Origin of the sequence: Pseudomonas sp. JV245A, from assembly GCF_032424515.1 — a bacterium.
Classification (GTDB): Bacteria; Pseudomonadota; Gammaproteobacteria; order Pseudomonadales; family Pseudomonadaceae; genus Aquipseudomonas; species Aquipseudomonas protegens.
Genome location: NZ_VYKE01000030.1, coordinates 1 through 53,568, shown reverse-complemented (window position 1 = coordinate 53,568; position 53,568 = coordinate 1). Strand labels below are relative to the sequence as shown.

Annotated in this window: 37 protein-coding genes and 1 riboswitch; of the genes, 12 read left to right on the top strand and 25 right to left on the bottom strand. The window is 64.4% G+C overall.

Annotation, left to right across the window (positions count from 1 at the left end; translation table 11 throughout):
* From F6S12_RS11755 to F6S12_RS11740, 4 genes are all read left to right on the top strand, one after another.
* The coding region (locus F6S12_RS11755) for a DUF637 domain-containing protein (RefSeq protein WP_409999839.1) at positions 1–10,135 on the top strand (10,135 nt) is incomplete at its 5' end.
* Positions 10,132–10,611 (top strand): hypothetical protein, encoded by a 480-nt coding sequence (locus tag F6S12_RS11750; protein WP_227454146.1) that lies wholly within the window; start codon positions 10,132–10,134, stop codon positions 10,609–10,611. The genes F6S12_RS11755 and F6S12_RS11750, both read left to right, overlap by 4 nt.
* An 85-nt stretch (positions 10,612–10,696) precedes the next feature.
* The gene (locus tag F6S12_RS11745) at positions 10,697–11,608 is read left to right on the top strand and encodes a LysR family transcriptional regulator (protein WP_315868919.1); all 912 of its coding nucleotides are present in this window, start codon (positions 10,697–10,699) and stop codon (positions 11,606–11,608) included.
* Between the two features lie 281 nt (positions 11,609–11,889).
* Positions 11,890–13,035 carry an EAL domain-containing protein gene (locus tag F6S12_RS11740; protein ID WP_161467464.1) on the top strand — a complete coding sequence of 382 codons (1,146 nt, stop codon included), beginning with the start codon at positions 11,890–11,892 and terminating at the stop codon, positions 13,033–13,035.
* Positions 13,036–13,047: 12 nt separating this feature from the next.
* Here the strand turns inward: F6S12_RS11740 and F6S12_RS11735 are convergent, their stop codons facing one another.
* The gene (locus F6S12_RS11735; protein WP_015636104.1) at positions 13,048–13,521 is read right to left on the bottom strand and encodes a hypothetical protein; all 474 of its coding nucleotides are present in this window, start codon (positions 13,519–13,521) and stop codon (positions 13,048–13,050) included.
* 199 nt (positions 13,522–13,720) lie between these two features.
* Here F6S12_RS11735 and F6S12_RS11730 point away from each other — a divergent pair, with 199 nt between their 5' ends.
* A complete protein-coding gene (locus F6S12_RS11730) occupies positions 13,721–14,623 on the top strand; it encodes a LysR family transcriptional regulator (protein ID WP_169893472.1) in 903 nt (300 codons plus the stop codon).
* Positions 14,624–14,717: 94 nt separating this feature from the next.
* On the opposite strand, the gene F6S12_RS11725 is transcribed toward F6S12_RS11730, so the two are convergent.
* The 11 genes from F6S12_RS11725 to F6S12_RS11675 form a co-directional block, all read right to left on the bottom strand.
* Positions 14,718–16,076 (bottom strand): OprD family outer membrane porin, encoded by a 1,359-nt coding sequence (locus F6S12_RS11725; protein WP_194237988.1) that lies wholly within the window; start codon positions 16,074–16,076, stop codon positions 14,718–14,720.
* Between the two features lie 116 nt (positions 16,077–16,192).
* Complete coding sequence (locus F6S12_RS11720; RefSeq protein WP_015636101.1) at positions 16,193–17,542, bottom strand: citrate-proton symporter; 1,350 nt, start codon at positions 17,540–17,542, stop codon at positions 16,193–16,195.
* An 87-nt stretch (positions 17,543–17,629) separates the two neighbouring features.
* Entirely contained in the window at positions 17,630–19,024 is a 1,395-nt protein-coding gene (locus tag F6S12_RS11715) for an amidase (protein ID WP_315868918.1), read from the bottom strand.
* 379 nt (positions 19,025–19,403) lie between these two features.
* Positions 19,404–20,816 (bottom strand): amidase, encoded by a 1,413-nt coding sequence (locus F6S12_RS11710; protein ID WP_194237990.1) that lies wholly within the window; start codon positions 20,814–20,816, stop codon positions 19,404–19,406.
* Positions 20,813–22,093, bottom strand: coding sequence for a Zn-dependent hydrolase (locus tag F6S12_RS11705; RefSeq protein ID WP_315868917.1), 1,281 nt, complete (start codon positions 22,091–22,093; stop codon positions 20,813–20,815). Before F6S12_RS11705 ends, F6S12_RS11710 begins: the two co-directional genes overlap by 4 nt.
* A gap of 13 nt (positions 22,094–22,106) precedes the next feature.
* Entirely contained in the window at positions 22,107–22,802 is a 696-nt protein-coding gene (locus F6S12_RS11700; RefSeq protein ID WP_053152508.1) for an ABC transporter ATP-binding protein, read from the bottom strand.
* On the bottom strand, positions 22,802–23,563 hold the full coding sequence (locus F6S12_RS11695; protein ID WP_011061953.1) for an ABC transporter ATP-binding protein: 762 nt from the start codon (positions 23,561–23,563) through the stop codon (positions 22,802–22,804). The genes F6S12_RS11700 and F6S12_RS11695 overlap by 1 nt, the downstream gene beginning before the upstream one ends.
* Complete coding sequence (locus F6S12_RS11690) at positions 23,560–24,570, bottom strand: branched-chain amino acid ABC transporter permease (RefSeq protein WP_041118906.1); 1,011 nt, start codon at positions 24,568–24,570, stop codon at positions 23,560–23,562. The genes F6S12_RS11695 and F6S12_RS11690 overlap by 4 nt, the downstream gene beginning before the upstream one ends.
* Before the next feature lie 2 nt (positions 24,571–24,572).
* The gene (locus F6S12_RS11685) at positions 24,573–25,433 is read right to left on the bottom strand and encodes a branched-chain amino acid ABC transporter permease (RefSeq protein WP_011061951.1); all 861 of its coding nucleotides are present in this window, start codon (positions 25,431–25,433) and stop codon (positions 24,573–24,575) included.
* Positions 25,434–25,503: 70 nt separating this feature from the next.
* Positions 25,504–26,706 (bottom strand): ABC transporter substrate-binding protein, encoded by a 1,203-nt coding sequence (locus F6S12_RS11680; protein WP_015636094.1) that lies wholly within the window; start codon positions 26,704–26,706, stop codon positions 25,504–25,506.
* Positions 26,707–26,808: 102 nt separating this feature from the next.
* The gene (locus F6S12_RS11675; protein ID WP_072449937.1) at positions 26,809–27,579 is read right to left on the bottom strand and encodes a FadR/GntR family transcriptional regulator; all 771 of its coding nucleotides are present in this window, start codon (positions 27,577–27,579) and stop codon (positions 26,809–26,811) included.
* A gap of 215 nt (positions 27,580–27,794) precedes the next feature.
* Here F6S12_RS11675 and F6S12_RS11670 point away from each other — a divergent pair, with 215 nt between their 5' ends.
* Positions 27,795–30,956 carry a DEAD/DEAH box helicase gene (locus F6S12_RS11670; protein ID WP_315868916.1) on the top strand — a complete coding sequence of 1,054 codons (3,162 nt, stop codon included), beginning with the start codon at positions 27,795–27,797 and terminating at the stop codon, positions 30,954–30,956.
* A gap of 242 nt (positions 30,957–31,198) precedes the next feature.
* Complete coding sequence (locus F6S12_RS11665; protein ID WP_161467264.1) at positions 31,199–31,567, top strand: hypothetical protein; 369 nt, start codon at positions 31,199–31,201, stop codon at positions 31,565–31,567.
* Between the two features lie 82 nt (positions 31,568–31,649).
* Here the strand turns inward: F6S12_RS11665 and F6S12_RS11660 are convergent, their stop codons facing one another.
* Positions 31,650–31,919, bottom strand: a complete 270-nt coding sequence (locus tag F6S12_RS11660) for a hypothetical protein (protein WP_161467265.1) — start codon at positions 31,917–31,919, stop codon at positions 31,650–31,652.
* A gap of 349 nt (positions 31,920–32,268) precedes the next feature.
* On the bottom strand, positions 32,269–32,544 hold the full coding sequence (locus F6S12_RS11655) for a hypothetical protein (protein WP_183001487.1): 276 nt from the start codon (positions 32,542–32,544) through the stop codon (positions 32,269–32,271).
* 200 nt (positions 32,545–32,744) lie between these two features.
* Here F6S12_RS11655 and F6S12_RS11650 point away from each other — a divergent pair, with 200 nt between their 5' ends.
* On the top strand, positions 32,745–35,378 hold the full coding sequence (locus F6S12_RS11650) for an MGH1-like glycoside hydrolase domain-containing protein (RefSeq protein ID WP_315868915.1): 2,634 nt from the start codon (positions 32,745–32,747) through the stop codon (positions 35,376–35,378).
* Positions 35,379–35,426: 48 nt separating this feature from the next.
* On the opposite strand, the gene F6S12_RS11645 is transcribed toward F6S12_RS11650, so the two are convergent.
* The 3 genes from F6S12_RS11645 to F6S12_RS11635 form a co-directional block, all read right to left on the bottom strand.
* Positions 35,427–37,145: a hydrogenase maturation protein gene (locus tag F6S12_RS11645; protein WP_161467268.1), complete on the bottom strand. Its 1,719-nt coding sequence runs from the start codon at positions 37,143–37,145 to the stop codon at positions 35,427–35,429.
* Positions 37,146–37,406: 261 nt separating this feature from the next.
* Positions 37,407–37,721, bottom strand: coding sequence for an SCP2 sterol-binding domain-containing protein (locus tag F6S12_RS11640; RefSeq protein ID WP_011061945.1), 315 nt, complete (start codon positions 37,719–37,721; stop codon positions 37,407–37,409).
* 51 nt (positions 37,722–37,772) lie between these two features.
* A complete protein-coding gene (locus F6S12_RS11635) occupies positions 37,773–38,483 on the bottom strand; it encodes a histidine phosphatase family protein (protein WP_019094330.1) in 711 nt (236 codons plus the stop codon).
* Positions 38,484–38,686: 203 nt separating this feature from the next.
* On the opposite strand from F6S12_RS11635, the gene sohB reads away from it, so the two are divergent.
* Complete coding sequence (sohB, locus tag F6S12_RS11630; RefSeq protein WP_053159294.1) at positions 38,687–39,721, top strand: protease SohB; 1,035 nt, start codon at positions 38,687–38,689, stop codon at positions 39,719–39,721.
* A gap of 201 nt (positions 39,722–39,922) precedes the next feature.
* On the opposite strand, the gene F6S12_RS11625 is transcribed toward sohB, so the two are convergent.
* On the bottom strand, positions 39,923–40,417 hold the full coding sequence (locus F6S12_RS11625; RefSeq protein WP_011061942.1) for a DUF934 domain-containing protein: 495 nt from the start codon (positions 40,415–40,417) through the stop codon (positions 39,923–39,925).
* Complete coding sequence (locus F6S12_RS11620) at positions 40,401–42,059, bottom strand: nitrite/sulfite reductase (RefSeq protein ID WP_011061941.1); 1,659 nt, start codon at positions 42,057–42,059, stop codon at positions 40,401–40,403. The genes F6S12_RS11625 and F6S12_RS11620 overlap by 17 nt, the downstream gene beginning before the upstream one ends.
* 596 nt (positions 42,060–42,655) lie before the next feature.
* Here F6S12_RS11620 and F6S12_RS11615 point away from each other — a divergent pair.
* Positions 42,656–43,741 (top strand): ABC transporter substrate-binding protein, encoded by a 1,086-nt coding sequence (locus F6S12_RS11615; protein WP_161467270.1) that lies wholly within the window; start codon positions 42,656–42,658, stop codon positions 43,739–43,741.
* Between the two features lie 7 nt (positions 43,742–43,748).
* Here F6S12_RS11615 and F6S12_RS11610 read toward each other — a convergent pair whose 3' ends face one another.
* Entirely contained in the window at positions 43,749–43,970 is a 222-nt protein-coding gene (locus F6S12_RS11610) for a DUF2970 domain-containing protein (RefSeq protein ID WP_015636084.1), read from the bottom strand.
* 139 nt (positions 43,971–44,109) lie between these two features.
* Positions 44,110–47,820 (bottom strand): methionine synthase, encoded by a 3,711-nt coding sequence (gene metH, locus F6S12_RS11605; protein WP_315868914.1) that lies wholly within the window; start codon positions 47,818–47,820, stop codon positions 44,110–44,112.
* Between the two features lie 154 nt (positions 47,821–47,974).
* Between metH and F6S12_RS11600 the strand changes: the two genes are divergently transcribed.
* Together F6S12_RS11600 and nfuA are read left to right on the top strand one after the other, a co-directional pair.
* Positions 47,975–50,266: a fatty acid cis/trans isomerase gene (locus F6S12_RS11600; RefSeq protein WP_015636082.1), complete on the top strand. Its 2,292-nt coding sequence runs from the start codon at positions 47,975–47,977 to the stop codon at positions 50,264–50,266.
* Between the two features lie 142 nt (positions 50,267–50,408).
* Positions 50,409–50,993 carry a Fe-S biogenesis protein NfuA gene (nfuA, locus tag F6S12_RS11595; protein ID WP_011061936.1) on the top strand — a complete coding sequence of 195 codons (585 nt, stop codon included), beginning with the start codon at positions 50,409–50,411 and terminating at the stop codon, positions 50,991–50,993.
* 202 nt (positions 50,994–51,195) lie between these two features.
* Here the strand turns inward: nfuA and cobM are convergent, their stop codons facing one another.
* The 4 genes from cobM to F6S12_RS11575 form a co-directional block, all read right to left on the bottom strand.
* The gene (cobM, locus tag F6S12_RS11590; RefSeq protein ID WP_053159292.1) at positions 51,196–51,942 is read right to left on the bottom strand and encodes a precorrin-4 C(11)-methyltransferase; all 747 of its coding nucleotides are present in this window, start codon (positions 51,940–51,942) and stop codon (positions 51,196–51,198) included.
* Positions 51,943–52,024: 82 nt separating this feature from the next.
* Positions 52,025–52,438 carry a cobalamin biosynthesis protein gene (locus F6S12_RS11585; protein ID WP_011061934.1) on the bottom strand — a complete coding sequence of 138 codons (414 nt, stop codon included), beginning with the start codon at positions 52,436–52,438 and terminating at the stop codon, positions 52,025–52,027.
* Positions 52,435–53,136, bottom strand: a complete 702-nt coding sequence (locus F6S12_RS11580) for a CbtA family protein (RefSeq protein WP_276495139.1) — start codon at positions 53,134–53,136, stop codon at positions 52,435–52,437. Before F6S12_RS11580 ends, F6S12_RS11585 begins: the two co-directional genes overlap by 4 nt.
* A gap of 11 nt (positions 53,137–53,147) precedes the next feature.
* Positions 53,148–53,336 (bottom strand): CbtB-domain containing protein, encoded by a 189-nt coding sequence (locus tag F6S12_RS11575; protein WP_011061932.1) that lies wholly within the window; start codon positions 53,334–53,336, stop codon positions 53,148–53,150.
* Positions 53,337–53,431: 95 nt separating this feature from the next.
* Positions 53,432–53,568, bottom strand: a riboswitch (cobalamin riboswitch). This riboswitch is flagged as partial in the annotation.

The following is a 53,568-nucleotide window of genomic DNA, read 5'->3' as shown; positions in this document are numbered from 1 at the left end:
CGGCAGCCTGGAGGCCCAGGGCGCGGTCTACGCCGGCAGCGAGCTCAAGGTGCAGACCAAGGGTGACCTGAGCAGCCAGAAAACCCTCGCCGCCCGGGACCGCATCACCCTCGACAGCGGTGGCCAGTTGACCAACAAGGGCATCATCGAAGCCGGGGTCAATGCCGACAATAGCCGCAACTCCGACGCGGACATCACCCTTACCGCCCAGAATCTGGACAACCGCGGCAAGAGCATCGTCGCCAGTCGCGATCTGACGATCACTACCGCCCAGGCCCTGGACAACCGGGGAGGCACCTTGAGCGGGCAACGTCAGGTGACGCTCGGTGCCGGCACCCTGGACAACCAGAATCAGGGCCGGGTGCTCAGTAGCGATGCGTTGGTGCTGCAAGCCGGGCAACTGCTGAATCACAACGCCTTGATCACCAGTGATGGTGAGCTCAAGGCCAATGTCGGCCACCTGGGCAATCGTCACGGTGAGCTCAGTAGCCTGAGCCAGGTTCGCCTGCAACTGGCGGCGCTGGACAACGTCGCCGGGCTGGTGATGGCCGGTGAAACCCTGGATATCAACGCCAGCGGGGCCATCGACAACCGTGGCGGTGCCCTGGGGGCGGAGCGCTTGCTGAAGGTGCAGGCCGCATCCCTGGACAACAGCAAGGCCGGTAACCTGCGCAGCGAGAAGCGCCTGGAGGTCCAGGTCGCCGGGCGTCTCGACAACCAGGACAGGGGCTTGATTCAGGCTACCCAGGCCATGGAAGTACAGGCCGGGCAACTGGACAACCGCAAGGGCAGGATTTCCGGCAGCGACACCCTGGTGGTGCGCGGCGAGAGTGCGGACAACCGCGGTGGGGTGATACGTGCCGATCAGGCCCTGGGCCTGCACAGCCGTGACGTGGATAACCGCGACAAGGGCCGCCTGGAAAGCCGGACCGCCGTCACCGTCGAAGGCAACCGCCTGGACAACAGCGGTGGTCTGCTCAGCGCCACTTCAACCCTGACGCTGAACAGCGGCGAGGTGCTCAACCACGCTGGCCGCATCGCCAGCAAAGGCGAACTCCATGCCCAGGTGGACAGCCTTGCCCAGCATGGCGGCGAGCTGGTGGCCGAAGGCGCTCTGCATCTGCAGGGCCAGTCCCTGGATAACCGGGACCAGGGCCTGGTGGCCTCCCTCAAGGCCCTGACCCTGGACGTCGTCGAGGTGGATAACCGTGGTGGTGCACTGTCGGGCCAGGGGGAAGTGCAGGTCAACGGCCAGGGGCTGAACAACAGTGATGGCGGCAAGGTCCTGGCGGACCAGCGCCTGCTGCTCCAGGTGGCCCGGGTCATCAACCAGAACCAGGGGCTGTTGTTCAGCAAGCAAGGGCTGACCCTGAGTGGCGACAGCCTGGACAACAGCGGCGGCCAGCTGGTGAGCCAGAAGCCGTTGCTGCTGACCCTGAGCGCAACCCTGGACAACCAGCGCGGCCTGATCAGCGGCGAAGACCTGCTGACCCTCAAGGTTGGCAGCCTGGACAACCGCGGCGGACGCCTGACCGGTGCCCGGGCCCTGAGCCTCGACAGCCGCGGGGCGCTGCTCAACCAGGGTGGCTCGATCGTCGCCGAGCAGGGGCTGACCCTGGACAGCACCAGCCTGAACAACAGCGACAAGGGCGTGATCAGCGCCAAGGCCGATGCACGCCTGGGCACCGGCGCTTTCGACAACAGCCAGGGCGGCAGCCTGACCAGTGCCGGGCAGTTGACCCTGACCACTGCCCAACTGACCAACAACCAGGGCCGGATCGGCAGCGACCAGGCCCTCAATGCCAGCATCACTGGTCTGCAGCAGCAGGGCGGCGAGCTGTTCAGCAACGCCGACCTGACCTTGGACCTGAACCATGGCCTGCTGGACAACCAGGGCGGCAACCTGCACACCCCGGGGCAGTTGTTGTTGCGCAACCTCGACCGGGTGGACAACCGCAGCGGTGAAATCTCCGGGGCCAAGGCCTTCAGCCTCAACGCCCGGGAACTGGACAACGGTGCCGGCAAGCTCCTGAGCAATCAGGCCCTGACCCTGCGCATCGAGCAGGCCCTGGCCAACGTCAAGGGGCTGATCTCGGCTGCAGCCATCGACAGCCGCAGCGCCAGTCTGGACAACCGCGACGGCCAGTTGCACAGCCGTGGCGACAGCCAACTGCAGGTCAGCGGGCACGCTAACAACCAGGGCGCAATACTGCTGGCCGAAGGGCAGATGACCCTCAAGGCCGCCAGCCTGGACAACCGCCAGGAGGGGCTGGTGGGCGCCACCCGCGCCCTGGACCTGCAGGTCGGGCGACTGGATAACCGCGGCGGTGAAGTGTCGAGCCGGCAGATCGACCTGAGCGGCGAGCGCCTGGACAACAGCGACCAGGGCCGCCTGCTGGCCAGTGGTGACCTGACCCTGAAGGTGGCCCGGGTGCTCAACCAGAACCTGGGCCTGATTTCCGCGGACCAGGGCCTGAGCCTCAGCGGCATCGGCCTGGACAACCGGGGCGGGCAACTGGTGGGGGCCCAGCGCCTGGACCTGGAACTGGGTGAAGACCTCGACAACCGCAAAGGCCGGATCAGCAGCGAAGGCCGCCTGGCGATCCAGGCCCGCAACCTGAACAACGACCGGGGCAGCCTGTCCAGTGGTGGTGCCTTGCAGGTCAGCGCCGGGCAGGCCCTGAGCAACCAGGGCGGCAAGTTGTTGAGCGACGCGGGCCTGACCCTGGCCAGTGCCCGGCTGGACAACCAGCAGCAGGGCATCATCAGCGCCAAGGGCCGGCTGTCACTCACTACCGGAGCGCTGGACAACAGCCAGGGCGGCAACCTCAACAGCGGTGATGAACTGAGCCTGAACGCTGCCCAGGTCAACAACGAGCAGGGCAGCATCGGCAGCGCCAAGGCCCTGACGGCCTCGGTCACCGGGTTGCAGCAGCAGGGCGGCAAGCTGTTCAGCAAGAGCCGCCTGAGCCTGGACCTGAACCATGGCACCCTGAACAACCAGGGCGGCCTGATCAATGCCCCCGGTGTGCTACTGCTGAGCAACCTCGGCGCGGTGGACAACCGTCAGGGGGAAATCTCCAGCCAGCAGGCTTTCGAACTGGCCGCCCGCAGCCTGGACAACAGCGCCGGGCAGTTGCTCAGCAACCAGGCCCTGACCTTGCGCATCGAGGGCGCGCTGACCGCGCTCAAGGGCAAGATCGCCGCCGCCGCGTTGCAGATCGATGCCGCTAGCCTGGACCACAGCGGCTCGCTGCTCAGCGACAGCGAACTGGACCTGCGGGTCACTGGCCCGTTGCGCAACCAGGGCCTGATCCAGGCCGCCGGGCCGCTGCAGATCAGCGCCAACGGCCTGGACAACCAGGGTGGGCGCCTGCTCGGCGGCACCCGTGTGGGCATCGACCTGGGGGGCCAAGGCTCGGACCTGGACAACCGCCAGGGCCTGATCAACACCCAGGGCGTGTTGAGCATTGCCGGGCTGCGGGACCTGCAGAACCAGGCCGGGGAAATCTCCAGCACCCAGGGCTTCAACCTGGCCGGGCGCAGCCTGGACAACAGTGGCGGCAAGCTGATCAGCCACCAGCAGCTTGGGGTCGAGGCCGGGAACCTGGGCAACCAGCAGGGCCTGATATCCGGCTGGCAGGGGCTCAAGGTCAGCGGCGGCAGCCTGGACAACCGCCAGCAAGGTACCTTGTCGAGCCTGCTGGGGGATCTGAATATCGACCTCAGCGGCGCCTTGCTCAACAGTGCGCAAGGCGGGCTGGCCAGCCAGGGTCAGCTGACCCTCAAGGCCGCGAGCCTGGACAACAGCGACAAGGGTATCGTCACCAGCAAGGGCGAGCAGCAACTGATCCTTGGCAGTGGAGGTTTGAACAACGCCCGGGGCGGGCTGATTGAAAGCAGCGCCAGCCTCGACATCGGCGCCGGCGACCTGGACAACCAGGGTGGCCGCCTCAGCGCCGTGGGCGGCCTGAACTTCACCGGCAATAGCCTGAACAACCAGGGTGGCAACCTGCGCGGTGAAGGCGCGGTGACCCTCGATCTTCTGGGTGCCCTGGTCAACACCCAGGGCAAGCTGGCCGCCAGCGGCCCGTTGCTGCTCAAGCGTTCCAGCCGCATCGACAACCAGGACGGGCAGTTGGTCAGCCAGAACCTGATGACTCTGTTCAGCAACAGCCTGGACAACAGTAACCGCGGCACCCTGGCCGCCAACGGTGCGCTGCAGGTCAACGTCAGTGGCGAGGTGCGCAACCAGAATGACGGCCTGATCTACAGCCGCGACGCCGGCCTGAGCCTGAGCGCCGGCAGCCTGAACAATGCCAAGGGCGCGATCCAGAGCGCCAAGGCCCAGACCCTGGCAGCGACCGGGGGCATCGATAACCAGGGCGGCAAGCTGATTGCCGAGGATGGAGACCTGGACATTCAAGGCGCCAGCCTGGATAACCGCGCGGGTGTGCTGTCCAGCCTCAAGGGGCTGTTCCAGGCCCGGATGTCGGGGGTGCTGAACAACCAAGGCGGCCAGGCCGAGGCCCAGCGCCTGGATCTGCAAGCCCTGGCCGGTTTCGACAACGGCGCCGGACGCATGGCGGCCAAGGGTGGCGACTTGCTGCTCAATGCCGGCAGCGCCGGGGTGGATAACAGCCACGGCGGCCTGTATGCCAGCGGGCGGGTCAAGGCCAGCGGCAATCAGCTCGACAACAGCACCGGGCAGATCAACGGCCAGCACATCGACCTGGATTTCAACGGTTCCCTGGTCAACCAGGGCGGCCTGATTGAAAGCCGCGAGAGCCTGGCGCTGCGCGGCGCCAGCCTGGACAACCAGGGCGGCAAACTGCGGGCCCTGGCCCCTGGCGGCAAGACCGACCTGCAGATCGGCGGGCTGTTCGACAACCGCAACGGCCTGCTGGAATCCGCCAACACCGACCTGATCCTGGCGGCGTCGGGTTTCCTCAATCAGGGTGGCAGCCTGCTGCACCTGGGCGAAGGCAACTTCGATATCGCCACCGGCAACGTGATCAATGCCGGCGGCAGCCTGGTCACCCGGGGCGGGCTGACGCTGACCGCCGACAGCTGGACCAACAGTAGCGTGATCCAGGCCGGGCGCCTGAACCTCGACGTCAACCACTTCAGCCAGACCGCCGCTGGCCAGTTGCTGGCCAGCCAGCACTTGCAGGCCCGGGGCGGCAATTGGAACAACGACGGGCTGCTGGCCAGCGATGGCAGCCTGGACCTGCAGATCGGCGGCACCTATTCCGGTAATGGCCGGGTATCCAGCCTGGGCACCCTTGGCTTTGGCGCGGCCCAGCTCAACCTTGGCGCCGCGGGCAGCATCGCCGGTGGCGGCGGTACCCAGGTCACGGTCGCCGGGCAACTGAACAACGCCGGGCGCCTGACCTCCAACGCCGGACTCTCGGTGAATGCCGGCGGCGTGCTCAACACCGGCACCCTGGGCGCCGCCCAGGACCTGAACCTGACCACCCCGACCCTGGTCAACGACCACGGTTTCGTATTCAGCGGCCAGAACGCCGGCTTCAACGTCAATACCCTGACCAACAGCTATGGCGAGTTCTACAGCCTGGGCGGCCTGACTGTGGCCGGCATGGCGGCAGGCACCTCGGCCCAAAACCTGAGAAACATCTCCGGCAACATCCAGAGCGGCGGCGATATCAATATCGCTGCACTGGATCTGGTCAACGACCGGGAAAAATACGAAGCCAGCCAGCAGATCACCGATGGCCGCATGACCATCCGCTGCGTCCAGCACTGCGGCGGTGGCGCCAGTTGGGTCCGGGGGCCGGTGTTTATCTACCGGACGGTGGAAGGCGTGGTGACCAGCGACTCGCCGCAGTCGACCCTGAACGCGGGGGGCAACCTGACGGTCAACAGCACCAGCTTCCTCAACCGCTACAGCACCGTGTCGGCAGGCAATGACCTGAGCATCACCAGCGGCACCATCACCAACCAGGCCTCCCTGGTGGCGTCCGGTTCTTCCGGCTATGAAGTCGGCGCCGGGGTCAAGATCAATCGCGGGCTGTTCTTCCAGCTGGCCCGTGACGTGCAGGCCTATGACCGGGCGCACCCGCAGGGCAGTGCCTTCAACCAGGAGGACTTCGCCGCCCTGGTGGCCAAGTTCAACCCGGGGATCTTCTATGGCATCGACCGGCCGGTAGAGACCTCGACCCAGAGCACTTCCGCCGCGCCGGCCATCATCCAGGCCGGTGGCAAGGCCCGGCTCACGGCAGCCAACGACATCAGCAATATCAGCGTGGTCAAGAATGCCATCGCCGTGGGCGGTAGCACCCGCGACACGGCGGTGGGCGCCTCCAGCAAGCCGCTGATGGTAGTGCTCCACTCCCAGCTACCGCCGGACCTGGCGCAGCAGCAGGTCAACCCCCTGAGCCTGCCCAACTTCAGCCTGCCATCCGGGCAGAACGGCCTGTTCCGCCTGAGCGGCCAGGGCGGCGCAGCGCAGCCCTCGGCCCCGGCGCAGAGCTGGAGCATGGGCGGCGCCAGCCTGGAACTGAGCACTCGCCAGGCCGGTCCGGAGCCGGTCCAGCCCCGGGATCTGAGCAACCGGCCGCTGCCGCAAGTGGCCCTGGGCGCTCGCGACCTGAACCTGGTTGATCACCAGGCCACGGGCATCGATGGCCGCGCAGCGACGGTGCAGGTGAACGCCGTGGCCGGGGATTCGCCGGGGGGCGTGCTGCTGCCCACGGGCAGTGCTGGCAACCAGAGCGTCAACCGCGTCCAGGGCCTGCCGGACAGCAGTGTGCGCAGCAATCCGCACAAGTACCTGATCGAGACCAACCCGCTGCTCACCGACCTCAAGCAGTTCATGGGTTCGGACTATCTGCTGTCGAAACTGGGCTACGACCCGGACCAGAGCGCCAAGCGCCTGGGTGATGGTTTTTACGAGCAGCGCCTGATCCAGCAAGCGGTCACGGCCCGTACCGGCCAGCGTTTCCTCGATGGCCAGAACAGCGATGAGGGCATGTTCAAGTACCTGATGAACAACGCCATCGCCAGCAAGGATTCACTCAACCTGGCAGTGGGCGTGACCCTGACCTCCCAGCAGGTGGCGGCCCTGACCCACGACATCGTCTGGCTCGAAGAGCAGGAGGTGAACGGCGAGAAGGTGCTGGTGCCAGTGCTGTACCTGGCCAACGCCAACAACCGTCTGGCGCCCAATGGCGCGCTGGTCCAGGGCCGCGACGTGACCCTGATCGCCGGCAAGGACCTGGTCAACTCCGGGACCTTGCGCGCCAGTGAGAACCTCAGTGCCACGGCGGGGACTGACCTGATCAACGGTGGCCTGATCGAGGCGGGCAATCGCCTGAACCTGCTGGCCGGGGACAACGTGGTCAACCAGTCCGGCGGTATTATCGCCGGGCGTGACGTGACGGTCCGCGCCCTGGCCGGGGACGTGATCAACGAGCGCAGCATCACCACCTTCCAGAGCAACCCGGGCTCCACCACCCAGCGCCTGGACTACGCCGACAACGCCGGGCGGATCGAGGCCCGCAACGACCTGAATGTCGGTGCCGGTCGCGATATCAATAACATCGGCGGGGTGCTGAGCAGTGGCGGCGACACGACCCTGATCGCTGCGCGCGACGTCAACCTGGTATCGGCCCAGGAGCACGACAAGCTCACCCGCGACCGCTACCTCAACGAAAGCATCACCCAGCACGGTTCAAGCGTCAGCGTCGGAAGGGATCTGGCGGTCAGCGCCGGACGCGACCTGACGGCAGTCGCCAGCCAGATCGAGGCCAAGCGCAACATCGCCATGGATGCGGCGGGTGACCTGACCCTGGCCTCGGCGGCGGATGAACAGCACAGCTACTCCAAGACCAAGAAAGTCACCCGCCAGGAAGACCATGTCAGCCAGATCGGCACCTCGCTGACCGCCGGGGCCGATGTGGTCCTCAGTGCCGGCAAGGACCTGAGCCTGATCTCCAGCCGTATCAGCGCCGGCAACGAGGCCTACCTGGTGGCCGGTGACAACCTGGAACTGCTGGCGGCCCAGGACAGCGACTACTCGCTGTACGACATGAAGAAGAAAGGCAGCTGGGGCACCAAGAAGACCCGCCGTGACGAGGTGACCCAGGTCACCAACATCGGCAGCGAGATCACGACTGGCGGCGACCTGACCCTCAAGAGCGGCGGCGACCAGAAGTACCAGGTGGCCAAGCTGGAAAGCGCCAAGGACCTGACCCTGGACAGTGGCGGCGCGATCACCTTCGAAGGGGTCAAGGATCTGCACGACGAAAGCCACACCAAGAGCAACAACAATGCCTTCTGGAATTCCTCCAAAGGCCGCGGCAACACCGATGAAACCCTGCGCCAGAGCAGCCTGGTGGCCGGCGGCAGCCTGACCATCAAGGCCGTGGAAGGCTTGAAGATCGACATCAAGCACATCGACCAGAAAAGCGTCAGCCAGGCCATCGACGCCATGGTCCAGGCCGACCCGCAACTGGCCTGGCTGAAACAGGCCGAGGCCCGGGGCGACGTCGACTGGCGCCAGGTCAAGGAGATCCACGAGTCCTTCAAGTACAACAACTCGGGCCTGGGCCCGGCAGCGCAGTTGATCATCGCCATCGCCCTGGCGGCGGTGATGGGGCCGATGATGGCCGGGATGAACACCATGCTCCAGGCAGTGGCGGTGAACGTCGCCACCAAGGCCACGGTCAGCACCATCGACAACCGCGGCAACCTGGGCAAGGTCCTCAAGGACGTGACCTCCAAGGAGAGCATCAAGGGCTACACAGTGGCCGCAGCCACCGCCGGAGTGGCCCAGGGGTTGAACTACAACCCGAGCGCCATGGGCCTGGATGCCAAGAGCCTGCAGACCGTGGCGGTCAAGGTCACGGCCGATGCCCTGATCAAGACTGCGGTCTATGGCGGCAGCTTCAAGGACAACCTGGCCAGCGCCGCTGCCGGCACCGCGGCGAGCATTGGCGGGGCCTATGGTGCCGGCAAGATCGGCGACCTGGGCCTGACCGAAGGCGGCCTGGCGAAAATCGCCCTGCATGCCGGGCTTGGCGGCCTGCTGTCTGAAGCCATGGGCGGTGATTTTCGCACCGGCGCCATCGCCGGTGGTGCCAACGAGTTGCTGGTGGGGGTGCTGGGGGACAAGCTGCTGCCGGACAACCTGATCCCCGGCTCGCCGGAGTACATCCAGGCCCAGGCCAACCTGATGGCCCTGTCGCAGATTGTCGGTGTACTCGGCGCGTCGGCGTCCGGTGGTGACATGAGCATCGCCTCGGCGGTGGCGGCCAATGGCACTCAGTACAACTACCTGACGCACCAGGCCTTCGACGAGGTGGGCAACTGCCTGTCGGGACGTACCTGCTCTACCGATGAGCAGAAGAAGGCTGCGGTGGCCAAGGCCGAGAAACTCAGCGAGTGGCTGGACTCGGAAATGCGCAGCCTCTGCGACAAGGCGCCGACCAGCGACAGTTGCCGCGCGGCGGTCAATGCCTCGATCAAGTACGTGGCCATGAAGGATGCCTGGAACATCATGAACAAGGATGTGACCCGTTCCTCGAAGAACACCTTCGACTATCTCTACAACACCGAAGGGGCTGCCGGGCGCCTGGTGACCTACTTGAACACCATCGACAACCGGGCCAATTTCTTTGGTGCCAGCCATGTCTACGAGCAGAACATGGGGATTGGTGCCAAGTGGTTCGGTGGGGCGGAAGAGGTGTCCAGGGCCGGTTGGACCGGCCTGGGAGCCGACGATAACCTCTCGTACATAACCTTTGGTGTCGGCCGGCTGATGGCGCCGGTCTATGACTGGCGCAAGGCAGCCGGGGATGCGCTGATCACCGGTGGCTTCGAGAACTTCAAGAACCTCTACAACAAGGCCACCAGCGATCCGGTCGCCTGGGACATCAAGCAATTGAAAGGCGAACAGACTATCCTGCAGCCGATTCATGAGCAGTACATGGGCGACCGGAGTGCATTCACCTGGCTTTCCGGGCTGGTGACCGATACGTCGATCATGCCCGAGATAATGATCGGTGATCGAAAAGGAATGGATGGCGGCGTGGATATTCTGGATTACAAGTCCCGGGTGGAGTTTGGCTGCAAATTGCTGGGCTACTCCAAGAGCCAGGGCTGTGCGCCATGAGTGCGGCGGCTTACCCGCGACGCCGGGTGTTCATGGCGTTTTTCTTCTGCCCGCTGGTGTTGGGGCTGGTGTTCGGCGCCTTCAAGTTCGTCACGCTGCTGGCCCACCTGGCCAGCAACCCGCGATTGCTGGGGGAGGTGCGGGGGGGCGAGTTGCTGCTGATGCCGGTGCTTGCACCGCTGGTGGCCCAGGTGGCGTTTCTGCTGCCGTTCCTGGTCTTCGCCCTGGGGGTGACGCTGATGAAGGTCTACCACAGCCCGCGCGCCTGTGCGGTGCTGGCCCTGGTGGGCGCAAGCGTGGCCAGCCTATGGGCGCTGATCTTCATCGCCCTGGTGGTCCATGGCGTGAAGAAGGCACAGTTCGCCGACTACCAGGTGGAGATGCTGGTGCTATTCGTGGCTGCCTGCCTGACCTGCTGGCTGGCAGCGCGCCTTTTCCTGCCCGAGAGCAATGCTGGTCCAGGGGTTGCTGACTGACCCCTTGCTCCGGCTGCCGTTATTGACAGCCGGGGCTGGCGCCGCGAATTATCCAGCCCCTGGATAATTTCGATGGGCATTATTCATGAAGCTCAATGTGCAGCGCCTGGACCTCAACCTGTTGCGGGTGTTCGACGCCTTGATGCAGGAGCAGAACCTGTCCCGGGCCGCGGTACGCCTGAACCTCAGCCAACCGGCGGTGAGCAATGCCCTGGCGCGCCTGCGTCGGCACCTGGACGAGCCGCTGTTCATTCGCACCGCCCGCGGCATGCAACCCACCTCCCGGGCCCTGAGCCTGCATGTGGCCGTGCGCCAGGCCCTGCACCTGTTGCAGCAGGGCCTCGATCCTGCTGCGGCGTTCGAGCCGGCGGCGGCCCAGCAACTGTTCACCTTGTCGATGAACGATTACGCCCAGGCGCGCCTGCTGCCGGCCCTTTCCCGACGCCTGCAGCAGGTAGCGCCCGGGGTCCGGCTGGCGGTGCGCAGCGACAGCGCCGACGCCATCGCCGCCTGGCTCGGTGCCGGGATGCTCGACCTGGCGGTGGACTACCTGTATTTCGACAGCCCGGACCTGTGCTACCAGCCGCTGCTTGAGGAGCAACTGGTGGTGATCGGCCGTCGCGACCATCCGGCCTTTGCCCCGGAACTGAGCCTGGAGGCCTACCAGGTTTGCCTGCACGTGGCGATTCCCGATCGGGGTGGGCGCGGCTCGCCCCTGGAAATCGTTCTCGGCTCGGCCAAGGTCCAGCGCCAGGTGCAGGTGTTCGTGCCCAACTACCTGAGCATTCCGCTGATCGTTGCCCAGTCCGACCTGCTGGGCACCGTGCCACGCTACCTGGCGGAGCATTTCTGCGCCTTGCTGCCGATCCGCATCGCCAGCCTGCCGCTGCTGGCGGCGCCGGTGCAGGTCAGCCTGATCTGGCATCGCCAGCAGCAACAGGCGCCGGGCCTGCAATGGTTGCGCAGGGAGATTGCGGCCATTGCCAGTGCTCCATAGTCGCCATGCACTCCGGGTAAACGGGGCGCTGCCCAGGTGGGGCCGACCTCGGCCGACCAGCTCTGGCTCCGGAATTTCTTGAGAAAGTGCCAAGTCTCAGAAATTTCCTACTTCCATTGGCGAAGTGTCTTGAACTCAGTTGAGTTCAATTTGGCTAGCATGGTTTTTTATCCGGAGCCGCGGTGATGTCGACGCTGAGCGTACTGTTGTTGTGTTCGAACGCTTTTCGGGTTCGACATTTTTCAAGAATTCTCGCGTCTTGCGGTTTTGCTCGGGTACAAGTGATCAGCGATGACTGCGACGGCGCTCAGTTCCCGCCCGCCCTGGATGAACTGGACCTGGTGATCTGCGACTCGCTGCACTCCCTGAACGCCATCCCCTACCTGCGCAGGCTCTGCGAGCACCACGGCTTTTTCTCGATGATGGAATGCGAAGCGCTGCAAGCGCCGATCCGTTGGGGGCTGGCGAACTTTCGCGTGCGTTCCGGCAAGTACTGCGTCGGCAGTTACAGCGAGCTGGACACGCTGCAGATCAGCGCCTTGCTGCTCAAGGCGCTGGCCATCAAGCGTACGGTGAAAGGCCATGCACGTGACGATGCTCCAGGGGCGGCGGGAGCTGGTTGCGCCAACAACGACTGGGTGGCTGAACTGGATGTTTCCCAGGCCCTGGAACAGCGGCAGATCGTGGCTTTTTTCCAGCCCCAGGTCTGCATGAAGACCCGGCGCATCACCGGCGCCGAAGTCCTGGCCCGTTGGCAGCATCCTCACAAGGGGGTGCTGGGGCCGCAGTTCTTTCTCGACCTGTTCGACAGCCCGCAGGGCCATCGCCAATTGTTCGATTGCCTGTTGCAGCAGGGCCTGGCGTTGCAGCGGCAGTTGCAGGGCCACGCCAGCGGCGATGCCCTGATGTTCTCCTACAACATTGAGGCCAGCCAGCTGAGCGATCCGCAATTCGCCTTGCGGGTGTTGCAACAGATCGACGAGGCGCAGGTGCCCACACGCCAGGTGACCCTGGAGATCACCGAGCGCCAGGCTCTGGTCCTGAGCATGCAGTGCATCGAGAACATCAGTGTGCTGGTGCACAGTGGCGTGCGTCTGTCCCTGGATGATTTTGGCACCGGGCATTCCTCGATCATGCGCCTGGCGGACATTCCCTTTGGCCAGCTCAAGCTGGACTCCGGATTTGTCGCCAACGCTACGGGGCCCAAGGAAACCCGGATCATCGAGGCCATCGTGGGGATGGCCGGTGCGCTGAACCTGGAGCTGGTGGCCGAAGGCATCGAGACCGAAAAGCAACGTGCGCACCTGCAGCGCCTGGGTGTCGATGCGGCCCAGGGCTTTCTGTTTCACAAACCGATGAATGCGGCCGCCCTGATCCGGGTCCTGACGTTGAGCCGGCCGCCGCAGCGACAGCTCAGCCAGAGCTAGGACGCAGCGCGGTCACTGCGTCTTGAGCATCACATAGGCTTCACCGCCACGACGGTCGTGCATGAGGATGAAGGTCTGCCCGTTGAGGGTGATCTTGCTCGGTACGCTCTGGGCCACCGGGGTGCTGGAGAACTTGCCGGCCACGCTGAGAAATTGCTGGGTCAGCGAGCTGTCGTTCTGGGTCGGGGTGGTGATCGCGCATTCCTTGTTGGCCTGTATCTGCACGCCCAGGCTTTGGTCCTCGTTCATGCCCATCTTGGCGAAGCCGGCATCGGTCAGGTCACTGATGCCATGGTTGCGCGCGGCGGTCTCGGCGCCGGCGAAGGACGGCGCGGACTTCAGGCAGATATCGCGAAAGGCCAGGATGCCGGCGGAAGTGATGGTGGGCTCCGGGTTGATCTCCCGGGTCACGCTGGAGCAGGCGCCAAGCAGCGCCAGGGCGGTGAGGGTTGCGGCAAGTGGTGCGGTGCGGGGCAGAGTGCTCATGGAAATCCTTGGAAGCAGACGGCAAGGGGGCGGGGAGGGTTCTTGCCGAATGAGGCATCGGCGCCCTGGCAGGGTAGGCAGGGGCATCGTTCAGATCAATCTTTTGTGTGAAAACCGCGTGTTGAACGGTTCCGGGGCGCTGCGGCTGGCGCAGTAATTGCCTGCCTCATGGCTCAGTTCAACGATGGGGCCCGCGGCCATGCAATTACGAGCGTTGCGTTACTTCCACGAGGTGGCCCGGTGCGCCTCCCTGCGTCAGGCGGCGGAGCGCCTGTACGTGACCCCCACCGCAGTCAGCCGGCAGATCGAGCAACTGGAGCACTTCTTCGGCACCGCGCTGATCGAGCGCGGGCCCCGGGGCATTCGCCTGACCGTGGAGGGTGAATGCCTGGCCGAGCAGGTCACCTCCACCTTGCGCGGCTTCGACCAGGTGCGCGATGTGATCGCCAGCCGGCAGAGCCAGGTAGCGGGTAACGTCAGCATCCATGTGTCGGAAAGTATCGTTTCCAGCGTGCTGGCGCCGGTGCTGGCGGCGTTCAACCGGGCCCATCCGAAAGTCACCTTCAACATCGTCATCGCCAGTGCCGGCGCCACTCTGGATGCCCTGTGCAGTGGTGATGCCGACCTGGGCCTGGCGTTCTACCTGCCGGAACGGGCCGAAGTGGAGGTGACCGCCCACTGCCAACTGTGGCACCGGGTGCTGGTCAGCGCCGAGCACCCGTTTGCCCAGTGCCCGAGCATTCGCCTGCAGGATCTGGAGGGCCAGCCCCTGGCGATTCCCGACTCGGCCTACGGTGTGCGCCAGGCGCTGGAGAGCGCGGCGAAAAAGCGCGGAGTGAACATCCTTCCGGTATTCACCACCAGCTCCCTGGAGGTGCAGAAAAGCCTGGCCCGCCAACGTGCGGCAGTGCTGATCCTGCCCCAGGTGGATGCCGAGGCCCGGGACCTGGGGGATGGGCTGGTGGCCGTGCCGATCGACGACCAATACCTGGAGCGGATCCGGGTGGACCTGTGCGTGGTGCGCAACCGGCCCTTGTCGGTGGCGACCCTCAGGTGCCAGGAAATGCTTGTCCGGGCGATGCAACGCCATAGCCTGGCGTAGGAGCGGGCTTGCCCGCGAAAGCGTTTCCAAGAGCGCTGCACGGCTTACGGACCTCTTCGCCGGCAAGCCGGCTCCTACGGAGGAGGGGCGGTGGTCAGAACAGGTTGAAAGGGAAATTCCCCACCAGGCGGAACTCGTCATAGCTGCCGTCGATCTGCCCGCCGCTGGCGCGGTGGTTGTAGACGATGGTGCGCAGCACCGCATCCTTGAGCCGCCCGGATTGCACCACATAGGCCAGCATCAGGCCGTTCTCGTTGTGCTTGGCGCCGTCCAGGCCGCGCACGTTGTAGCCGCGGTTGCGGCCATCGCGGTCACCGTCGTAGTGCGTGCCATCGATGCCCCAGCCCTTGGCGTGCCACAAGCTGGCGCTCAGCCCGGGCACGCCGTAGGCGGCAAGATCCAGGTCGTAGCGCAACTGCCAGGACTTTTCATTGGGGCCGTTGTAGTCCGAGTACAGGGAGTTGGCCATGTAGTTGCCGGTGGACTCCCACACATAGTCGAAGTACTCGTCGCCGAACACCTGCTGCCAGGCCAGGGTCAGGCTGTGGGCCTGATGGCTGCCGGTCAGCGCCAGACTGAAGGCGTCGTTATCGATGTAGCCCAGGCGCTGCTGGCCCTGGTCCCGGGTGTGGTAGTAGTTGAACGCGGTCTTCAGCGCCAGCCGGCTTTTGTCTCCGGCGCGGTGGGTCAGGCCCAGGTAGTACTGGTCCCACATGTTCTCGAAGCGCGAGGCATAAAGGCTGCCTTCCAGGCCCAGGCCGGGCTTTACCGTCGCCCCCAGGTAGCTGATGCGCTCGCCGCTGTAGGCGCGGTTGCCGAAGGTGGTGGTCAGGCGTTCGCTGCCGGTACCGGTGCGCGGGATGGCCCGATCGAAGCTGCCGGCCTGCAGCGACAACCAGTCGGTTTCGTTGCTGTAAACGCCCACGCCCTGGAAGCTGGAGGGCAGGGCGCGGTTGTCCTTGTAGCGCAGCACCGGGTTGTCGGTCATCAGGCGCCCGGCCTTGAGCTCGGTGTTGGACAGGCGCAGGCGGACATCGCCGATGCCTAGGCGGCTCCAGGTGGGCAGGGCGTCGCCGTCGCTGTCCACCAGCACCCGGTCACCGCCATTGGCCACCCGGCCGTGGCCGCGCTCCAGGTTCACTGCGCTGAACAGGCCGGCGTCCACCCCAATGCCGATCAGCCCCTGGGTATAGCCGGAGCTGTACTTGAGCATGCCGGTCTGTACCCAGGTTTCCCGCACCCGGGTGCGCTGGTTGCCATCGGGTTTCTTGATCGTCAGGTAGGTGTCGCGTTGGGTGTGCTGGTTGGAGTAGTAATGGCGCAGGTTGAGGTCCAGGCTGCTGCCTTCGATAAAGCCCGGGGCCTGGGCCTGTTGGCTTGGGCGCGGGTTGTCCTGGGCCAGCAGGGGGCTGCTGGCGCTCATGGCCAGGAGGCAAAGTACGAGCTGTTTCATGTCGCTTCCCCACAAATCAAAGGCGTCGAACCTCCGCCCGACCGCGGTCATGCGCGGCCGGCAGGGTAGAGGAAGACGCGGTGCCGGAAAAGGGTTTTGGGCAGTGCGGCGAATGCTCAGCGGGCGCGGGCTTCTGCGAGCCGTTGGCCGGGGTTGCTGCGCCCGGGTGCTTGCGGGCGGGTTTCCTTGGCGAACCAAGCGGCGGTCAGGCACACCAGGTTGGCCACCAGCAGGTAGCCCACCGGTGACATTGGGTTGCCGGTGGTGCCGATCAGCCAGGTGATGATGATCTGCGCCGTACCGCCGAAAGCCGCCACGCCAAAGGCGTAGACGATGGAGAAACCGGTGGAGCGCACCGCCTTGGGGAAGCTCTCCACCAGCAGCACGATCAGCGCCGCGCCACTCATGCCGTGCAGCCCGGAGAGCACCGCCAGGGTCAGCAGGAAGGTCGTCGGGCTGGGGTGCTCGGTCATCAATTGCAACGCCGGGAACAGCACCAGCAACAGCACCACCCGCGGCGCCATGAGGATGGTGCGGCGGCCGAAACGGTCGCAGAGCATGCCGCCGGCAATCGCGCACACCGCCATGGCCGCGCCGGCCACCAGGGTCGAGAGCATGGAGATGCTGGTGGGCAGTTTCAGTTCGGTGAGGGCGAAGGTGGTCATGTAGTTGATGAAGTACTGGGTGATGGTGCTGCCCGACAGAATCAGCAGCCCCAGCACCAGCGCCCGGCGATGCTCGCCGAACACCTGGCGCACCAGGCTGCCGGTGCTGGCTTCTTCGCCCTGGCCATGGAAGGTTTCCGCCAGGTTGCGGCGGATGTAGATGCCGATTGGCAGTACCAAGAGGCCGAACACGAAGGGCACGCGCCAGCCCCAGCTGTTGAGGTCCTCGGGGGACAGCACCTGGGTCAGGGTGTAGCCCACGGTGCCGGCGGCCATGGCGGCCACGCCCTGGGCCACCACCTGCCAGCAGGCGTAGGTGCCGCGCTTGTGGGCTGGCGCGGCTTCGAGGATGTAGGTGGTGGCGGGGCCGGCCTCGCCACCCCAGGCCAGGCCCTGGATCAGCCGAGTGAGCACCAGCAGGATCGGTGCGGCGATGCCGATGCTTTCATAGCTGGGCAGGATGGCGATGCTGCCGGTGCCCACGGCCATCATCACCAGGGTCAGGAGCATCGCCGGCTTGCGCCCGACGCGGTCGGCGTAGGCGCCGATCAGCACCGCCCCCAGGGGCCGCACGATAAAACCCACTCCGAAGGCGGTGACCGACAACATCAGGCTGACAAAGGCGCTGTCGGAGGGAAAGAAGGTGTGGCCGATCATCACCGCAAAGGTGGCGTAGACCCCGAAATCGAAGAACTCCACGGCATTGCCGAGGATCACCGCGAATACGCTGCGCTTGCCTCCCGCCGCGTTGGGCGTTTCGGGCTCGGGTGTGGCGGATGGATTGGACGCTTGGCTGTGCATACTGGCCCCTCGAATTTTTATTCATAGGTTGCCCAGGCCCCGGGCGGCAAGGCCCGGGGCTGGGGTGAAGGTGGCAGTTTCGGTGTGTCAGTGGGACGGCGGGTTCGGCCAGTTGTGGATCGCTCCACGCCAGCTCTCATAGGTCTTGGCCACTTGCAGCAGCCATTGATCGGCAAAGCGCGGGGCGATCATCTGCAGGCCGATGGGCATGCCATCGGCGGCGAAACCGCAGTTGATCGACAGCGCCGGTTGTTCGCCCATGTTCCAGGGCAGGGTGAAGACGATGTGCTCGAACGGCTGCTGCGGGTCGTTGCTCGGTGACGGCCACTGGGCGGGAAAATGGTTGACCTGGTTGGTGGGCGACAACACCAGGTCGAACTCGCTGAATACCTGGGCGGCACGCCGACGCATCTCGAAGGTCTGGTTGAAGCCCTGCACCGCCTCGACCCCGGACAGGTCGGCCCCCGGCGCCGCCCAGTCGCGAATGTAGGGCAGCACCTTGGCAAACTGCTCGGCGCCCAGGGCCGAGAGTTCCGCCCATTGTCGGGCACGCCAGAAGCGGTCGAGGCCGTCTAGCTGAGCGCGGTCCATGATCGGTGCCAGGGTGCGGACCTGGGCGCCGTGGCTCTCGAACAACCGCGCGGCCTGTTCCACCGCCGCGCAGACAAAACCTTCCGGCTGCAGCCCCGCGCCGGGTTCCAGCATCAGGCCGATTTTCAAACCGTTGACCGACACCGGCGCATCGCTCCAGTCGCCGGTCAAGGGCGGCAGGCTGGTGGCGTCCCGGGCATCGGGTCTGGCCAGGTAGCGCATCATCAGCACCGCGTCATCGACGCTGCGGGTCATGGGCCCGGCGCAGCGTCCGGTGTAGTAGGGGTCGATGGGAATCCGCCCCAGGGTCGGCTTGAACCCCACCAGCCCGCACCAGGCGGCCGGCAGGCGCACCGAGCCGCCGATATCGGTGCCGATGTGCAGCGGCCCGTAACCGGCCGCGGCGGCCGCAGCGGCGCCGGAACTGGAGCCACCGGTATTGCAGGCGGTGTTCCAGGGGTTGCGGGTAATGCCGTGGAAGCTCGACAACCCCGAGGACAACATGCCGAAATCCGGCACCGTGGTCTTGGCCAGGATGATCGCCCCGGCCTCACGCATCCGCGCGGCGGGTGGAGCATCCTGCAACGCCGGCTTCAGCGTGGTGGCCGCGCTGCCCAGGGGAATTGGCGTGCCCTGGGTGGCGATCAGTTCCTTGATCGTCACTGGAATCCCGTCCAGCGGGCCGTTGGGGGCGCCCTTGTTCCAGCGCTCGGTGGCGGCCCGGGCCTGCAGGCGCACCTGCTCCGGATCGAAGGCGTAGAGCGCACGGATATGCGGCTCCCAGCGCCCGATATGGGCCAGCAGATGCTCGTAGTAGTCCAGTGGCGAGAGGGTGCGGCTGGCGAATTGCGCCAGCAGCTGGGTGGTGGAGAGATCGTGCAAATCAGTCATCGAACGCATCCTTGTGTCGGGCGTCAGTCGGGTTGCTGATGGCCCGACTGTATCGCTTCCACCCTAGCCCAACCATCACAAAGGACGCAGCCTGGTGTTGCGTTTTTGTGAGCACTGCAGCGGCGTATCCCTTGGCCCGATTGAATACGGCCCCACCCAATCGCGACGTTCTGTAGGAGCGGGCTTGCCCGCGAAGGCGGCCTCAAGGTTTGCCCAAGGCTCGCGAGCCTCTTCGCCGGCAAGCCGGCTCCTGCGGGATTCTGCACGATGCCGGAACCAGGTGTAGGAGCGAGCTTGCCCGCGAAGGCGGCCTCAGGGTTTGCACAAGGCCCGCGGGCCTCTTCGCCGGCAAGCCGGCTCCTACGGGATTTCGCCCGGGTCAGTGTCGCAGGACGGGGGCTTGGGGGTGGGGGCTGGGGAACGCTTGCTCATAGGCCCGGCACAAGCGCAGCACTTGCTCGTCGGCAAAGCGTGGGCCGACTACGTGCAGGCCCACGGGCAGGCCGTCGTCGGCAAAGCCGCAGGGCAGTGAAGCCGCCGGCTGCTGGGTCAGGTTGAAGGGGTAGCTGAAGGGCGTCCACTCCATCCATTCCCCCAGGCCCGAGCCCGGTGGGACGTTGTGTCCGGCGGCGAACGCAGTCAGGGGCAGCATGGGCGAGAGCAGCAGGTCGTAGCGCTCGTGGAAGGCGGCCATGTGGGCCACCAGGGCGGCGCGCGCCTCCAGGGCGGCGCTGTAGTCGCTGAGGCTGATGCCTTCGCCCTGTTCGGCGATGCGCAGCAGGCCCGGGTCCAGCAAGGCGCGCTGGGCGGGGCTGAGGGCTGCGGTCAGGCGCGCCGCTCCGGAGAACCACAGGGTATTGAACATCTCCAGGGGATCACTGAAACCGGGATCGACCTGCTCGATCTGTGCCCCCAGTTGCGCCAGGCGCTCCACCGCCCGGGCCACCACTCGCGCCACTTGCGGGTCGACCTTGACGTAGCCGAAGTCCGGGCTGTAGGCGATGCGCAGGCCCTTGAGGCTGGCATTTTCCGGTAACCAGGGCGTGCTGCGCGGTGCGCCGAGCAGGCCGTCACGGGCATCCGGACGGGCCACGGTCTGCAGCATCAGCACGGCGTCATCGACGCTGCGGGTCATCGGCCCCAGGTGCGAGAGGATGTTCATCGCGCTGGCCGGCCACTGCGGCACGTAGCCGAAGGTCGGCTTGATGCCGAAGGTGCCGGTGAAGGCGCAGGGAATGCGGATCGATCCGCCGGCATCGCTGCCCTGGTGCAACACGCCGAGGTTCAGCGAGGCCGCCGCCGCTGCGCCGCCGGAGGAACCGCCGGCCGTCAGGCGAGTGTCCCAGGGGTTGCGGGTGATGCCGTACAACGGGTTGTCGGTCACGCCTTTCCAGCCGAATTCCGGGGTGGTGGTCTTGCCCAGCAGCACCGCGCCGGCCGCGCGCATGAAGCCGGAGAAGGGCGCGTCGACTTCCCAGGGGCCGGCGGCCAAGGTAGTTTTCGAGCCCTTGCGGGTGGGCATGCCACGGGTCAGGGTCAGGTCCTTGATCGACGCCGGCAAGCCGTCCAGGGCGCCGCAGGGCTGGCCCTTGAGCCAGCGCTGTTCGGAGGCCCGTGCCGCGTCCAGGGCCCCTTGGTGGTCGATATGGCAATAGGCGTTGACCAGCGGATTGAAGCGCTCGATACGCGCCAGGGCGTCCTCGGTGACCTCCACCGGTGACAGGCGCTTGTCACGGTAATGGCGCAGCAGTTCGACGCCGCTCAAGGCGGCGATGTCAGTGGCTTGCTTCATAGCGATTGAGCTCCTTGAGCGGCATTGACCATGGCCCGCAGCAGGACCGCGCAGCCGTCGGCCAGGTCCTGGGGCGCGGCGTTTTCAATTTCGTTGTGGCTGATGCCGCCCTCGCAGGGCACGAAGATCATCCCTGCCGGGCCCAGCTCGGCGATGAAGATCGCGTCATGCCCGGCGCCGCTGACGATGTCCATGTGGCTCAGCCCCAGGTGCTCGGCGCCCTGGCGCACGGCGGCCACGCAGGCGGGGTCGAAGTCCAGCGGCGGGAAATCGGCGGTGGCGGTCAGCTCGAAGCTCAGGCCGTGCTGGCGGCAGCTGTCTTCGATCACCTGGCGCACTTCATCGACCATGGCTTGCAACCGATCGGCGTGCAGGTGGCGCAGGTCGAGGGTCATCTGCACCTGCCCGGGGATCACGTTGCGCGAGCCCGGGTGCAGACTCAGGCAGCCCACGGTGCCGCAGGCATGGGGCTGATGGGCATGGGCGATGCGATTGACCGCGCTGACCACTTGCGCCGCGCCCACCAGGGCGTCCTTGCGCAGGTGCATCGGCGTCGGCCCGGCGTGGGCCTCGACCCCGCTCAGGGTCAGGTCGAACCACTTCTGGCCCAGGCAGCCCATGACCACGCCAATGGTGGTCTGGCGGTCTTCCAGCACCGGCCCTTGCTCGATATGCGCTTCGAAATAGGCGCCCACCGGGTGGCCGAGTACCGCACGCGGACCGGCATAGCCGATGCGCCGCAGCTCGGCGCCCACCGACAGGCCCTGTTCGTCCTGCTTGGCCAGGGTCTCGGCGAGGTCGAACTTGCCGGCGAACACCCCCGAACCCATCATGCACGGCGGGAAGCGCGAGCCTTCCTCGTTGGTCCAGACCACCACTTCGATCGGCGCCTGGGTTTCCAGGCCCAGGTCGTTCAGGGTGCGGATCACCTCCAGCCCGGCCATCACCCCGTAGCAACCGTCGAACTTGCCGCCGGTGGGCTGGGTGTCGATATGGCTGCCGGTCATCACCGGGGCGCGGTTCGGGTCACGCCCGGCGCGGCGGGCGAAGATATTGCCGATGCCGTCCACGCTGACGCTGCAGCCGGCCTCTTCGCACCAGCGCACGAACAGGTCCCGGGCCTGCCGGTCGAGGTCGGTGAGGGCCAGGCGGCATACGCCGCCCTTGGCGGTGGCGCCCAGTCGGGCCAGGTCCATCAAGGACTGCCAGAGGCGCTCGCGGTTGATCAGCGGGGCATTGCTTTGCAAGGACTGCAGTGGGTCCAGTCGACTGTTCATGGCATTTCTCCCGTCAGGCGCTCAGGGCCAGGTAGCGGTTCTTGATGGTCGGGTCGGCGCGAAACTCGGCGGCGCTGCCCTGGTAGACCACGCGGCCCTGTTCGAGCACGTAGTGACGGTCGGCGAGCTTGTCGCAGACCATCAGGTTCTGTTCCACCAGCAGCACCGGCAGGCCGTCTTCCTTGAGGGTGCGCAGGATTTTCACCAGCTCGTCGACGATCACCGGCGCCAGGCCCTCGGTGGGTTCGTCGAGGATCAGCAGCTTGGGGTCATTGAGCAGGGCGCGGGCGATGGCCAGCATCTGCTGTTCGCCGCCGGACAGGGCGTGGCCGGCGTTCTTGCGGCGTTCCTTGAGCCGAGGAAACATTCGGTAGATGTCGTCCAGCTGCCAGCGGCTGGCCTTGCGCTGGGCGATGCGCAGGTTTTCCTCGACGCTGAGCAGGCGAAAGATGCCCCGGTGTTCCGGCACCAGGGCCAAGCCCTGGCGGGCGATCTCGAAGATCTTCTGGCCCACCAGTTGCTGGCCGTTGAAGTGGATCTGGCCCTGGCGCGGGCAGATGATCCCCAGGATGCTGCGCAAGGTGGTGGTCTTGCCCGCGCCGTTGCGCCCCAGCAGGGTCACCAGTTCACCGGCCTCCACCTTGAGCGAGACGCCTTCGAGCACGTGGCTCTTGTCGTAGTAGGAATGGATGTTCTCGACGGTCAGCATCAGGCGGCTTCTCCCAGGTAGGCGACACGCACACGCTCATCGGCGCGCACCACATCCGGCGTGCCCTCGACCAGGATCTGGCCGTGGCTCATCACGGTGATGCGCTGGCTGATGGACATGACGATGCTCATGTTGTGTTCGATCAGCAGCACCGTGTGGTCGCGGCCCAGGTCGCTGATCAGTTGGGTCATGATCGGAATGTCATCGATACCCATGCCCGAGGTGGGCTCGTCGAGCATCAGCAATTGCGGCTTCGAACAGATCGACATGCCCACTTCCAGCACCCGTTGCTGGCCGTGGGACAGCTCGCCGGCCAGGGTCTGGGCCCGGGCCGTGAGTTGCAGGCGCTCCAGCACCTGGTCGGCCACCTCCAGGTGCTCGCGGCGGCTGTCCACGTGGCGCCAGAAGTTCAGCGCTCCCAGGCCGTCTCGGCCCTGGGCGGCCAGGCGCAGGTTCTCCCGCACGCTGAGGTTCTGGAACAGGCTGGTGAGCTGGAAGGAACGCGCCATGCCCAGGCCGACCCGGCCGTGGGCGGGTTTCTTGATGATGTTCTTGCCGTTGAAACGGATGGCTCCAGCGGTGGCCTGGCGTTCGCCGGTCAGGCAGTGGAACAGGCTGGTCTTGCCGGCGCCGTTGGGGCCGATGATGGTGTGGATGGTGCCGGCCTCGACCTTGAGGTTGACCCCGTTGACCGCGTGGAAGGCACCGTAGGCCAGCTCCAGGTTCTGGGTTTCCAGCAGGTACTGCGCAGGCTTGCTCATGAGCGTTTCTCCTCGGCCAGCAAGGCCGTCTTGCGTGAGCCTTTGAGGCGTTCCACCAGGCTCGACAAACCGCCCCACAAACCGCCGCGCATGAACACCACCACCAGGATCAGGATCACCCCCAGCAGAATCAGCCAGCGTGGCCACAGCTCGGAGAGGAACTCGCCCAGCAGTACGATGGCGCCGGCGCCGAGCAGGGAGCCGAACAGCGAGCCGGTGCCGCCGACGATGGTCATGATCAGGATGTTTTCCGACATCGCCAGGTCGATGTTCGACAGCGGCACGAAGTGCAGGAGCATGGCGTACAGCGCCCCGGCAATCCCGGTGACCGCGCCGGAGAGCATGAACACCAGGATCTTGAAATGCCGGGTGTCGTAGCCGATGGCGGCGGCGCGGGTTTCGTTCTCGCGGATGGCCATCAGGGTGCTGCCGAACGGCGAGGCGATCACCCGCCGGGCACCGATGAAGATCAGCAGGAACAGCACCGCGACAAAGCCGTAGAAATAGCGGGCGTCGGCCAGGGACAGCAGCACTGTGTCACCGATGCGGATCTCCGGGCGCGGCACGCTGAGCAGGCCGTTGTCGCCGCCGGTCCAGTCGCTGAGGGTGTAGGCGATGAAGTAGGCCATCTGGCTGAAGGCCAGGGTCAGCATGACGAAGTAGATGCCGGTACGGCGGATCGCCAGGGCGCCCACCAGCAGTGCCAGCAAGGCTCCCACCAGCGCCGCGCCGAGCAGGGCACTGAACAGCCCCAGCTGCAGATGGATCATCAACAGGGCGGCGCAGTAGGCACCGGCGCCGAAGAAGATGCCCTGGCCGAACGACAGCAGCCCGGTGTAGCCCAGCAGCAGGTTACAGGCCAGTGCGGCGAGGGCGAAGATCAGGATCTCGCTGGCCAGGGTCGCCGACGGCAGCACCAGAGGCAGGCCGATCAGCACCGCGATCACCAGCCACAGCAGGCCGCGCGATTGAGTCTTGGCAAAGGGCAGGGGATTTTTCTCGCTCATGATCATGCTCTCCCGAACAGGCCGTAAGGACGCACCAGAATGACTGCCGCCATGGCGCCGTAGATCATCAGGCTGGCGCCCTGGGGCCAGAGGCTGGTCATTAGGCTTTGCACCACCCCCACCAGCAGGCCGCCCACCAGGGCGCCGCCGAACGAGCCCATGCCGCCGATCACCACCACCACGAAGGCCACCCCGAGAATCTCCGGGCCGACAAAGGGCTGGGCGCCGCGCAAGGGCGCGAACAGCACCCCGGCGATCCCGGCCAGGGCCACGCCGAGGGCGAAGGTCATGGAAAACAGGCGAAAGATATTGGTGCCCAGCAGCGACACGGTCTCGGTGCTTTCACTGCCGGCCCGCACCAGGGCACCGAAGCGCGTGCGCTCCAGCAGCAGCCACAGGCCCAGCCCCACCAGGGCCGAGAACAGGATCAGGAACAGGCGGTAGTAGGGGTAGACGAAGTCGCCGATCACCAGCACCCCGCGCAGCAGTTCCGGCACCGCCACGGCCTTGCCCACCGGGCCCCAGATCATCACGCTGGCTTCCTGGATGATCAGCGCGATGCCCAGGGTCACCAGGATCTGGAACATGTGCGGCAAGTGGTAGATGCGCTGGATCAACAGGCGCTCGATGATCCAGGCCAGGGCCGCCACCACCAGGGGCGCGAGCACCAGGGCCAGCCAGAAGTTGCCGGTCAGGCTGACGGCGGTGTAGCAGATGTAGGCGCCGAGCACGAAGAACGCGCCATGGGCGAAGTTGACGAAGTTCAGCAGGCCGAAAATGATCGTCAGGCCCACCGCGATCAGGAAGTAGATCATCCCCAGCCCGAGGCCGTTGAGGATCTGGAACAGGTACAAATTAAGCATGCAGGAACCCTCGGCAGGGAGCCCTTGGACGGAGCCCGCTGCCTGTAGCCAGCGATAGAAGTGTCGAGCGTCAGGCCAGGGCGCAGCCGGTGGCGCTGACATCCGGGAACGAGCGACCGGCGCTGAGCACCTCGGCCAGGTCGTCCTTGTCGCGCATCGTGGCGGCGGCCTTGCCCACCAGCAGGTAGTAATCCTTGATCACCTGATGGTCGCCGGCGCGGATGCTCTCCTCGCCGGTGGGGCCCTGGTAGGTCAGGCCCTGCATGGCCTTGGCCACGGTAGCGCCGTCAAAGCTGCCGGTGGCGGCAATGGTGTCGAGGATGATCTTGCTGCCGATGTAGTCGGCGGCCAGCGGGTAGGTGGGGTTGATGCCGTATTTGGCCTGGGTCAGCTTCACCAGTTCGCGATTGAGCGGGGTGTCCACCTGATGCCAGTACTGCGCGCCGAGGTAGACGCCTTCCAAGACGTCGCTGCCCAGCTCCTGGAACTGGTCGAGCCCGGCGGACCACACCAGCAGCACCTTCATGCGTTCCTTGATGCCGAAGTTCACCGCCTGGCGCAGGGCGTTGGATGACTGGCTGCCGAAGTTCAACAGCACCAGCACATCAGGGCGGGCGGCGATGGCGTTGGTCAGGTAGCCGGAGAATTCCTGCTCCTGCAAGGAGTGGTAGCTGTTGCCGATGTGCTCGATGCCATGTTCGGCACACACCTGCTTCGCCCCTTCCAGCAAGGCTTCGCCGAACACGTATTGCGGGGTGATGGTGTACCAGCGCTTGGCCTCGGGCAGCAACTTGATCAGCGGCACCATGGTTTCGCGGATGGCGCCGTAGGTTGGCACCGACCAGCGAAAGGTCGAGGCATTGCAGTCCTTGCCAGTGACCTCATCGGCGCCCACCGGGGTCATGAACACCCCGCCGACCTTGCCCACCTCCTTGGCCACCGCCAGCGCCGAAGACGACAGGGTGCAGCCCTGGAAGAACCGCGCGCCGTCCTGGGCAATCGCCTCCTGCACCCGGCGCACCGCCTTGCCGGCGTTGCCCTCGGTGTCGATCACCTTGTAGTGCAGCGGTCGCCCCAGCAGGGTCGGGTACTGCTCCACCGCCAGGCGCGAGCCCATGTCGGCGAACTTGCCATAGCTGGCAAAGGCGCCGGACATCGACTTCAAACCGTAGAAGGTAAAGGGTTCGGCGGCAAAGGCGTTGCGCACCCCCAGCCCGAGGCTGAGGGCACCGCTAACGGCCAGACCGGCTTTCAACAACGTACGACGCTGCATGGGGTAACTCCCTGGTTTAGTTATTGGCAGGAGTGGCAATGGCGAATCGACGTAGCAGCCTGTGTTCAGGCTTGTTATTGGCAAAGCGGTGGACGGCGGGCGCTATCGGTGGTGGTCGAACTCCAGCAGGAAGTGCTGGGTGACTTCGCCTTCCAGGGCGGTCATGTGGTGCTCGGCGTCGCACATGTGTTCGTGCATCAACTGGCGCACTGCGCTTTCATCTTCGGCGCGCAAGGCCAGCAGCAAGCGTTTGTGGTAATCCAGGTTGGCGGCGTCGAACTGCTTGCGCTTGGGCTTGTAGGCCTTCTTCAGCACCACCAGGTCGCGCAGCAAATCGTTGAGAAACTGCGCCATGAAACTCAGCAGCGGGTTGGGGCAGGCCCGCCCCAGCAGGTTGTGGAACTCCAGCTCGGCGATGCGCTGTTCGCGCTGGCCGGCCTCGCTGTCCTCGGGTTGGCTGCAGAAGTCGATGTTGTCCTGCAGGGCCTTGAAATCTGCCTCGCTCAAGCGCCCGATCACCGACACCGCCAGCTCCACCTCGATCACCTTGCGCAGCTGATAGACCTGCTCGCCGTCCATGTGCTGAAAGTGCAGGTAGTTGCGCAGCGCGCGGCTGGCCGGCTCGGTGCCGGCCTGGTTCAGGTAGGCGCCGCCGTTTGGCCCGGTGCGAGTGTTGACCAGCCCCTCCACCTCCAGCGCCTTGAGCGCCTCCCGGGCCGAGCCCTTGGAGCATTGGAAGCTTTCCATCAACTCCTTCTCGGTGGGCAAGCGATCCCCGGGGCGCAGGGCATCGGTGACGATGGAACGCTTCACCGACTCGACAATCACGTCGGAAAGCTTCTGGCGTTTGCGGCGAACGGGGCGTTTCAGCATGGGCGGCTATTTATCGTATTAATGCGGATAAATAGTAATAAATAGAGATGAGGGCGGCGCGTCAACCGCCTGAGGGAATGGGGTGTCGTTTTTGGTGTTGAGGGGGCGTAATCAGATAACTGTGTCGGGTTCACTGGAGCCGGCGGCTGCGTTAGACAGCGCTTTGCCATCACTGTATTTTCGAGCTGGAATTTCTAAAGGATTTCTTTCTCATCATGACGATGACCGATCACGAGCAGGTGCTGGACTTCTGGCACAGCGTCGAATTCTTCAATGCATACGACCTGGATCAGCCCCTGGACGCCGCGCGTAAATCACGCAGTGTCGAGCGGCTGACCGAGACCTGGTTAGCCAGTGGGCTCTGGGATAAATACCTGGGGCACCGTCGCGTGCTCTATTTGCTGCCCTTCGATGTCACTCATGTCACGCGAATGATCGAAGACTATGTCGACAGCCCTTCGATCAGTGAAGTGGCCAAGGTGCGCGATGGCGAGATGGCAGCAACCGGCCTTACCTGTTACGCCAAATTGACCCTGGGTCCCAACGGTGAACCCAACTTTGAGAGCCTGAGTGTTTCGGCCTTGCCGTGGGCGCTAGGCCGGTTGGCCAGCGGCGATATCGGTGCCTTGTGTGCCGTGACTTTCGATGAGAGCGTACGTGAACTCAAACGCGTCCTGGCTGATGAACAGTCGCAATGGGCAGACAAGCGCCTGGGCGCGAAACAGTTGCCCCAAGTGCTCAAGCACCTGGAGCAATGGGCCGGATGGACCCTGCCACAGACCGACCTGGCCTACATGGATATTTGGCCGATCGCCAAGCCTCGCAACGGTGCGGTTTCGGTTCAGCCTGACGAAGTATCAACTGACAGCCCTGAGCCGATGGCGCCTGCTGATGAATTGGTGATCCTCAACAGCTTCTACCTGCATGACCTTGTCCAGGCCAAACGTCTCTTGAGCAGCGAGCGGCCTGCGCGTGCTTTGCGGGCGTATCTGTCGACACTCGACCCGCAGAAGCTGGACCTGGATAGCGAGTCCGGGCAACAGGCAATAAACCGCACGTTGCGCCCGGAAAATGGCATTGGCGGGCGCTGGCCTGCTGCAAGCCAGCACGTGCAATCACTGATGCAGCAGTTTGCGCTGAACACCATGGGAGCGATGGACGAGGGTGAGATCCTTGCGGTCAACGGCCCACCAGGCACCGGAAAAACCACCTTGCTGCGTGACTTGATCGCCGATTTGGTGGTCGGAAGGGCGGATGCGCTGGCACAACTGACGGTGGCCAAGGATGGCCTCAGTGATCAAGTGATCGATGCGGTTTTCAGCAAGAAGAGTTATCGGATTCCGCTGTTATCTGAAACGCTGACCGGCTTCGAGATGCTCGTGGCCTCTACCAATAACGGCGCCGTGGAAAATCTGTCCCTGGAGTTGCCTCAGCTCAAGGGCATCGACGCCGCGCGCGTCCAGCACCTGAGTTATTTTCAGGAGGTCGCGACTCGCTACGCCGGTTGTCAGGGCGACAAACCCTGGAAAACCCCCGAGCCAGTCTGGGGCTTGGTCGCGGCGGCACTGGGCAGAAAAAGCAACCGCCGGCGGTTACGCGACATTTTTGGCAATCGCGCCGCAACGCCTGCGGATAAACCGGGTGACACGTTTATTGCCAAGAGCAAGGTCGACCTCGGCAGTTGGGAAAAGGTCGGCGCCATGACGTACTGGCATTTCAAGTCCAGCACCCGTCATCGACAGCTCGGTTTCAAGGTTGCCAAGGAGCGCTACCTGAAGGCGCGTAAAATCCATGATGAACAGCGTCAGCGGCTGCAGGTTCTGTGTGCATTGTATGAGCGCTTGCAGCAGGCGTTTCCCGCGGTCCAGGCGTTATGGCCGGCTGCACCGAGGCTGAGCCCGCAGCACCTGGCGTCACTGATCGAGGGCACGCAGCGTCTGCTGGAGCGTCTGGAGGCCAAAAAAAATACCCTGGAACGCAAGCTTGGCCCCGCATGGTGGCGCTGGCTGGCCCAGTGGTTTCGCAAACCGCTCTATCAGCAATGGGGGTCTGCTAGTGATGATCTGGAGCTTGCGCGCGCTTTCGAGAGTGAACTACGGGACCTGCCGGGGTTGATCCAGGAATGCGGCGTCTACCTGTGGGACGGTGCGCCTTTGGACAGTCAGGCGAATCAGCAGCACGCCTTCTGGCAGGGGGCTGCTTTCAATGAAGCCCGCAGCGACTTGTTCGTTGCCGCGATGACCTTGCACGAAGCGTTCTTTCTTGAAGTCGCGAGCCCTGATCTGGTGTTCGCACTGAGCGCCATGCTTGAGCGTCCACCGCTGTTGCCCGCCAGGCGTGCCTTATGGCAGTGGCTGTTTATGTTGACCCCGGTGGTGTCGAGTACTTTCGCCTCGATTCGTGCGCAGTTTGCCGGCCTTGAAGCTGAAGACCTGGGTTGGCTGATCATCGACGAAGCCGGTCAGGCCCCGCCGCAAGCGGCCGTTGGTGCCATCATGCGCGCCAAGCGCGTTGTAGTGGTGGGCGACCCCTTGCAGATCGAGCCTGTGGTGACGCAATCGACCCGTCTGCTCGATACCTTGGGCCGGCACTGGCTCGGTGATTCGCGCTCGCGTTACGCGATCGACAGCCACTCGGTGCAGACCTTCGCCGACCGTGGCTATGGACAGGGTGTACGGCATCCTCTGGACGCTGAAAAATTCATCGGTATTCCGCTGGTCATGCACCGCCGCTGTGACAACCCGATGTTCGAGATTTCCAACCGCATCGCCTACGCCCAGCGCATGCGCCATGCCAAGGATTCCGGCATCGTTGCCCATCCGTTATTGGGTGCCAGTGCCTGGTGGAGTGTGTCGGGGGAGTCGGCGGACGGTACGAAGTACATCGAAGCCCAAGGGCAACGATTGCTGCGCGAGCTGGCAAAGCTTTACCAGGCGGCTCTGAGGGACGGTGGGGCGCTGCTGCCGCCGGTGTTTGTCATCACCCCGTTCCGCGAGGTCAAGGCGGGGCTGGTCAGTCTGTTGGGCAATGCTGCGGCCTGGAGGCGAGTTCTGGGCGCCGAGGTGCCGCCTCCCGCCAATCTGGCAGGGTGGGTCAGCAGTTGCATTGGCACGGTCCACACCTTTCAAGGCAAGGAGGCCGATATCGTTTTCTTTGTGCTGGGGTGTGATTCCACGCGCATGGGGGCGATTGATTGGGCTTGCTCCACTCCGAACTTGCTGAACGTCGCCGTCACCCGGGCGAAAAAACACCTTTACATCCTGGGGGACCAGAACCTGTGGGGGGATCGACAGTATTTCGAAGTGGCCCGGGACCTGTTATCCCGGGCGCAAGTGCAACACCCAGCGAGTGAGGCCATGGCTGCGGCTCCGTCCTGACAGGTCATGTCAGCTGATGTCGCTAGAATAATCAGTACCTGTGTGCTGTTGCCAAGGGCGAGGCAGTAAACATCCTCGCTCAACGCTTCCTTATGCAAGTACTGGCTTGTCAGCGAAGACGGCTTTTCTGTACAAGGTTCGCGGACCTTTTTCGCCAGCAAGCCGGCGCGGCGTTTCATCTCAAGTTGTGCGCTTCATCGTGACAGGTATTCAAGCGGATTCAGGGATGGTGCAGAACAGCAATGACTAGCATCAGTGATACCTTCGACCAGCTCTGTGCACTGGCCGCTTTGTCCTATGACGAGACGGGCGACACGCACTTCGAGTCGCGTTTGCTGGATATCCTGAAGCTGGTGAAGTCTTATCCGCAGGCCCGGGATCTGTTTGTAGAGAAATTCAAGATCATGCTGTCTTCTCGCGTTACGCCCTTGGAGGTTGTGGAGTTCTGCATGCGAGAGCTGCAATGGGAGGAAGTCAAGTGCTTCGCCTTGGCGCTTTACCAGCCCTCCATCAATCCTCGCAGTCATGCCTTGGCGGGACTTATCAGTGCTTACGAAGAGGTTTGGCCGGACGAAGACCTCTATCGGTACTACTCCAACCGATCGTTGTAGGAACGGGCTTGCCCGCGAAGGCGGCCTCAAGCTTTGCACAAGGCTCATGGGCCTCTTCGCCGGCAAGCCGGCTCCTACCGGTTCAGCGTGGCTGCGCGTGCAGCTCGCGGTCCAGTACATCCAGCACGTCACAGCCATCGCGCAGCGGAATGGCGCAAACCAATGCCAACTCTTGCAGCACCACGGCATCGCCGGGGATGTCGGGGCGGGCGGCGAAGTTTTCCAGCAGTTGAGTGACGGCGCGGATGCGATAGGCGGCCGCTTCGTACAGCACGTCGGCAGGGGCCTGGGTATCGATCAGCATGGAAGGGATGGTGCAGTCGTGGCCGGTGATCGGCATGTATCTGTTCATAAGTAACGCCTCGGTCGGTTAAGAGCGCCACTGGATCGTCGCCAAACGAAAGGTGGCAGCTGTACGCAGGTTGGCGAACCGGGACCGGGGAGCCGGCAGACCCGAAGGTCTCCCGCGTACAGCCGCCATATAGGCAGCGTTACGGATGCGAAAAGCCCTGCAAGCAAGCACAGGGCTCTCGCACACGGTCATCGGGTCGCCAAACCCGTTCGTCATCAGGACGACCCAGGACTATAGGCATTTACCCCAAAACGGAACAAGGCACTGGCACGACAGGACTTTCTGAGTTTGCTGTAGGACTCAGGAGCGGGAGTGTGGATCAAGCGCGCCACAGGTTCAATGGCGGGGCTCAGTCGAAGCCGACGCGTGCACTATGGCGGGCTTCGCGGTCGTGCAGCTGGTCGATATTGGTTTCGTAGGTGCATTGGCCGCTGCAATGGTGCTCGTAGCTGATGCCTGGCTTGAATTGCAGTTTGAAGGTGGGCATGTCGCTCTGGGGCGCCGGGGTCTGGATGGGGGTGGCCGGTAACGGGGGCTGCGGGTAGCTCAGGTCAAGGCCTTCAGCCAGGGTCGAGAAGGCTGCCGCGAGCAGTGCGCCCGGGAAAAACGCTTTGCAACTGAACATCATTGAATCCGCATTGCCATAAAAGGGTTGCCGATTATAACGAGCCAGGGGTGAAAAATTTAGCCGTAATGGCTCTGGCCCGGATGCCTCGTGGGTTTTTAGGCACCTCGGGCCTTCGTACCGTGAAACATTTGTCACGGGGCAGCGAGACGGGCTGCTCCTACACTGCAAGTCACCTCCATGGTCAAGGACACTCCCCCATGCCGGCAAAATCCACCACCAGCATTCTCGATACGGTTGAGGGCCGGCGCCTGCAAGGCAGCGACGCCGAGCTCTGGCGCCAGTGGGGGCCGTACCTGAGTGAACGGCAGTGGGGCACGGTGCGCGAGGATTACAGCGCCGATGGCGATGCCTGGAGCTACTTTCCCCACGAACATGCCCGCAGCCGCGCCTACCGCTGGGGCGAGGACGGGCTGGCCGGGTTTTCCGACAAGGCCCAGCACTGGTGCCTGGGGCTGGCGCTGTGGAATGAACACGACAGCATTCTCAAGGAGCGCCTGTTCGGCCTGAACAACGCCGAGGGCAACCATGGCGAGGACGTCAAGGAGCTGTATTTCTACCTCGATGGCGTGCCCAGCCATGCCTATATGCGCATGCTCTACAAGTACCCCCAGGCGGCTTTCCCCTATGCCGACCTGGTGGCGGAAAACGCCCGTCGCGGCCTGAACGACACCGAGTACGAGATCCTCGATACCGGGGTCTTCGAGGACAACCGCTACTTCGATGTGACGGTGGAATACGCCAAGCACACGGCCGATGACATTTTCATGCTCATCACCGTGCACAACCGCTTCCACCAGCCGGCGCGGCTGCGGGTGCTGCCCCAGGTCTGGGCGCGCAACACCTGGAGCTGGGGCGGCGACGCACCGCGGCCGAGCCTGCGCCTGGAGGGCGACAAGGTGCTGGCGCGGCATGGGCAACTGCCCGAGCGGCAGATCACCGCCTGGGGGGCCGAGCCCTGCCAGTGGCTGTTCTGCAACAACGACAGCAATTTCCCCAAGCTGGACGGGCTGGCGTCACCCGGGCCGTTCAAGGATGGTTTCAACGACTACCTGGTGGATGGACAGGCCAGTGCGGTGAGTTTCGATGGCGGCACCCGGGTGGCGGCGCACTTCGTCCTGGATCTGGCGGGCGGCGAGAGCAAGCGCCTGTTCCTGCGCTTTGCCCCGGCCGGTAGCGAACCGGTCAGCGCCCGCCGCCTGTTCGAGCAGCGCCGGCGCGAGGCCGATGAGTTCTACGGGGCGTTGCAGCAAGGTATCGCCAGTAGCGACGCGCGCAATGTCCAGCGCCAGGCCCTGGCGGGGTTGCTGTGGTCCAAGCAGCTGTACTACTTCGACGTCAACCAGTGGCTTGATGGTGATCCCGGCCAGCCGGTGCCCCCTAGTGAACGCGAGCATCTGCGCAACACCCATTGGCGCCATCTGTCCAACTGCGACATCGTCTCCATGCCCGACACCTGGGAGTACCCCTGGTATGCCTCCTGGGACTTGGGTTTCCAGGCGGTAGCCTTTGCCCTGATCGATCCCGGCTTTGCCAAGCAGCAGTTATTGCTGCTGGTGAAGGATCGCTTCATGCATCCCAACGGCCAGTTGCCCGCGTACGAGTGGCGTTTTGACGACGCCAATCCGCCGGTGCACGCCTGGGCCTGCTGGCGGGTCTACCAGCAGGAAAAGTCCCTGACTGGCGTCGGTGACCTGGATTTTCTCGAACGCATCTTCCACAAGCTGCTGCTGAATTTTTCCTGGTGGGTCAACCGCAAGGACGCAGAAGGCCGCAACCTGTTCCAGGGCGGCTTCCTCGGCCTGGACAATATCGCCCTGTTCGACCGCTCCGCCGCCTTGCCCGAAGGTTTTGCCCTGGATCAGGCCGATGGCACGGCCTGGGTCGCGGCCTATGCCCTGGACCTGATGCGCATCGCCCTGGAACTGGCCAAGCGCAATGGGGTGTACGTGGACATTGCGGTGAAGTTCTTCGAGCACTTCCTGTATATCGCCGGGGCCATCAACCGCGTGGATGAAAGCGCCGAGGGGCTGTGGGACGAACAGGACCAGTTCTTCTACGACGTGCTGCACCGGCCCGACGGCGACAACGAACCCCTGCGCCTGCGCTCCATTGTCGGCCTGATGCCGCTGTTCGCGGTGCAGGTGCTGGAGCAGCACGAGCACCAGAACCTGCCGGGACTGGCTCAACGTCTGCTGGGTTTTTTGCATCATCGTCCGGACCTCGCGAGCCTGGTGTCGCGCTGGTACGAGCCGGGCAAGGGCAACCGCATGCTCTTGGCGCTGTTGCGGGGTGAACGCACCAAGGACCTGCTCAAGCGCATGCTCGATGAAAGCGAGTTCCTCTCGGACTTCGGTATCCGCTCCCTGTCCAAGGCCTTCGAGCAGCCGTTCGCCATGCAGGTGGACGGCAAGCAGTTGTGCGCCCGCTATGAGCCGGCGGAGTCCGATTCACGGTTGTACGGCGGCAACTCCAACTGGCGCGGGCCGCTGTGGATGCCGATCAACTACATGCTGATCGAATCGCTGCGCGAGTTTCACCGCTATTACGACGTCAACTTCTCGGTGGAGTACCCGCGGGGCTCCGGGTATCTGGCGTCCCTGGAGGAAGTGGCCGACGGCTTGAGCCAGCGCCTGACGCGACTGTTTCTGCTGGACGAGGATGGGTGCAGGCCGTCCATGAGCGGCTACCCGCAGTTGCAGGTGGAGGCCGAGGACCGCGAGCTGGTGCTGTTCCATGAATACTTCCATGGCGAAACCGGGCGCGGCCTGGGGGCTAGCCACCAGACCGGCTGGACGGCGCTGGTGGCGTTGCTGTTGCAGCCACAGCGCTGAAGTTGTCACCCGGCGAGCCGGGCGACGGTTCAGGGGGGAGGCTTTGGGTCAGCCCACCAGGGCGATGTCCTGGGGTTTGGCCCAGGCTTCGATCAGCCGCTCCGGGGTGCAGCAGGTCTTGCGCTTGTAGACGAAGTTGCTGCACTTCTCGGCGAAGCCCTTGCGGTTCTGCACCATGTCCATGTGCATATCTTCCAGCTCGGCGTTGCGGCAGTGCTGCATCAGTTGCGGGTCGGCATCCAGCTTGCGCTGGCGCAGGTGCTGGTAGCGCGGGTCGTTGAGAACGCCGTTGGCCCGTTGCAGCAGCCACAGGCCGAACTCGTCCGGGCAGCGCGGGCCGATCTCCTGCACCATGCCCATCTGCAGGGCCTGGAGCGCGCTGATGGGCAGGCAGGCTTCGGTCAACTGCTTGGCCATGGCCTGGCCGACGGCGCGGGGCAGGCTGTAGGTCCAGTACTCGGAGCCGTACAGGCCCATGCTCTTGTAGTGGGGGTTGTACACGGTGTCGGCGCGGGCCAGGACCACGTCCGCGGCCAGGGCCAGCATCAGGCCGCCGGCGCCGGCATTGCCGGTCAGGCCGCTGACCACCAGTTGGCGGGCGGTGAGCAGTTCCAGGCAGACGTCGTCGATGGCCTGGATATTGGCCCAGGCTTCCAGGCCCGGTACTTCGGCGGCCTGGATCACGTTGAGGTGCACGCCGTTGCTGAAGGCGCCGCGGCCGCCACGCACCAGCAGCACCTGGGTGTCCCGGGCCTTGGCCCAGCGCAGGGCGCTGACCAGGCGCTGGCATTGCTCAGTGCTCATGGCGCCGTTGTAGAACTCGAAGGTCAACTCGCCGACCCTGCCGGACTCGCGGTAGCGGATCGGTTGGTAGGCTTCGGTGCTGAACGGGCTGCTGGACACTGACCAGTCCAGCACCGGCACGTCGGCCAGGCGTTCGCCGAGTACGTGGCGGGCGGGGCGTTTGAAGGTTTCCTCGCCGGGCTGGGGCTTGAGGCGCAGGTAGCCGATCCACAGGCTGTGATCGCCGCAGGCCACCAGCACTGCATCGTCGTGCACCGCCAGCAGTTGCCCGGGCATGCCGGTACGTGAATCCAGGTGGGCGTCGTAGACGTAGTACTGACCGCCGGCGAGGCTGGCCAGGACGCCGGGCTGGCCGTCGGCGGCGTCGATGCTGCGCTTGATGAATTGCGCGCTGTCGTGCCAGCTGAAGGTGCGGTCGGATTGCTTCATGTTCGGTTGCAGGCGCCCGAGGACCGAGGGTTTGTCGTAGTCCAGGGGCTGGGGGGTGTAGCCGTTGCGGAATTTCTCCACCACGTCGCGGATACAGTGAATCGCCGCGTCGCTCACCAGGCCGTTGTACAGCTCGGACTTGCGCAGCCCGGCGGGCAGGTTGAATTCGTGGGTCGACCAGATCGGCCCGGCGTCCATTTCTTCCACCGCCTGCAACGCGGTGACGCCCCAGCGCTTGAGTTCCTTGCTGATGGCCCAGTCCAGGGCGCTGGCCCCACGGTCGCCGACGATACCCGGGTGGATGATCACCACCGGGCGCTTGGGATGGCTCCACAGTTGCTGGGGGACCCGGTCCTTGAGGAACGGGCAGATCACCAGGTCGGCCTCGGCCTCTTCGATCTGCCGGCAGACCTCTTCTTCGCTGGTGAACAGCACCACGCTGGGGCGGTGGCCGGCCTGGCGCAGGTCGAGCCAGGCGCGTTGGGTCAGGCCGTTGAAGGCGGTAGACAGCAGGATGATCTTCAGTGATCGCATAATGCAGACTCTTCCGTGAGTGATGGCGGTATGGCAGGTGGCTCCGGCTGAGCCGTCCCTGGCCGCGATGGAAGGCGCAAGAGTAGAGGGGCGTTGCGGGGTGGGAACTGACCGAGATCAATCAAGCGTCTCGCCTGAAATGCCAGCCGCCCAGCGGTATTGATTCAGGGCAAAGGCACGGGCCAGAGCGGTTGCGGCAGCCAGAAACGACGAATCCCGCCACAGGGGCGGGATTCGGGTACAGCCGGACCTTGCGCGGTCTTAGGCTGGGAACAGCTCGCTCAGTTTCATGGCCAGCATCATGTCGCCTTCGGCGCGCAGCTTGCCGCCCATGAAGGCTTGCATGCCGTCGGTCTCGCCGCTGACGATGCCGTCCAGGGTCTCGCCGTCCATCACCAGGGTGACCTGGGCGTCCGGGTTCTCGCCTTCCTTGAGTTCGCAGGTGCTGTCCTTGACGACCAGCGAGAAGTGCTTGGAGTCATCGATGCGGAAACCGAAAACCAGGTCCAGGCCGGCAGCGGCAGCTGGGTTGAACTTGGCTTGCATGGCTTGTACGGCGTCAGCTACGGAGGTCATGGTTCGATCCTTTTATGGGGTGGTTACAGCAAGGGTCACAGTAAGCCGGGCTCAACGGAAGGTGATGAGCTCCGGGGCCTTCAACAGTTGCAGATGGGCATGACCGTTGAAGGAAGCCAGGGACACCTCGCGACCGCGGAACTTCAGCTGGTTGAGCGAGGTGTTGACGATTTGCCAATTGAGTTCGAAAGCCTGCTGGGCGGGCATCCGGGTAATCAGGTGGAGCAGGGCGGTTATGGTGCCGCCGGAGGTGAACACGGCGATCTTCTGCTGGTTGTTGGCTGCTTCGAGAATCCGTTGCAGGCCGCCCTGGACGCGTTCGACAAAACCCAGCCAGCTTTCCAGGCCCGGCGGGTCGTAGGTGCCGGCCAGCCAGCGCTGGATGATCAGGGCGAAGATGCGCTGGAACTCACCGCGGTTCTGCGCGGCGTTGCGCAGGATGTTCAGGGCTTCGGGTTCCTGGGGCAGCAGGTCGGGCAGCAGGGCGCGGATGATGGCGTCGGCATCGAATTCGTTGAAGGCGGAATCTATTTCCAGGGCCGGGCTGTCAAAGCCTGCGGCGCTCATCTGTTCCAGAGCGGCCTGGGCGGTGTGCTGCTGGCGCCGCAGATCGCCGGACAGGCAGCGATCGAAGCCGATGCCCAGCGCTGCCAGGTGTTCGCCGAGCACCGCCGCCTGGCGCACGCCAGTGGCCGACAGCACGTCGTAGTCGTCTGCACCGAAGGAGGCCTGGCCATGTCGAATCAAGTAGATGCTGCCCACGTCCGCGTCATCCCGGTACGTTGAAAGTTTTGCGAGGTTATGAGGATGCCGGTGAGCTGTCAATGAAAAAACATACGCTTGTTTGAAATGATTGTTGGAGCTTGGTTACACAAGGTTTCCCGACTGGTGGCCGACCAGTCGCGCCGGTATGCTTTAGCCCATTACGCCGCTCGTTGGCAGCGGTCCATGTTTGAGGAGTCCCTGTGGAGTTTATCGCCGAATATGCCAGTTTCCTGGCCAAGACCGTGACCCTGGTGGTCGCCATCCTGGTGGTGCTGATCACCGCCGCTGCGCTGCGCAGCAAGGGGCGGCGCAAGGGTGTGGGGCAGTTGCAGGTCAGCAAGCTGAATGATTTCTACAAGGAACTGCGCGAGCGCCTGGAGCAGAGCCTGCTGGACAAGGATCAGCTCAAGGCCCTGCGCAAGGCCAAGAGCAAGAGCGAAAAGAGCCAGAAGAAGCACAAGAAACAGCCGGCCGAGGCCAAGCCCCGGGTCTTCGTGCTGGACTTCAATGGCGACATCAAGGCTTCGGCCACCGAAGGGCTGCGCCATGAAATCACTGCCCTGCTGAGCCTGGCAACGCCCAAGGATGAAGTGGTGCTGCGCCTGGAGAGCGGTGGCGGCATGGTCCACAGCTACGGGCTGGCTTCGTCGCAGCTGGCGCGTATCCGCCAGGCTGGCGTGCCGCTGACGGTGTGCATCGACAAGGTAGCGGCCAGCGGCGGCTACATGATGGCCTGCATCGGTGAAAAGATTATCAGCGCGCCGTTCGCCATCCTCGGTTCCATTGGCGTGGTGGCCCAGTTGCCCAACGTCAACCGCCTGCTGAAGAAGCACGACATCGATTTTGAAGTGCTCACCGCCGGTGAGTACAAGCGCACCCTGACGGTATTTGGTGAAAACACCGAGAAGGGCCGGGAGAAGTTCCAGGAAGACCTGGACGTGACCCATCAACTGTTCAAGAACTTTGTGTCCCGCTATCGCCCGCAATTGGCCATTGATGAAGTGGCCACTGGTGAAGTCTGGCTGGGCGTGGCGGCGCAGGAAAAACTGCTGGTGGACGAGCTGCAGACCAGCGATGAGTACCTGGCCGACAAGGCCAAGAATGCCGAGGTTTTCCACCTGCACTATGCCGAGCGTAAGAGCCTGCAGGAGCGCGTAGGCTTGGCGGCCAGTGGTTCCATCGATCGCGTGTTGCTGACCTGGTGGAGCCGCCTGACCCAACAGCGCTTCTGGTAACCCCCCGGCCTTGTAGGCGCTGGCTTTTTGTAGGAGCTGGCTTTGTAGGAGCTGGCTTGCCAGCGAAGGCGGTTGCAAGCTTTGCACAAGGCCCGAGGGCCTCTTCGCCGGCAAGCCGGCTCCTACGGTGAGAGTGGCAGGTCTGCACAAAAAAGCCCTGAACCGGTTTCCCGGTTCAGGGCTTTTTGTTGGCGCCAGGGCTTAGCGGCGACGGAACAGCGGCAGCGGTTCGTCGGTGGCGGCCTGGTAGGTCACCGAGAAGTCCTTGAGGCTTTCCAAGGCTTCGTAGGGGTCCTTGTCGGCCCGCAGTGCATAGGCGTCGAAGCCGCAGCGGTGCAGGTAGAACAGCTGGTCGCGCAACACGTCGCCAATCGCTCGCAACTCGCCCTTGTAGCCGTAGCGGTCACGCAGCAGGCGGGCGTTGGAGTAGTTGCGGCCATCGGTGAAGGCCGGGAAGTTCAGGGCAATCACCTGGAACTGCTCGACGTCGTCACCGATTTCCTCGGCTTCTTCGTCCGCATCCAGCCATACACCCAGGCCGCCATCGCGGGCCTTGAGGGCGTGAGCATGCTCGCGCCACAGGGCCAGTGGCACGATCAGGTCGTCGCAGTTGGAAATGCCGTCGAGGGTCGCGTCCTTGGGCAGCAGGTGCCAGGTTTCGTCGATGACCTCGTTGTTCTTAATGATTCGCTGCATAGACGCGCTCCTTGAAGAGGTCGATGCCAATACGTTGATAGGTGTCGATGAAGCGTTCGTCTTCGGTACGTTGTTCCACGTACACGTCGATCAGCTTCGAGATCACGTCGGGCATGTCGTCCTGGGCGAAGGACGGGCCGAGGATCTTGCCCAGGCTGGCGTCGCGGCTGGCGCTGCCACCCAGGGACACCTGGTAGAACTCCTCGCCTTTCTTGTCCACCCCGAGGATGCCGATGTGGCCCACGTGGTGGTGGCCGCAGGCGTTCATGCAACCGGAGATGTTCAGGTCCAGTTCGCCGATGTCGAACAGGTAGTCCAGGTCGTCGAAACGGCGCTGGATGGATTCGGCGATCGGGATCGACTTGGCGTTGGCCAGGGAGCAGAAGTCGCCGCCCGGGCAGCAGATGATGTCGGTCAAGAGGCCGATGTTCGGCGTGGCGAAGCCGTTCTCCCGCAACTCGCCCCACAGGGTGAACAGTTGGCTCTGCTCGACGTCGGCGAGAATGATGTTCTGCTCGTGGGAGGTGCGCAGCTGGCCGAAACTGTAACGGTCGGCCAGGTCGGCGATGGCGTCGAACTGCTTGTCGGTAACGTCTCCCGGCGCTACACCGGTGGGCTTGAGCGACAGGGTCACGGCCACGTAGCCCGGCTTCTTGTGGGCCAGGGTGTTGCGCGTGCGCCAGCGGGCAAAGCCCGGGTGCTGCTGGTCCAGGGCGGCCAGTTCGGCGTCCTGGTTGCTCAGGGTCTTGTAGTCCGGGTCGACGAAGTGCTTGGCCACGCGATGCACTTCGGCATCGGTCAGGGTGGTCTGGCCGCCACGCAGGTGGGCCATCTCGGCCTCGACCTTCTCGGCGAACACTTCAGGGGTCAGGGCCTTGACCAGGATCTTGATCCGCGCCTTGTACTTGTTGTCACGCCGGCCGTAGCGGTTGTAGACCCGCAGGATGGCGTCGAGGTAGCTCAGCAGGTCCTGCCAGGGCAGGAACTCGTTGATGAAGGCACCGACCACCGGGGTACGGCCCAGGCCGCCACCCACCAGCACGCGGAAACCCAGCTCACCGGCGGCGTTGTACACAGGCTCAAGGCCGATGTCATGGACTTCGATGGCCGCGCGGTCAGAGGTCGAGCCGTTGATGGCGATCTTGAACTTGCGCGGCAGGTAGGCAAATTCCGGGTGGAAGGTGGTCCACTGGCGGACGATCTCGCACCAGGGGCGCGGGTCGATCAGCTCGTCGGCGGCGACACCGGCGAACTGGTCGGTGGTGACGTTGCGCAGGCAGTTGCCGCTGGTCTGGATCGCGTGCATCTGCACGGTGGCCAGTTCGGCGAGGATGTCCGGGATGTCTTCCAGGGCCGGCCAGTTGAACTGCACGTTCTGCCGGGTACTGATGTGCGCGTAGCCCTTGTCGTAGTCGCGGGCAATCTTGGCCATCATCCGCGCTTGGCGCGAGGTCAGTTGGCCGTAAGGCACGGCGACCCGCAGCATCGGGGCAAAACGTTGGATATAAAGGCCATTCTGCAGGCGCAGGGGGCGGAATTCTTCTTCGCTCAGCTCGCCTGCCAGATAGCGTCGGGTCTGATCACGGAACTGCTTGACGCGGTCCTCGATGATCCGCTGATCGTACTCGTCGTATACGTACATATAGGTCCAGTTCTCAGGCTACAGGCGGCGCTCAAGCGCACTTGGCAAATACTGCGGTGAACGGCTTCGGTACGCTGCTCGGACTGGCGTCCAGCGCGGTTTTCGCCGGTCTCACCTCGTCTTGCCTTCGTTCACGCTTCACGCCACCCATGTAAGCAAATCTGCGCGCACGGCCGCGCACTCCCAACGGAGCCGCCGAACGATACCAGTTTGCGGTTATGCGCAAAAGTGATGTTTGAGTATATGCACAGAACCAAAACGACTAACGGTAGGGGCGTGAGAGTAACCCCATTTGTGGTAGGGGCAATCCTGGTCTTAACTGTGGACGAGTCTTTGAGCAGTCACCGACAAAATCTACTAGAGGCGATGCTATGAGCCATCCAACCAAAGTAAGGAAAAGTGACAGTAGCGTTGATGCTTGGGCCATTCTCTTTCTGATCATACTGGTCGTGGGTACGGCCGTGTTCTGGGTCAGTCACCAGTAGTCGAGCGATAAAAAAGAGCCTGAATTGTCGGACAATCATGACAATTTGCCGCCGTTGGCCAGCACTTTGCCAGTTATACTGCCTGGGCGAAATTCTGGGGCTCTTCTCGTAATGTTCAAGCGTCTGTGCAAGTGGCTGTTGTGCCTGAGTCTGCCGTTCTGGGCGGTCGCTCATGCCACATCGGTGGTGTTTCTCAATCCCGGCAATTCCACGGAGACCTTCTGGGTCAGTTATTCGCAGTTCATGCAGGCCGCGGCCCGGGACCTGGGGCTTGACCTGCGCATCCTCTATGCCGAGCGCGATCCGCAGAGCACTCTGCAGCAGGCCCGGGAGCTGTTCCAGGGCCGCGACAAACCCGATTACCTGATGCTGGTGAACGAACAGTACGTGGCTCCGCAGATCCTGCGTCTGTCCCAGGGCTCCGGGACCAAGCTGTTTATCGTCAACAGCCCTTTGACCCTGGACCAGCGGGAACTGATCGGGCAGAGCCGGCAGAACTATTCGGACTGGATCGGCAGCATGGTGGGCGACGATGAGGAAGCCGGCTACCGCATGCTCAAGGAGCTGCTGCACAAGCTTGGGCCGGTCCCGGCAGGGCACGGCATCGAACTCCTTGCATTTTCCGGGCTCAAGGTCACACCTGCGGCGCAGTTGCGCGAGCGCGGCTTGCGCCGGGCCCTGGCCGAACATCCGCAGGTGCATTTGCGTCAGTTGGTCTATGGCGAATGGAACCGGGAGCGCGCCTACCGCCAGGCGCAACAGTTGCTCAAGCGCTACCCGAAAACCCAACTGGTCTGGTCGGCCAATGACGAAATGGCCCTGGGGGCCATGCAAGCGGCCCGGGAACTGGGCCGCAAGCCGGGAACGGATCTGCTGTTCAGTGGAGTCAACAGTTCGCCCGAGGCCTTGCAGGCCCTGATCGACGGCAAGTTGTCGGTGCTGGAGGCGGGGCACTTCACCCTGGGGGGCTGGGCCCTGGTGGCGTTGCACGATGATGCCCTGGGGCTGGACGCCCGGCGCCTGGGCGGGCCGGATTGGCAGCTGTCGCTGTTCCAGGCATTGACCCCGGCCCAGGCCCGGCAGTTGCTGCGCCTGGGGGATCAGGTGGGCACCAGGGTCGATTTTCGCGGGCTGTCCGCCCAAAGCAAGCCGGACAGCTACCGCTATCCCTTCGGTTTGCAGCTGTTGCTGCGCTGACGCCGCTTCAGACCCCCGCCAGGTGCATCGCCAGGTTGGCGATGCCCAGCAGCACCAGAACAAACAGGGTGGTGAACAGAATGCCCAGCACGATGAAGTGGCTGGGCTTGCCATGGCTGAAGTCGCGGGCGCGGTTCTTCCCGCTCTGTACGCCGAAGGCGGCGGCCAGCACGCTTTGCAGCATCTGCAGGAAGGTCGGAGGCTGATTGTCCTTGCTTGGATCGTCCATAAATCCCTCGACACGATTGGGTGTCAACAGAGCATAGACAATGCCGCCCGGGGTGGCGGGCGGTTGCAGGAATGGGCTTGCCAGCGAAGAGGCCCCGGGGACCGCCTTCGCCGGCAAGCCGGCTCCTACCGCGTCTGGGTCAGTTGTCGTAGCCCAGGTTCGGTGCCAGCCAGCGTTCGCTCACGGCCAGGTCCTGGCCCTTGCGTTCGGTGTAGCTCTGGACCTGGTCCTGGTCGACCTTGCCCACGGCGAAGTACTGCGCCTGCGGGTGAGCGAAGTACCAGCCGCTGACGGCGGCCGCCGGGAACATGGCGAAGTGCTCGGTAAGGAACACGCCGCTACGGCCGGCACGGCCTTCGCTGGCCTCGGGGTCGAGCAGGGCGAACAGGGTGCTCTTCTCGGTGTGGTCCGGGCAGGCCGGGTAGCCCGGGGCAGGGCGGATACCGCTGTACTGCTCCTTGATCAGCGCCTCGTTGTCCAGTTGTTCGTCCTTGGCATAACCCCAGTACTCCTTGCGCACCTGCTGGTGCAGCCACTCGGCGCAGGCTTCGGCCAGGCGGTCGGCCAGGGCCTTGACCATGATCGAGTTGTAGTCGTCGCCGGCATCCTGGTAGGCCTTGGCCACTTCTTCGGCGCCGATTCCGGCGGTGGTGATGAAGCCGCCGACGTAGTCGGTGACGCCGCTGTCCTTGGGCGCGACGAAGTCGGCCAGGGAGAAGTTCGGCTTGCCATCGGTCTTGATGATCTGCTGGCGCAGGTGGTGCAGGCGCGCCAGGGGCTGGCCGTCATCGCCGTAGACTTCCAGGTCGTCGTCCTGCACCTGGTTGGCCGGCCAGAAGCCGAATACGGCGCGGGCGCTGATCAGCTTTTCGTTGATCAGCTTGTCGAGCATCTCCCGGGCGTCCTTGTACAGCGCGGTGGCAGCTTCGCCCACCACTTCGTCTTCGAGGATGCGCGGGAACTTGCCGGCCAGGTCCCAGGAGATGAAGAACGGCGTCCAGTCGATGTATTCGGCCAGCACCTTGAGGTCGATGTTGTCCAGCACCCGGGCGCCGGTGAAGGTCGGTTTGACCGGCTGGTAGCTGCTCCAGTCGAACTGCGGCTTCTTGGCGATGGCCGCCGGGTAGCTCAGGCGCTCGGTGCGGGCGCTGCGGTTGGCGGTGCGCTCGCGCACTTCCACGTATTCCTCGCGGGTCTTCTGCACGAAGCCGGCCTTGAGCTCCTTGGACAGCAGCTGGGTGGCCACGCCCACCGCGCGGGAGGCGTCGGTGACGTAGACCACCGCGTCATTGCTGTACTTGGGCTCGATCTTCACCGCGGTGTGGGCCTTGGAGGTGGTGGCGCCACCGATCATCAGCGGCAGGTGGAAATCCTGGCGCTGCATCTCGCGGGCGACGTGGACCATCTCGTCCAGGGACGGGGTGATCAGCCCGGACAGGCCAATGATGTCGCACTTCTGCTCCTTGGCCACCTGCAGGATCTTCTCCGCCGGCACCATCACCCCGAGGTCGACGATGTCGTAGCCGTTGCAGCCCAGGACCACGCCGACGATGTTCTTGCCGATGTCGTGCACGTCGCCCTTGACCGTGGCCATGAGGATCTTGCCCTTGGCTTCCGGCTTGTCGCCTTTTTCCAGCTCGATGAAGGGAATCAGGTGGGCCACCGCCTGTTTCATGACCCGGGCGGATTTAACCACCTGGGGCAGGAACATCTTGCCGGCGCCGAACAGGTCGCCGACCACGTTCATGCCGGACATCAGCGGGCCTTCGATCACCTCGATCGGGCGGCTGAAGCTCTGGCGCGACTCTTCGGTGTCTTCGACGATATGGGTGGTGATGCCCTTGACCAGCGCGTGTTCCAGGCGCTTGTTGACTTCCCAGCCGCGCCATTCCTCGGTTTCCGCTTCCTTGACGCTACCGTCGCCCTTGAACTGGTCGGCGATGGCCAGCAGCGCGTCGGTGCCGTTGGGCGTGCGGTTGAGCACCACATCTTCCACGGCGTCGCGCAGCTGTTGCGGGATCTGGTCGTAGATCTCCAGCTGGCCGGCGTTGACGATGCCCATGGTCAGGCCGTTGCGGATCGCGTACAGCAGGAACACCGAGTGGATCGCCTCGCGCACCGGGTTGTTGCCGCGGAACGAGAACGACACGTTGGACACACCGCCGGAGCTCAGGGCATAGGGCAGCTCGTCGCGGATGTAGGCGCAGGCGTTGATGAAATCAACGGCGTAGTTGTTGTGTTCCTCGATGCCGGTGGCCACGGCGAAGATGTTCGGGTCGAAGATGATGTCTTCCGGTGGGAAGCCCACTTCATTGACCAGGATGTCGTAGGAGCGCTTGCAGATTTCCTTCTTGCGCACCTCGGTATCGGCCTGGCCGACCTCGTCGAAGGCCATCACCACCACGGCGGCGCCGTAGCGCTTGCACAGCCTGGCGTGGTGAATGAACTGCTCGACGCCTTCCTTCATGCTGATGGAGTTGACGATGCCCTTGCCCTGGATGCACTTGAGGCCGGCCTCGATCACCTCCCACTTGGAAGAGTCGATCATGATCGGCACGCGGGAGATGTCCGGCTCCCCGGCGATCAGATTGAGGAAGGTGACCATGGCCTTCTTCGAATCCAGCATCCCCTCGTCCATGTTGATGTCGATCACCTGGGCGCCGGCTTCCACCTGCTGCAGGGCGACTTCCAGGGCTTCGGTGTAGTTGTCCTCGCGGATCAGCCGGGCGAACTTGGCCGAGCCGGTGATGTTGGTGCGCTCGCCGACGTTCACGAACAGCGAGTTGCGATCGATGGTGAAGGGCTCCAGGCCCGACAGGCGGCAGGCCTTGGGGATGTCCGGGATCTGTCGTGGGGCATAACCGGCCACGGCCTTGGCGATGGCGCCGATATGCCCCGGGGTGGTGCCGCAGCAGCCGCCGACGATGTTGAGGAAGCCGCTCTGGGCGAACTCTTCGATGACCTTGGCGGTTTGTTCCGGCAACTCGTCGTACTCGCCGAACTCGTTCGGCAGGCCGGCGTTGGGGTGCGCCGAGACGTGGGTGCTGGCCTTGTTCGACAGCTCTTCCAGATAGGGGCGCAGCTCGCTGGCGCCCAGGGCGCAGTTCAGGCCCACCGAGATCGGCTTGGCGTGGGCCACGGAGTTCCAGAAGGCTTCGGTGGTCTGGCCGGAGAGGGTGCGCCCGGAAGCATCGGTGATGGTCCCGGAAATCATGATCGGCAGTTCGAAGCCCAACTCCTCGAACACGCCCTGCACGGCGAAGATCGCGGCCTTGGCGTTCAAGGTGTCGAAGATGGTCTCGATCAGGATCAGGTCGGCACCGCCTTCGATCAGGCCCTTGGTGGCCTCGGTGTAGTTTTCCACCAGTTCATCGAAGGTGACGTTGCGGTAGCCGGGGTTGTTGACGTCCGGCGACAGCGAGCAGGTGCGGCTGGTCGGGCCGAGGACGCCTGCGACGAAACGTGGCTTGTCCGGGGTCTCGAGGGTCTTGGCGTCGGCGATCTTGCGCGCCAGGCGTGCGCCCTCTACGTTTAATTCGTAGGCCAGTTCTTCCATGCCGTAATCGGCCATGGAAATGCGCGTGGCGTTGAAGGTGTTGGTTTCCAGGATGTCGGCGCCGGCATCCAGATAGGCTTTTTCGATGCCACCGATCACGTCCGGACGGGTAATCACCAACAGGTCGTTGTTGCCCTTGACGTCGCTGGGCCAGTCGGCGAAACGCTTGCCACGGTAGTCCTGTTCTTCGAGCTTGTAGCTCTGGATCATGGTGCCCATGCCGCCATCGAGAATCAGAATGCGCTCTTTGAGGGCTTGCTGGAGAGCGTGGAGGCGAGCACTGCGATCGGACATGAGAACTACCTGGTAAGGCCATTGCGAAGGGCGGCGATCATAGCAAACCTGCATGGTTTTGCGGCATGCGTGGTTTTTGCATGAATATCGCTCATGTTGGTCGAGGGGTGAGACCGGTAGAATCGCGGCGTTTTTTTCTTTCGGGACCAGGGACATGCCGTTTCGTTTTATCGTCAGCAGCGCGCTGCTGCTTCTGAGTTCAGTGTGCCTGGCACAAGGTCCGGCGCCGGCGATTTCCTATACCCGCGACATCCAGCCGATCTTTACCGAGAAATGCGTGGCCTGTCATGCCTGTTACGACTCCGCCTGTCAGCTCAACCTGGGCAGTGGCGAAGGGGCCAGCCGCGGTGCTTCGAAGATTCCGGTGTACGACGGCGAGCGCAGCAAGGCCCAAGCGCCTACGCGGCTGTTCTATGACGCCACTGGCCAGCGTGCCTGGCAGCAGAAGGGCTTCTATTCGGTGCTTGACGCCCAGGGCAGCCAGGCGGCGCTGATGGCGCGCATGCTGGAACTGGGCCATCGCACCCCGCTGCAACCCAACGCCAAGTTGCCCAGCGAGATCGCCCTGGGCCTGAGCCGCGAGAACATGTGCCCGCAGCCGGCGGAGTTCGACGCCTATGCCGGGGCTCACCCCAAGGAAGGCATGCCCCTGGCGGTCACCGGCCTGACCGATCAGCAATACCTGACCCTGCAACGCTGGCTGGCCTCGGGCGCGCCCATCGACGAGCAAGGCCTGGCCCCCAGTGCCCGGGAAAGCCTGCAAGTGGCTCAGTGGGAAAACCTGCTCAACGCCCCTGGCGCCCGCGAGAGCCTGGTGGCGCGCTGGCTCTACGAACACTTGTTCCTCGCCCATCTCTATTTTGAAGGCGGCGAGCCGGGGCATTTCTTCCAGTGGGTGCGTTCCCGTACCCCCAGTGGCCAGCCCATCGACCTGATCAACACCCGTCGCCCCAACGACGACCCGGGCACCCAGGTGTACTACCGCCTGTGGCCGGTGCAAGGGGTGATCGTGCACAAGACCCATATCACCTACCCGCTGAGCGCGGCGAAGATGGCCCGGGTCAAGTCCCTGTTCTACAGCGGCGACTGGCAGGTCACGGCCCTGCCGGGCTACGGGCCGGCGCGCCGGGCCAACCCGTTCGAGACCTTCGAGGCGATTCCGGCCAAGGCCCGCTACCAGTTCATGCTGGATAACGCCGAATACTTCGTGCGCACCTTTATCCGTGGCCCGGTGTGCCGCGGGCAGATCGCCACCGACGTGATCCGCGACAACTTCTGGGCGCTGTTCCAGGCCCCCGAACATGACCTGTACATCACCGACCCGGCCTATCGCGGCCAGGCCACGCCGTTGCTGGCCATGCCCGGGCAGAACGACGACGTCGGCAGCGTGCTCAGCCTGTGGCTGGCCTATCGCGACAAGCGCAACGAGTACGAGGCCCTGCGCCGCGATTCCTATGCCGATTCGCCGGCGCCCAGCTGGTCGACCCTGTGGGCCGGCAACGACAACGCGCTGCTGAGCATCTTCCGCCACTTCGACAGCGCCTCGGTGACCAAGGGCCTGATCGGCGAAGTGCCACAGACGATGTGGCTGTTCGACTACCCGCTGCTGGAGCGCACCTACTATCAATTGGCGGTGAACTTCGACGTGTTCGGCAACGTCTCCCACCAGGCCCAGACCCGGTTGTACTTCGACCTGATCCGCAATGGCGCGGAGCAGAACTTCCTGCGCCTGATGCCCGCCGGCACCCGCGAGGATTTCCTCGACGATTGGTACCAGAACAGCGGCAAGTTCAAGATGTGGCTGGATTACGAGTCCATCGACGACGACAAGCGCAGCGCGCTGAAGCTCGACCTCAAGGACCCGAAAAAGGACTTCGCCAACCAGTTGCTGGCCCGCTATGGCGACCTCAACGCCAAGCCGGATCCGATCAACCGCTGTGACAGCGCCTACTGCTCACGCCCGAACATCGACCCGGCGCTGCAGGATGCCGAGCAGGCCCTGAGCCGCCTGGCATCGCGCCCGGCGGCGGGCCTCAAGGTCATCGAACAGTTGCCGGAAGCGACCCTGCTGCGTGTCCAGACCGCCAGCGGCAAGCGCGAGTTCTACAGCATGCTGCGCAACCGCGCCCACAGTAACGTGGCCTTCATGCTCGGCGAGTCGCTGCGCTATCAGCCGGGGCTGGACACCCTGACCATATTCCCGGGGATTCTCAGCAGCTATCCGAACTTCATGTTCAACGTACCGGCCGGGCAAGTGCCGGAGTTCGTCGACGCCATGCAGGCGGCCCGGGACGCCGCCAGCTTCGAGAGGATCGTCGAGCGCTGGGGCATCCGCCGCAGCCATCCGCAGTTCTGGCAGTACTTCCATGACCAGACCCGCTACCTGCAGGAAACCGACCCGGTGGAAGCCGGGGTCCTGGACATGAACCGTTACGAAAACCTCTGACATAGAGCTGTCATCGCCCCCGGACTGCGCCTTGGCGCGGCCCGGGGACGCTCTATACCAAAGTCTATCCCGACAAAAATACTAGGACTTTGTCAGCGGCTTGGATTGGCGTAAACTGCGCCCACGTCTGCGAGGAACCACCATGAGCGCCATAACCATTACCGACGCCGCCCACGATTATCTGGCTGATCTGCTATCCAAGCAGAACACCCCGGGGATTGGCATCCGCATCTTCATCACCCAGCCAGGGACTCAGTACGCCGAGACCTGCATCGCCTATTGCAAGCCGGGCGAAGAGAAACCCGAAGACAAGGCCCTGGGCCTGAAAAGCTTCACCGCCTACATCGACGCCTTCAGCGAAGGTTTCCTCGATGATGCGGTGGTCGACTACGCCACCGACCGCATGGGCGGCCAGCTGACCATCAAGGCGCCCAACGCCAAGGTGCCGATGGTCAATGCCGACAGCCCGGTCAACGAGCGCATCAACTACTACCTGCAAACCGAGATCAACCCGGGGCTGGCCAGCCACGGCGGCCAGGTCAGCCTGATCGACGTGGTCGAGGACGGCATTGCCGTGTTGCAGTTCGGCGGCGGTTGCCAGGGCTGCGGCCAGGCCGACGTGACCTTGAAGGAAGGCATCGAGCGCACCCTGCTCGAGCGCATTCCGGAGCTCAAGGGCGTACGTGACGTCACCGACCACACGCAGAAAGAAAACGCCTACTACTAAGGCGTTCGCTGCGACTTGAAAAAACGGCGCCCCGTGAGCGCCGTTTTTTTATGCCCCCAAGCCGGCTCCTACAAAGCGTCCAGCGCGGCAACATAGGAACTCCCACCTCGTAGGAGCCGGCTTGCCGGCGAATGGGCCCTCAAGCCTTGCACGATGCCAAGATCGCCTTCGCTGGCAAGCCAGCTCCTACACAGGGTGTGTGTCAGGGGCGATAGAGGTGTGCGTGCCCGGCGCGGTACAGCGACGATTCGCTGAATGCATCCGTGGCCAGTACCCGGCCCACCAGGATCAGCGCCGTGCGCCGGAAGCCCTTGGCCGCGACCTGGTCGGCAATGTCGGCCAGGGTCCCCAGTACCCAGTCCTGATCCGGCCAGGTGGCGCGGTGCACCACTGCAATCGGGCAGTCTGCGCCGTAGTGGGGCAGCAACTCGGCAACGATCTTCGATAGGTGATTGACCCCCAGGTGGATGGCCATGGTGGCGCCGTGGGCCGCCAGGCTGGCGAAATCCTCGCCGACAGGCATCGCGGTCTTGTCCGCGTAGCGGGTAAGAATCACGCTTTGGGAGACGTCCGGCAGGGTCAGTTCGGCCCCCAGCAGGGCAGCGCAGGCGGCGGTGGCGGTGACCCCGGGGATGATCTCGAAGGGGATGCCCAGCTCCCGCAGGCAGCGGATCTGCTCGCCGATGGCGCCATACAGGCTCGGGTCGCCGGAATGCACCCGGGCCACGTCCTGGCCCCGGGCATGGGCCTGCTTGATGGCCTCGATGATCTGCTCCAGGTGCAGTTCGGCGCTATTGATCACCCGCTCCGCGCGGTGCCCGTCGAGCACTGCCTGGGGGACCAGGGAGCCGGCGTAGATGATCACCGGGCAACGATGGATCAGGCGCTGGCCCTTGACGGTGATCAGTTCCGGGTCGCCGGGGCCGGCGCCGATGAAATAGACAGTCATGGCTGTGTCCTGTGAAAAAAGGTCGGGAGCCGTGCTTCAGATGAAGATTGCTCATGATCGAAGGCGGGGATTATCGGGGATTCTACCGGGCGGCGACCAATGCCAGGGTGGCCTGGGCGTATTTTTGCCGGGGAACAAGCAGTGTGGCCGGGCCGGGTGACAGCTGTTCGGCCAGGGCCAGGGCGGCACTTTCGGCCACGCCGTAGCAGCCGGTACGTTCGAAGGCGATTTGCGAGCGGTGGCTCAGGCGCAGGGCAAAGGGGGCGAGCTGGCCGCTGCTGAAACAGGTCAGCGGCAGTTCCAGTTGCTCCGCCAGTTGCAGCAGGCCGGGTTCGTTGCGCTTGAGGTCGATGCTGGCCAGGGCCAGGACCTGCCGGGCTTGCCACTGGTGCGCCGCCAGGACCTGGTCGAGCAAGGCGCGCAGCGTGGTCACCGGGCAGCCTTTCTGGCAGCCCAGGCCGACCACCAGGGTCGGCGCTGCGCTCACTTCGATCATGCCGAGTACTGGCCCGCGCTCTTGCGCCGGAACAACCAGGCGCTGATCAGCCCGAGGGCCAGCCAGAAGGCCGCATTGGTCAGCTGCGAGGCGATCTTGAATTGCGCTTCCAGTTCTTCCGGGGCCAGCATCGAATGCACTTCCGGCTGCGGCGCGCCGATCACGTGGGGTACGGCGATGATGGCCGCGCCCAGGATCTTCAGCAGCCAGTTGCGGGCGAACACGATCAGGGCAATGCCCACAGCGGTGGAGGCGGCGGTGCCGACCCACCAGATCTGCCGCTGTGCCAGGTCGGCTGCGGCGGTGCCCGGCAGTTCCGGCGGCAGGCCCAGGGTCGGCGCCAGGCAGAAGGTGGCATAGCCGGCCAGGCCCCAGAGCAGCCCCTGGGACGTGCGGTTCGGCGCGCGCAGGGTGTAGAGGCCGGCCAGCATCAGGGCGAAGCCCACGGCCACCACCAGGTTGCCGCCGGTGGTGGACAGCACGCGCTGCCAGCCGTCTTCCGGCTCCCAGGCTTCGGCATCGTGGCTGTGGGCGGCCATGGCGCCTTCGGCGTGCTCATGGGCTTCGGCCGCGGGGGCCTTTTCATAGGTTTCCGCCTGCAGGATCAGCGGGGCGACCCAGAAGCTTTGCAGCAGGGTCAGCAGCAGGGCGGCCAAGAGGCCGGTGAAACCTGCGGTTTGCGCGATACGCTTGATCATGTCGGCAGGTCTCAATGGCAAGGGAAGGCGGCGCTGTGGCGGGTGTCGTGGGCCGCGTTGTGCACCGCCTCGATGTGGGAGAAACCGGCGAAGTACACCAGGCACGCACCGAGGATCGAGGCGCCGATGGCGGCCACCAGGCGCTGGCTCAGGGTGGAGGTCGTGCTGGCGGAGTGGCTGGTGCTGCTGATGATCGACATGGCGCTTCCCTCTGGAGTGTCAGCGGGGTAGAGGCGCAGGAAAACCCCGCGTGATGGCCACGCAGGGTTTGCAACAGCGCCCGCCCACCGCGGGTTGTTATGTAAGTGTTGCGGGCCGGTCTCCGGGCTTGCGAGGGGCAGGGCTGTGTCATGCCGTGCCGGCAAGTGTCGCCTTCCCATGCCTTGGCACAGTGGATCTGACACTTCGCTCGCTTACCGTTGCGGGGGCAGC

Coding starts and splice junctions, on each gene's coding strand:
- F6S12_RS11750 (WP_227454146.1), top strand. CDS start 10,132: ATGAGTGCGGCGGCTTACCCGCGACGCCGGGTGTTCATGGCGTTTTTC.
- F6S12_RS11745 (WP_315868919.1), top strand. CDS start 10,697: ATGAAGCTCAATGTGCAGCGCCTGGACCTCAACCTGTTGCGGGTGTTC.
- F6S12_RS11735 (WP_015636104.1), bottom strand. CDS start 13,521: ATGAGCACTCTGCCCCGCACCGCACCACTTGCCGCAACCCTCACCGCC.
- F6S12_RS11730 (WP_169893472.1), top strand. CDS start 13,721: ATGCAATTACGAGCGTTGCGTTACTTCCACGAGGTGGCCCGGTGCGCC.
- F6S12_RS11725 (WP_194237988.1), bottom strand. CDS start 16,076: ATGAAACAGCTCGTACTTTGCCTCCTGGCCATGAGCGCCAGCAGCCCC.
- F6S12_RS11720 (WP_015636101.1), bottom strand. CDS start 17,542: ATGCACAGCCAAGCGTCCAATCCATCCGCCACACCCGAGCCCGAAACG.
- F6S12_RS11715 (WP_315868918.1), bottom strand. CDS start 19,024: ATGACTGATTTGCACGATCTCTCCACCACCCAGCTGCTGGCGCAATTC.
- F6S12_RS11710 (WP_194237990.1), bottom strand. CDS start 20,816: ATGAAGCAAGCCACTGACATCGCCGCCTTGAGCGGCGTCGAACTGCTG.
- F6S12_RS11705 (WP_315868917.1), bottom strand. CDS start 22,093: ATGAACAGTCGACTGGACCCACTGCAGTCCTTGCAAAGCAATGCCCCG.
- F6S12_RS11700 (WP_053152508.1), bottom strand. CDS start 22,802: ATGCTGACCGTCGAGAACATCCATTCCTACTACGACAAGAGCCACGTG.
- F6S12_RS11695 (WP_011061953.1), bottom strand. CDS start 23,563: ATGAGCAAGCCTGCGCAGTACCTGCTGGAAACCCAGAACCTGGAGCTG.
- F6S12_RS11690 (WP_041118906.1), bottom strand. CDS start 24,570: ATGAGCGAGAAAAATCCCCTGCCCTTTGCCAAGACTCAATCGCGCGGC.
- F6S12_RS11685 (WP_011061951.1), bottom strand. CDS start 25,433: ATGCTTAATTTGTACCTGTTCCAGATCCTCAACGGCCTCGGGCTGGGG.
- F6S12_RS11680 (WP_015636094.1), bottom strand. CDS start 26,706: ATGCAGCGTCGTACGTTGTTGAAAGCCGGTCTGGCCGTTAGCGGTGCC.
- F6S12_RS11675 (WP_072449937.1), bottom strand. CDS start 27,579: ATGCTGAAACGCCCCGTTCGCCGCAAACGCCAGAAGCTTTCCGACGTG.
- F6S12_RS11670 (WP_315868916.1), top strand. CDS start 27,795: ATGACGATGACCGATCACGAGCAGGTGCTGGACTTCTGGCACAGCGTC.
- F6S12_RS11665 (WP_161467264.1), top strand. CDS start 31,199: ATGACTAGCATCAGTGATACCTTCGACCAGCTCTGTGCACTGGCCGCT.
- F6S12_RS11660 (WP_161467265.1), bottom strand. CDS start 31,919: ATGAACAGATACATGCCGATCACCGGCCACGACTGCACCATCCCTTCC.
- F6S12_RS11655 (WP_183001487.1), bottom strand. CDS start 32,544: ATGTTCAGTTGCAAAGCGTTTTTCCCGGGCGCACTGCTCGCGGCAGCC.
- F6S12_RS11650 (WP_315868915.1), top strand. CDS start 32,745: ATGCCGGCAAAATCCACCACCAGCATTCTCGATACGGTTGAGGGCCGG.
- F6S12_RS11645 (WP_161467268.1), bottom strand. CDS start 37,145: ATGCGATCACTGAAGATCATCCTGCTGTCTACCGCCTTCAACGGCCTG.
- F6S12_RS11640 (WP_011061945.1), bottom strand. CDS start 37,721: ATGACCTCCGTAGCTGACGCCGTACAAGCCATGCAAGCCAAGTTCAAC.
- F6S12_RS11625 (WP_011061942.1), bottom strand. CDS start 40,417: ATGCAGCGAATCATTAAGAACAACGAGGTCATCGACGAAACCTGGCAC.
- F6S12_RS11620 (WP_011061941.1), bottom strand. CDS start 42,059: ATGTACGTATACGACGAGTACGATCAGCGGATCATCGAGGACCGCGTC.
- F6S12_RS11615 (WP_161467270.1), top strand. CDS start 42,656: ATGTTCAAGCGTCTGTGCAAGTGGCTGTTGTGCCTGAGTCTGCCGTTC.
- F6S12_RS11610 (WP_015636084.1), bottom strand. CDS start 43,970: ATGGACGATCCAAGCAAGGACAATCAGCCTCCGACCTTCCTGCAGATG.
- metH (WP_315868914.1), bottom strand. CDS start 47,820: ATGTCCGATCGCAGTGCTCGCCTCCACGCTCTCCAGCAAGCCCTCAAA.
- F6S12_RS11600 (WP_015636082.1), top strand. CDS start 47,975: ATGCCGTTTCGTTTTATCGTCAGCAGCGCGCTGCTGCTTCTGAGTTCA.
- nfuA (WP_011061936.1), top strand. CDS start 50,409: ATGAGCGCCATAACCATTACCGACGCCGCCCACGATTATCTGGCTGAT.
- cobM (WP_053159292.1), bottom strand. CDS start 51,942: ATGACTGTCTATTTCATCGGCGCCGGCCCCGGCGACCCGGAACTGATC.
- F6S12_RS11585 (WP_011061934.1), bottom strand. CDS start 52,438: ATGATCGAAGTGAGCGCAGCGCCGACCCTGGTGGTCGGCCTGGGCTGC.
- F6S12_RS11580 (WP_276495139.1), bottom strand. CDS start 53,136: ATGATCAAGCGTATCGCGCAAACCGCAGGTTTCACCGGCCTCTTGGCC.
- F6S12_RS11575 (WP_011061932.1), bottom strand. CDS start 53,336: ATGTCGATCATCAGCAGCACCAGCCACTCCGCCAGCACGACCTCCACC.